Consider the following 41,579-nt stretch of genomic DNA (forward strand, 5'->3'; position numbering starts at 1 on the left):
GCCGCATCATTATCATTGATTGTTCCAGTAGCCGAAGCCGTTCCAGAAGCAATGCTAAAGTCTTCGTTATTTTCATCAATCGTATCCGCAGTTGTTGGTACACTCACGGTTCCCGTAGTAGCACCCGCAGGTACGGTTACTGTTTGCGATGTGGTAGTGTAATCAGCACTTCCAGCGGTTCCATTGGTGAATGTAAAGGTATACGTTGTATCCTCAGCAGAAGGATTACTCAAGCTGAATTCAAACACAACAGGACTTCCTTCAGTAGCCGAAGCAGGAGTGATCGTGGCTACAGTTGGAGCCGCATCATTATCAGTAATAGTCACAGTTGCAGATTGAGTACCTAATTCTGTTGCACAACCTCCTGTTACATTGTCAATATTTGCATTAACCGTTTCTGGCCCTTCATTTATGTTGTCATCAATAGGAGTAATGGTTACAGTACCACTTGTTGATCCCGAAGGTATAGTAATGGTTAAACTACTTGCAGTGTGATCAGAACCTGATGTTGCTGTTCCAGAATAAGAAATTGTAATAATTACATCACTAATAGTTGCAGTTGATAGAGTTGCTGTAAGGAGCGCGCTACTTCCAGAATTTTCAGCAACTGATGTTGTGCCTGATAAACTTACAGTAGGAGCATATATCGATATAGTTCCAGTAGCAGTCACTTCCCCACAACCACCCGTAAGTGGAATAGAATAATTGAATATTCCCGAAGCAGTTGGCGCACCACTAATTGTAATTGTATTTGATGCAAAAGTAGCGGTAACACCTCCAGGTAAACCTGTAGCCGTTCCGATTCCAGTAGCTCCTGTAGTAGTATGTGTGATATTTGTCAGCGGCGTATTGATACACAACGTTGGAGTTGATGATGCTGCTGATACCGTATTGTTAGGTGTTACTGTAATGGTTCCCGCAGCATTCACTGATCCACAACCACCGGTAACTGGAATTGAATAATTGAATGTTCCCGAAGCAGTTGGAGTACCACTAATTGTAATTGTATTTGATGCAAAAGTAGCGGTAACACCTGCAGGTAAACCTGTAGCCGTTCCAATTCCAGTAGCTCCTGTAGTAGTATGTGTAATATTTGTTAAAGCGGCATTGATGCACAACGTTGGAGTTGATGATGCTGCAGATACCGTATTGTTAGGTGTAACAATGATCCTTCCCGTAGCATTCACAGACCCACAACCTCCCGTTAATGGGATGCTATAATCGAATGTTCCCGAAGCAGTTGGAGTACCACTAATTGTAATTGTATTTGATGCAAAGGCCGCTGTAACACCTGTAGGTAAACCTGTAGCTGTTCCTATTCCAGTAGCTCCTGTAGTAGTATGTGTAATATTTGTTAAAGCGGTATTGATGCATAACGTCGGACTTGAACTTGCCGATGATGCTGTATTATTTGGAGCTACTCTAACTAACACAACTGTTGATGTGCTAGAACAACTACCTGAAATTACAGTTCTTCTGAACCAAGTGTTCTGAGTTATTCCACCCGATGAATAACTTATATTGTTATTTGAGCCTGCAGCAGCTGCAAAACCAGTAATTGCGCTTGTAGTACTACTTTCCCATAAATAACTGTAAGTACCGTTTCCGCCTGCTGGCGCTGAACCATTAATAGTAAAGAAAATTCCCGAACATATAGGTTCTACATAAGTGGTAACGATACTTAACCTTTTAACAACTCCTCCGCAAGGATCCCCAAAAACTCCATTTGTAGCTGCTATCGTTCCAGTACTATTCCCCAATAAACTTTCTACAACAGACTGGCTGGTTGGCGAATGACAAGTTGAATTAATGCTAAAATTAGGCGCTGTTCCTGTAGGTGTACCATAACTTGCAAAATTAACGGAGGAAAAATATGTTCCTACTGGCGCGTTCAGAACCGCAGAAGCACCTTCATTAACCGTAGCACTTATCTGCGCCGAAGTCCCATTAGTATAAATTAAGTTATTATTGCTCAATAGAGGATTTACAGTAATTATTCCACTTGCTGCAGCAGGTGGACAACCACCCGTTGTAGACACAGTATAATTGAACGTTCCAGATGCTGTTGGGGTACCTGTGATTGTTGCCACATTTGATGTCCATGATCCTGTTATGCCTGCCGGTAATCCAGAAAAAGTAGCACCAGTAGCACCTGTTGTTGCGAGATTAATATTGGTAATTGCCGTGTTAACACAAGTGGTTCTATTACTTCCAGCGGCAATAGTGTTTTTGGCATTCACATTAACCGTAGTAGTCACTGTTAATGGACGACTACAAGTACCGTTACTTACGTTAGTAAGATTTAAAATTGTATTTGACATTACTGCAGGTATAGTAACATTAACAGTTCCACCTGCACCAATAGTTGCTGTTCCAGATGCTGCACCTGTATAGTTTACAGTATTTCCTGCTGTTCCAGTTATAGTAAAAATTGCATCAGCACCAGAACAAATTGGATTATTGGAAGTTAGAGTAGCTGCAGCAGGAAGCTGATTAGGTGTTGTTGATCTATTTGCTGTATTATTACTGGTGTCAGAGTCATTAGAAGAGCTAATAGTTGCATCATTTGTATAATTACCAGTAGCATTAACTCTTGCTGTTATTACCATTGTAGCATTTTGTAAATTATTTAAGCTTCCAATAGCCCAATTGCCATTAGAACTAGTGTATGTACCACTACTAGTTGTAGCCGAAACAAAGGAATATCCTGTTGGTAAAAGATCTAAAACCGAAACCCCTGTTGCATTACTTGGACCATTGTTTGTTGCTGTAATTGTAAAATTGACATTAGAGTCTACACAAGGTGAATCAATATTAACAGTTTTGGTAATTGATACATCTCCACAAATAGTAACAGGTACTGGAGCAGATTGCGCTGTAGCTCCACAAGATAATGTTGATGAAACAGAATAACTTCCAGTTGTAGTGGTAGTATAGGTATCGGAATTTGCACCTGATATTGGGTTACCATTCAAAAACCATTGGTACGGACCAAATCCAGGTGTTGTAGATAGCGTTGCGCTTGTAGCGCAACCAGATCCTGTATTTGGAACTAGTGTTGGATTTTCAGGAATTTCAGTATAACTTGAAAAAATTGCAGCCATAGAAAACCCACCACCTTGTTGCACTAAACCAACTGTCATTTTGGACAAGCTTTCAATTGTTATTGAATTTGGGGAGCTAATCTGTATGTTTGTAAAATCAATTAGATACCAGCCTGTAGAGCCTAGTTGTCTTCTTACACCAGCAATAGTCTCTATATTTACTCCATTAACAGTAACAATTTCAGTAGCACTATTTAAAAGTACATTACCAAAGTAGGGAAGATCGTTATTATTATATCGCCTGAATTTGTAAGTTTCAACGTATTTAGAACCGCCACATTGTGATACTGGAGCAACACTTGTAATATCAACCTCACAGGTTATGGCAGTTCCGGAATAGACGGCAACTTTTTTATCACTATTTATTTTTGACGCTGAAAAATTAGCAGTAGTCCCATGATTGTAGGTGTAAAAACTTCCCGCGGTTGCAAGTGTTTGAGAAAAGGAAGATGATAAAGCACCTGTTTCAGTAAATTGTTGTACAGTTAAAACGGTATTTGGTTCAGTTGCTACAACAGTAGTTTGCTCAGCTGTTGAATTACCTTGGCCTCGAACTACTATATATTCAGTTCCTAAAACGGATATTGGAGGTACTTGATCTAAAGTACCATCACCACATCCTGCGGGGGTGTCAATTTTGGCACTAGTATTTATGACAGCTGGACCTGACGTTTCAACTAAAGAACCCATTGCAGCTTCGAAGAGATAACTTTGACCGGCATTTAAAGTAACTGTAGTTACACCATTTATAGATAAAGATGTATTGTTGTTGATTGCCATTACCGAATAGATAGGTTTTCTGAATCCTAGACCACCAAAATTACCTAAATCAGTATCTCTATAATATCCAACTCGAAAACTTACACCAACACCTGCCGATCCAAAACTAGTTAAAGAGGCATTACCTTTAATAAAATTCGCATCCGAGGTTGAAGTTGGCATGAGAGCATCCGAAGCAACATTTCTAATATTAATAGAAATTGGTTTTGCTGCTGAAATATTAAGACCAGCACCATTAACAACTGTATTTAGCGCATAATACTCTGAACCAACTGCTGTAGGAGAACCTGTAAATCTATAAAATGCGGGTGTTCCTTTGATTACACTTAAAGTTGTAATCACCGTCCCGTCACTTCTTGTTACTTGAACGGATACGTTAGTTGTAGATTCAGTTGCAACAACTAATTCATTTGCATCGCTGAAGTATCTCCACGGGGCTGGAGCTATATAATGCTGAGTGTAATATTGCGAGTACACACTTTCGGATATGAAAAATAATAAAAAAATTAGTATTAAATTTTTCACTTTCGTTAAAACATTATTTTTGTGTGTAAAGTAATGGTTTTCCATATTTTGCTATTCTTTGGTTTAGTTACAGTAAAAAGTGTAACGTATAATTTTATGTTGGGCTATCAATTATTTTTTTTGATAGTGATATAGTAATTTAAAAAATGATTTGGTTAATGCGTTTTTAGATACTTAGAGGCAAAAATAATTGCAATTGATTAATAACATATCTTGCTGTTGTTAATAATAAAATGAAATCCAATTTTTGGAGTAAATGTCGTTGTTGCGCTTACAAAAAAAAGTGTATTTTTTGTACAATGAAGGAATGTAGTAGGTAAAGCCATAATTTGATTTCTTTATTTTGAAAATTAAATTCTAATTTGGGGAAACTAGGTATTGAAATTATGATTAAATTTTAACAGTAAAGATAAATGTTTTAGTTCAAATAAAAATTATTATCTTTTATCTACAAAAATAAACGATTAAAAGCCTTTTTTAATGCAAATTTCATAGCTATTCGTTAGTTTTATAACTTTAATGATTTTTTTCTACCGAGCATTACTATATTAAGTATTTCAAAATTTATCTTAATTTATTTAATATACGTTTTTTTTGTACTGTTAGTTTTTTTAAATCATTAGTTTTTTTTATAAGAGAAAATGGTAATAAATTGTATCTTTCTATTTTATTTTTTAATGATTAATTTTCAAGATTTAACTGCTTATGAAAAATTTAATATTGGTGCGTCATGCCAAATCAAGTTGGGAGGTTCCTATGCAAGATAAAAATCGTGTTTTGACGTCTCAAGGTATTGCAGATGCACATTTAGTTTCTTTTCTTGCAAAAGATTATATTCCAAAAACCTACAGTATTTGGGCAAGTACTGCAAAAAGGGCAACAAACACTGCGTTAATTTTTGCTCAAAATTTTGGGTATCCTTTAGAAAGTATCGTTTACAAAGACGATCTTTATACTTTTGATGAAAATAAACTGGAGGAAATTATCAAATCGTGTAGTAATCTTTTAGATAATGTTATTGTTTTTGGTCATAATAGCGCCATTACAAATTTTGTTAATAAATTTGGAACTGTCTTCATTGACAATGTTTCTACAAGTGGTTTTGTTTCTTTAGAATTTGATACGAATGATTGGACTACAATTGAAAAAGGTAAAATAAATAAAATAATATTTCCCAAAGAGTTGCGATGAATAAAGTTTTAGAATACAAATATATTGATAGAGAGAAAAGTTGGTTGGCCTTCAACGCTAGAGTACTACAAGAAGCGGGGGATTCCTCAGTTCCACTACTAGATAGATTGCGGTTTTTAGGTATTTTTTCGAATAATTTAGATGAGTTTTTTAGAGTGCGTTTTGCTGCTATTAGACGTTTAAGTTTAACTGGAATTACGGGCGAAAAGTACCTTGGCGGGATTTCGGCTCAACAACTAGTAAAGGATATCACCGAAATAGTAATCCAACAACAATCCGAAAGTTTACGAATTTTAAATATTATTGAAAGCGAACTTGAAACTAAAAATATTTTCATCATAACTGAAACGGACATTACTGTTGAGCAAGAAATCTTTTTAAAAGACTTTTTTATCCAAAAAGTGAGCCCAGAGTTGGTGACCATTATCCTAAATGATTTGGCTGAATTTCCCGTGTTGAAAGATACTTCGGGGTATTTAGCTATCAAATTGGTGATGAATAAAAATGAAGAAGTACGTTATGCTGTAATTGAAATACCTAAAACCATTAACCGATTTGTGGTTTTACCTTCTCATAATGAAAAGCAATATATCATTCTGCTAGATGATGTCATTAGACACAATTTGAGTAATATTTTCAATATTTTTGATTACAAAAGCGTTTCTGCTCACATGATAAAAATTACTAGAGATGCCCAATTGGATATTGATAGTGACTTAAGTAAAAGCATGATCGAAAAAATATCGTTGAGTGTCAAAGATCGTCGTATTGGAGAACCAGTGCGCTTTATTTATGATCAACTAATTGAAGACGATACCTTACAATTTTTTCTAGATAAAATGAAAATCGTTTCCACGGATAGTATTATTCCAGGCGGAAGATACCATAATAGGCGCGATTACATGAACTTTCCAAATTTAGGCAGGTCTGATTTAGTGTACCAAACCAATGACCCGTTACCAATTCCAGGATTAAGTCTGGAAGGAAGTATGTTAGAAAAAATCAGTGAACGGGATTATTTGCTCAATGCTCCGTACCAGTCTTTTTCCTATTTGACTAAGTTTTTGCGAGAAGCAGCATTAGACCCAAAAGTAACTTCTATAAAAATTACATTGTATCGATTGGCTAAAAATTCTCAGATTATTAGCTCGCTCATCAATGCTGCCAAAAACGGAAAGAAAGTAACCGTTCAAATAGAATTGCAAGCACGTTTTGATGAAGCATCTAATATTTCGTATGCAGAGCAAATGCAGTTAGAAGGAATTGAACTTATTTTTGGAATTAAAGGCCTTAAAGTACACAGCAAAATATGTGTTATCGAAAGAATGGAACAGGATAAAATAAGACGATACGGTTTTATTTCGACAGGAAATTTTAATGAATCTACTGCTAAAGTTTATACGGATGTGACGTTATTTACCAGTCATCAGCAAATTCTGAAAGACATTATGAGAATCTTTGAGTTTTTTGATATTAATTACAGAGTACATCGATACAAACATTTAATCGTTTCTCCACATTACACCAGAACCCGATTTGTAAAATTAATTGACCGAGAAATTACGCATGCACTTGCGGGAAGGAAAACGCATATTAAGCTAAAAATGAATAGTCTGTCAGATTTTGGTATGATAGATAAATTATATGAAGCCAGCAGGGCAGGTGTAAAAATTCAACTTGAGGTGCGAGGTATTTGTTCATTAATACCAGGAATTCCAGGAATGAGTGAAAATATTGAAGCCATAAGTATTGTCGATAATTATTTAGAGCATTCTAGAGTTTATATTTTTGGAAATGCAGGTCAAACCGAAGTTTACATTTCATCTGCTGATTTTATGACTAGAAATCTTGATGGACGTGTCGAAGTAACCTGCCCAATTTACGATCAAGAAATAAAAAATGAACTGATAGACAATTTTGATATTGGTTGGAAAGGGAATGTTAAGGCGCGTTATCATTCGTATAAATTAGATAATAAATATAGAGTTAGGAACCACAATCCTGTTTTTAGAGCACAACTGGAGACCTATAAATACTATCAAAGTAAAGTAGAATTCGAGTCAAAAACAGAGGTCATTCTATAATTATTTTACTTTAACTAAGGGGATACTAGTACTAATTTTTAGATTTTAGAGTTAATAATTAGACCATCTAATCTCTCTAACACGAAACGAATTCAATTAAAAATGATTAAAATAAAAAAATATGCAGCAATCGATATTGGCTCTAATGCCATGCGATTATTGATTGTCAATATTGTAGAACAAGAAGGAAAAGAACCACAGTTTAATAAAAGTTCGTTGGTGCGTGTTCCCATTCGTTTGGGTCAAGATGCTTTTACAGTTGGTGAAATATCAGATGAAAATTTAGATAGAATGTGCGATGCCATGAAAGCTTTTAATCTTTTGATGAAAGTTCATAAGGTAGAACGGTACATGGCCTTTGCCACCTCGGCCATGCGCGAAGCCTACAATGGTAAAGAAGTTGTTGCGTTGATAAAGAAAAAAGCCGACATCAAAATAGAAATTATCGATGGAAAAAAAGAAGCGGCAATAATTGCTTCAACAGATTTACACCATTTACTAAAAACGGATCAAACCTATCTTTTTGTAGATGTTGGCGGTGGAAGTACCGAATTCACTTTGTTTTCTAATGGTAAATTGATCAACTCAAGATCGTTCAAAGCAGGAACGGTACGTTTATTAAACGACATGGTTTGTGATGTCGTTTGGGATGAAATTGAAAAATGGATCAAAATAAATACAGAGGAATATGAAGAAGTTATTCTGATAGGTTCTGGAGGAAATATTAATAAACTTTTCAAAATGTCGGGTAAAGTTCAAGAAAAACCCTTGTCCTACATTTACATGAATTCCCAATATGCGTTCTTAAATTCACTTTCGTATGAGCAAAGAATTTCTGAGTTAGGATTGAATCCAGATCGCGCCGATGTAATTATTCCTGCCACCAGAATTTATCTGAACGCAATGAAATGGAGTGGCGCACGAAATATTTATGTTCCTAAAATAGGACTTTCAGATGGAATTGTAAAAGCGATGTATTATGGTAAAATATAATGATAAGTTAGGCATCTAAATCCAATCCAAATGTTGTTCGTAAAAGTTCAATATTTGGATTTATTTCATGTAGTCTGTTGTAACGATCCTGGTCGTTAAAGCTTCTTTTACTTTCAATACTTTCATTCACAATAACTTCAATTGTGATATCATGATTGTGCAAATGTCCTTTTAAATGTCCTAAAAGTCCATTTAATTCTTTTTCAAAATCTAGTTTTGAACCTTCATTTGGCAATTCAATTGTGATGGAAGTTCCGTTTAATTTAGGATCGTTAATAAGCAATAACGACTCCATAATTTTGTACCCTTTATCTCCTAAACGTTGCGCATATTTGTTCCAATGCAATAACATTTCAGTTTCTGTAAACGACTCTGTTGGTAAGTGAGCCACTTCTTTTACAATCCCTTTGTTGCTTTCTTCCAATGCTTTTTTGGCACGAATACTGGCTAATGAAAACGCAGAAACCTTTGGTTCATTAGATTGTGGAATATCAATTTTAATTGCGGGAGTAGGAGCTGGTATTGTAGGAGCAACAACTATAACTTCTGGTTCTTTTTCTTGAGTTGCTGCCGCAATTGGATTAATTGTAGAGCTTTCTATTTTAACTTTTGGACTTTCAACGATAGAGTAATCGCTCTTTTTAAAGTAAGTAGGAGGAATTATAAATTGGTCAACTTTTTTTTTTCTCCATCAAAAGTGATAGAGGCAAGTTGCATCAGGCAAAGTTCAACAAGAAGTCGCTGGTTTTGGCTTACTTTGTATTTCAAATCACAATCATTTGCCATTTCAATTCCTTTCAAAAGAAAGTCTTGACTGCATTTTTGTGCTTGTAGGCCATACATTTTCTGTGCTTGTTCTCCTACTTCTAATAAAGATAAAGTTGCAGGTGTTTTTGAAACTAATAAATCTCTAAAATGAGAAGCTAATCCAGATACAAAATGGTGTGCATCGAAACCTTTAGACAGAATTTCGTTGAAAGCCATCAATAAATCTGGGATTTTGTTTTCCAAGATTAAATCGGTTACATTGATATAGGTTTCATAATCCAACACATTCAGATTCTCCGTAACGGCTTGACGTGTTAAATCTTTTCCACAAAAAGAAACTACTCGGTCAAAAATAGACAAAGCATCACGCATAGCACCATCTGCTTTTTGAGCAATAATATGCAAAGCATCATCTTCAAAAACTACACCTTGACTGGTAGCTACTTCGGCAAGATGTTCTTTAGCATCTTTTACGGTAATTCTCTTGAAATCAAATATCTGACAACGAGAAAGTATCGTTGGAATAATTTTATGTTTTTCGGTCGTAGCCAAAATAAAAATGGCATGTTTGGGTGGTTCTTCTAGTGTTTTCAAGAAAGCATTAAAAGCTGCCGAAGACAACATATGAACCTCATCGATAATATAGACTTTGTATTGTCCCGTTTGTGGCGGGATTCGAACTTGGTCAATTAGATTACGAATATCATCAACGGAGTTGTTGGATGCGGCATCTAATTCGAAAACATTAAAAGCAAAATCTTCATTGGGATCATCATATCCGGGCTGGTTTATTTTTCGAGCCAAAATACGGGCGCAAGTTGTTTTACCAACGCCACGTGGTCCTGTAAATAACAATGCTGAAGCTAAGTGATTGCTTTCTATGGCATTCAATAAAGTATTGGTAATGGCTTTTTGTCCTACAACATCTTTAAATGTTTGAGGACGGTATTTACGAGCCGATACAACAAATTGTTCCATAGAAATTTTATTCGAAAGCAAATATAGGATTTTTGTTGATTTGTTTATTCGCTAATTTGTTTATTTGAAGAAAATCTTTTCCTAGCCAAAATGTATATTAGAATTGAAAATAATAGCATATTGATAATCAAAGAAATGATTAGGATTTTGTCGTAAATTGTATTTTTTTGATTTTTAGGGATTTTATTTTGGGCTAATTTATAGGCTCTTAATTGCTCTAACTGATAAATAAAACTTCTTAATGATTCTATTTTGAATTTTAAGTAGTTGATTTCAGAATCTATTTCAGTAGGCTCGTTGATTTTACCAAATTTATCTCGTTTAAATTCTGGAGGTGGAGGCCAACCTGGGCCAAAATCTTGTGATTGTGTGGGTGAACACATGCTTAAATATAATTTATAATCTCTATTGAAGTTGCCGTAGATGATCCATAATCCTTTTTTATCTGGGAATAATCCACAATCACTTCCTTCAGAAACACCTTCAATAGTCTTTGATATATAAATTCCTTTGAAAAGTTCTATGATTTTAAAACTATAGGTTTGATTAACTGTATCAAGTTTTATTAGTTCACCATAAAATACAATATCATATTTATTTAAACCATATTCAACTATTTTTTCTTTACCAACTTCAATACATTTACAAGCAAATGTATTGTTGATACTAAATAAAATAATAATTACAAGGAATAGATTACCCAGTTTCATTTACAAAAAATTAAAACGCAATTATACGTTTTTTTTTATAAAAAAATGTTTTAAAGTATTGGTTTAATTTTTTACTAATTTAAGTTTTACAAAAGGATTAAAAGATTTTATAATGTAAAGACTGCTTCTTTTTAATGGAATTTTTTAGCCCAGATTACTTCACAGTACCATAATTTTATTGGAGTTCAGTGAACTCGTTTGCAGTGAAAATCCTTATGCGCCGGTCCCGAAACCTCGGGATGGCAGATAAGATTGTAACGAATAGCTGGATTAAGCTCTTAATAAAAAAAGGATGTTTTGCATGTTTATTTGCACTATTTTAAAGTGATAGAAACAATTAATAATTTCTATCTTTTATAGTGAGATCGATTAAAACTCTTGCGGCACCGTTTTCGGAATTTGCTGCATATCCCGCTACAAACACACCTTTTTTACCCGAAGTAGATTTGATGCCATAAACAGTTGCTTCATCATCTGGATTACTATCGCCTTCGTATCGATAAATATGTTGAATTTCATAATGGCTTGGATTTTTTACAATATCGTCCTCATGAATATTAAAATCATAGGTAAATCCCATCTCATTCAAATCGTCTAAGGCTTTAGAAACGGTGGCGTAGTGATACATATTTGACATAATAGAGATTTTTTAGTTATTTACTAAAGGTAACTGTTTTATTATGAATTGATTGTAAAAGGCTTGTTAAAGTAAGTAACAGTAAACAAAAAAAAGGATTAAATAGTGTAAATTTGTCGCGCAGGCCGCCTTATCGCTTAATGTTGAACTTGTTTCAACACCTGATTTCAGGTTCCGAATCGAGTTCGGAATAAAGAGGAAAGTCCGGACACCAAAGGGAAGCATAGCGGGTAACACCCGTCGGTTACGTTTTTACGAACGTGATTAGGACAAGTGCAACAGAAAGTATGTACAGGTAATGCTGTAGTGAAACCAGGTAAACTCTATGCGGTGAAATATCAAGTATATCAGCATTTAAGGGCGTCTCGTTCGTTGCTGAAGGGTAGATAGCTTGAGTCACGCAGTAATGTGTGATCTAGATAAATGATAAGGCTCCGATTTTTCGGGGACAGAATCCGGCTTATAGGTCTGCATTTTTTTATTAAAAGTTTAATAAAATTAAAGATTGTGAAATCTAACATAGAACCATTAAGAAATTTAGTTTCATTAAGTCCCAAGGCTTAATTTTCTAATTTTCTTGATGGTTTTGTTTTTAAATTAGTTGTATGAAAACAAGAATTGGCATTTTAGGATTGGGTGGAGTAGGTGGTTAATTTGGAGGATTATTAGCTAAAGCTTATTTTGAATCAGATGCAATCGAAATCGTTTTTATTGCACGTGGCGAAACCCAAAAAGCTATCGCCAAAAATGGATTGAAAATTATTACTGATACTACTGAAATAGTTGCTTTTCCTAGTTTAGTTTCGAATGTTCCAGAAGAAATAGGCAAACTAGATTACCTTATTTGTGCCACTAAAACCTATGATATTGAAACCAGTTTTGAAACCATAAAAAATTGTATTACCCCAAACACGATAATCCTACCTTTATATAATGGTGTTGATGCCACAGAACGCATCCAAAAGTTGTTTTCTGAGAATACTGTTTTGCAAGGTTGTGTTTATATTGTTTCAATGATTGAGTCACCGGGTATTATTAAAAAAATAGGTGTGTATGAAAAACTATTTTTTGGTTCTAAAAATGCTCCGGTTTCCAAATTAAATGTATTGCAATCCATCTTTGAAAATGCCAATATCGAAAGTTATTTTGTGGAAAATATCGAAGAAACGGTTTGGGAAAAGTTTATTTTTATTTCAGCATTAGCTTCAGCTACTACCTATTTGAATGTAAACATAGGAGGGATTTTAAACAACCCTGAAAACAAAGCAATTTATAGTTCACTGTTGAACGAAATTACTGCTGTCGCTAATGCAAAAGGGGTTACGTTGCCAGATGACATTGTTGCTCAATCGATTATTAAACTCGAAAAAACTCCAAAAGACGCGACTTCATCGATGCACCGAGATTTATTGGCTGGTAGAAATACTGAAGTAGTTTCCTTGACAAAATATGTGGTGGATCAAGCAGTAAAATTTGGGGTTGCAACGCCTATTTACCAAATGGTGTTAGAGAAGTTAGCGACAAATTGAATTTGTTTTTTAAATAAAATTCTTATAAATTAAAATTTAGTTTTATGTTTGCGTCCGATATTATATAAATGATATATCGAAACTTAACAATAACTATATATGCAATTATCGGTACCTAAAAATGGTAAAGCAGCTTTTGTAGCTCTTTTTATTTTAATGACAATGTCACATTCTAATGCACAAGAAAAACCTGCTGTAGAAAAAAGCCAATTTAAAATTAACGCACTTCTTCCCGGATTTGTTTACGAACATGGTCTAACTGATAAAAATACTCTTTACTCAGAATTGAGTTTAGGTGTTGGATATACATCGAATAGTTTTGGGAATACCTGGACCTTTTATCCTTACATTAATGAGCAGTTTCGTCATTATTATAATTTAAAGAAAAGGGCAGAAAAGGGCAAAGTCACTTCTCGTAATTCAGGAGGTTTTGTTGCTATGACCGCTTTTTATAATTTCAAATCAATTTCTACGAATGATAACTTTTTACCCCAAAATGCATCGATTACTGTAGCTCCGGTTTGGGGTTTTCAACGAACGTATAAAGGGAATTTTAACATTGATCTGAATATGGGTGTTGGTTATAATTTTGACAAAAATGACAGTGAATTAGTTCCAGTTTTAAACTTTACTTTGGGTTGGGTAATTGGTAAATAGTTATTTTAAATGGTTATTAAAAACAGAAAAGCTCTTGTAATTTCAAGAGCTTTTCTGTTTTATATACTATCTAAATTATTCTTCTTCACCATCATTTTGGTCTGATTCGTTTTCAGAATCTTCTTTATCACCAGAACCAATTTCGAAAAAACTAAAAATAGAACCACCATAACTTTTCTGGAACGAAAAGTGAATCATATGATCTAGTTTGGTATATTTAGAATGCTCGATTACCATCATTCCTTCTTCATTAAGAAGTTCTTTTTCGAAAACTAATAAGATAATTTTTTCGAACGTTTTTTGGTCCAAAGCATACGGTGGATCTGCAAAAATAATGTCATAAGACGTTTTACATCTTTCTAAATAGGTGAAAACATCACTTTTTGTAGCGGCAATATTAAAATCATATTCGGTTGCCACTTGCTTGATGAATTTTACACAACCAAAATCACCATCAACAGAAGTGATTGGCGTACTTCCTCTTGAGGCAAATTCGTAACTGATATTTCCTGTTCCGGCAAATAAATCTAATATTTTTAATCCTTCAAAACTGAAATGGTTGTTCAAAACATTGAATAATGCTTCTTTAGACATATCGGTCGTGGGACGAACGGGCAATCCTTTTGGTGGAAAAATGCGTCGTCCTTTGTATTTTCCTGAAATGATTCTCATGAGTTGAAAAGTATAAAATGATTTCTGTTTTCGTCCTCAGAAAAATAATTGTTCCATCGCAAATCTTCCACATCAATAAGGGAAACGTTGCGAATGTATTGGTAAGCGATTTTGAAATAATCGCTTTCGGTATCAATATTTCCGATTAGTTCCAATGGGAAGTTTTCGGGATTTAAGTTTAATTGTTCAGCCGTAAATAAAATATAATACAAGAAATCTTCCGGCGTCTTGTAAACAAAAGAATTGAAAAGAATTAGTTTTTGGTTCTGAACTACAATGATTTCAAAATGCCCCGTATTAATATGTACAAACATTTTTTTCTCATCCCTATTTTTGGAGGCAATCAAAAGTTTAGAAACTAAAATACTATTGGCATGTTTGTAATCGAAAGTACCAAATTGGTCAATGAAAAAATTATTGATATTTACATAGGGAATGTAAACTGCATTCATTTGATAGTTTGGAATTTCATCAAAAGCGAAAAAATCAGTTTCAAAAACTTTAGTATTGTATTGCAAATAACTGCCTAAAAAGTTCTCATCAAATAATGGTTCTGGAACAAAAGTAGAAAGATTGTTGTTGTGTATCACCAGAATTTCATCATAAGAATCCTTTAATTCGGGATGATCAATGAAAGCATTAGCAAACAAATCTTCAATTTTTGTAGTTTTATGAAAGGTATCAAAATGCACTTCGTTAAATGAAGTTACCGTATTATTTAGCGTATCAAAACAACAAAAAGAAAGTCCTGTCAAGGAAACTTGAATGGAAAGTTTTTTATATTTTTTTTCGGCAATGTCCATAATACTATTGATTTTTTCAACAACGCAAACTTACAAATTTAAAAATCAATAACAATATCAATTGCAATGGCAAAAATCAATAACAATATCAATTGCAATGGCAAAAATCAATTTCAGAACTCAATTGCAATGACAAGAGCAATAGCAATGACAATAGCAAAATTCAATGGCAGTAATTGAAAATTGAAATTGCTATTGACATTGAAATTGAAAAAACATTCTTTACTTTGCAGTCAAATAACACGAAATGAATTCCTCCCTGTTTTATAGTCTTTTACAAAAAAAATTTCCTTTTCAGCCCACCTATAAACAAGATATTTTTTTTCAAAAAATTGCTATTTTTTTAACCGAAACAGACAATAAAACCATCTTTGTATTAAAAGGATATGCGGGTACGGGAAAAACAACCGTGATATCTACTATTGTAAATAGTTTATTAGATATCAATAAAAAATATGTTTTGCTCGCGCCAACCGGTCGTGCGGCAAAAGTAATTGCCAATTATTCGAACAAACCCGCTTTTACAATCCATAAAAAAATCTACTTTCCCAAGAAATCTGCGGGTGGTGGCGTTTCGTTTACGTTACAACAAAACAAACATAAAAACACCATATTTATAGTCGATGAAGCCTCTATGATTTCAGATACGAATTCTGATTCGAAGTTGTATGAAAATGGCTCCTTATTAGATGATTTGATTTCGTATGTTTATTCAGGTATCAATTGCAAAATGATTTTATTAGGCGATACTGCTCAGTTGCCTCCCGTAAATCTAGACATCAGTCCTGCATTAGATATTCAAACTTTAGGAATGAATTATGATAAGGAAGTAGAACATATCGAGTTGGACGAAGTTATGCGTCAGGAAGAAAATTCCGGAATTTTGCATAACGCAACTGAACTTCGGGAGTTATTGAAAGATTCCTTTATCGATGAATTCAAATTTGATGTTAAAAAATTCAAAGATATAGTTCGTCTGACCGATGGGTATGAAATTCAGGATGCCATCAATTCTGCCTACAGTAATTATAGTATAGAAGACACCGCTTTTATTGTTCGTTCCAATAAAAGAGCGAATCAATATAATGAGCAAATCAGAACCAAAATCCTCGATAAAGAAAGTGAACTTTCAACAGGCGATTTTCTGATGGTGGTGAAGAACAATTATTTTTGGTTGAAAGATTCTGATGAAGCGGGTTTTATTGCCAATGGTGATATCATCGAAATATTAGAAATTTTCAATATCAAAGAATTGTACGGTTTTAAGTTTGCGAAAGTAAAAATTCGAATGATTGATTACCCCAATCAGATTCCGTTTGAAACTGTTTTATTATTAGATACTATAAAAAGTGAATCACCATCATTGACCTATGAAGAATCGAATAGATTGTATCAGGAAGTGTTGAAAGATTACGAGGGCGAAACCAAATTCCAAAAGTTTCTAAAAGTAAAAGCCAACGAATATTTCAATGGTTTGCAAGTGAAATTCTCGTATGCAATTACGTGCCATAAATCGCAAGGTGGACAATGGAATACCGTTTTTATAGAGCAACCGTATTTACCGGATGGCATCAATCGAGATTATATTCGGTGGTTGTATACGGCAATGACCCGAGCCAAAAATAAATTATATTTGATAGGATTTAAGGATGAGAATTTTGTAGAATGATTATTTTAAAATTAAACCATTAAGAAAATTAAGGTTCATTAAGTGACAATTCCAAAATCTTAATCTTCTTAAATCTCTTAATGGTTTAAAAAACATTTAAATATATAATTTATGAATACTTTAAACGACTTACATAAAATTTAGGCTCTTTCTCGAATATCCAAAAAATGCCGGTTTTGTTTTTAGGACACGGAAGTCCGATGAATGCGATTGAGGAAATTTTCAACCATTGCTAGATTTTGAAAAACAAAGCAAGGCGTTTCAATTAGCGATTCCTACTCCAGAACATTATTTACCTTTTATATATACCTTGGGTTTAAAAGGAAAAACCGAAGAACTGAGTATGTTCAATGATAAGTTGTTGGGAGGTTCTTTGAGTATGACTTCGGTGAAGATTATTTAGGGTGATTTTGTGAGAATAAAGGTTATATTTGGAATGAAAAAATTCTATAAATAAAAAAAATAATTGACAAATGAAATTCGGCAAAACAATAAAAATATTTTTAATAGACGGAGAACCAAACGGACGCATGAGTTGCGAACTTTCCAATTGGTCTGGAAAAGCATATAAAATTCCACGTATAAAAGTAAAAGATTGTATTGATCGTAGTGATTTAGTAAGTACTGGGGTGTATCTTTTATTCGGGAAAGATGAAGAAGGGAAAGACTTAGTTTACATTGGAGAAGCAGAGTCAATATTAAAACGACTAAATCAGCATTTAAATCAAAAGGACTTTTGGCATGAGACTATTGTTTTTATAAGTAAAGATGAAAATCTAAATAAAGCTCACGTAAAATATTTAGAAAATCGACTTCATAATATTGCACATTCAGCTAAACGCTATAAAGTTGAAAACTCAATTATTCCGACGCAATCATCGATTTCTGAATCTGACAGATCTGAAATGGAAGAATTTATAGAAAATATAAAAATGCTGGTTAATACGCTTGGTCATAAAGTGTTTGATGAAAAAAGAGAAATTAAACAAAAGCAGATTACAGATGTTTTTTATGTAAGAGGAGCTCGAGGTGCCGATGCTACTGGTGAACCAACATCAGAAGGTTTTTTAGTTTATAAAGGTTCAAAAGCAGCGAAAGACTCAACAAATTCTATGAATTTTAATCTTATTAAATTAAGAGAAAAGTTGATTGTTGATACTATTTTTATTGATAAAGTAGAATTTCTTGAGTTTTCTGAAGATTTTTTATTTAGTAGTCCTTCAGCTGCTGCTGCAATAGTAATGGGAAGAAGTGCAAATGGTCTTACCGAATGGAAGCTTAAATCTGGTAAGACATTAAAAGAGTTTGAGACTAATCAAAATTATAGTACTGTTAGTAATTCCAAGTAATTACATTTCCCTGATAAAGATTTATGAAACAATTACCGTCCAATAATTCAGATTTTATACTTTACACCTCTACGGATGTAGAAGTTCGGGTCGATGTTTTTGTAAATAAATAAACCGTTTGGTTGATTCAAAAAGCTATGCAAGAACTTTTTGATAGAGCTAAGTCAACTATAAGTGAACATATAAGTAATGTTTTTGTAGAAGGTGAATTAGAAGAAAATTAAGTTGTTCGGAAATTTCGAACAACTGCTGAATATGACTAAATAATTGATCACAATTTATATGGCTAAAATTAAAGTTATAAATACCGAAGTTACAGTAGTTGTAATCAACAACACTGATTATATTTCTATTACAGACATTGCAAAACACAAAACTGACGATACGAGTGCGACGATTGGAAATTGGATGAGAAACAGAAATACGTTAGAGTTTTTAGGCCTTTGGGAAACACTGTATAATCCAAATTTTAAACCCCTCGAATTCGAGGGGTTTAAAAAAGAGGCAGGTTTAAATGCCTTTACTATGTCACCACAAAAATGGATTAATGCAACAGATGCAATTGGTTTTGTTTCAAAATCAGGGCGATATGGAGGGACTTTTACTCATAAGGATATTGCCTTTAAATTTGCTAGTTGGATTTCGGTTGAATTTGAACTTTATATAGTTAAAGAATTTCAGCGTTTAAAGGAAGAAGAACAAAAACATATTGGCTGGTCCGCACATAGGGAATTAACAAAAATAAACTATCGCATACATACGGATGCTATAAAACATAATTTGATACCCAGAACACTTACCGCCTTGCAAATTTCAGTCGTGTATGCAAATGAAGCCGATGTTTTGAATATGGCCTTGTTTGGAATAATTGCTAAACAATGGCGAGAACTAAATCCTGATTTAAAAGGTAATATTAGAGATTATGCGTCAATAAATGAATTGATTTGTTTGTCTAATCTTGAAAACTTAAATGCAATTTTTATCAACGAAAATTTATCACAAAAAGAACGATTAGTAAAACTCAATCAAATAGCGATACAGCAAATGAGTATTTTAAAAGCGGTAGAAAATTAAAAATTAAAATAAAAAACTTTGCGACTTGGAGTCTTTGTGGCAAATTAAAAATATAAAAAAGTAATGAAAATAATAGCAGTCATTCCCGCACGTTACGCTTCAACACGATTTCCCGCAAAACTGATGCAGGATTTAGGAGGTAAAACGGTCATTTTAAGAACCTATGAAGCAGCCATAAACACGCAATTATTTGATGATGTTTTTGTGGTAACAGATTCCGATTTAATTTATGACGAAATCCTTTCTCACGGTGGAAAAGCTATTCGCAGCATCAAAGAACATGAATCTGGAAGTGATCGAATCGCGGAAGCAGTCGAAAATCTAGACGTAGACATTGTGATTAATGTACAAGGAGACGAACCGTTTATTGATGCGGAGCCTTTGGCAAAAGTGATTGAAGTTTTTAGAAATGATTTGAATAAAAAAGTAGATTTAGCTTCGTTGATGCGCCAAATTACAGATGAAGAGGACATAAATAACCCGAATAATGTAAAAGTGGTTGTGGATCAAAATGGATTTGCATTGTACTTTTCGCGTTCGGTAATTCCGTATCCAAGAGAAAAAAATGTGGGCGTTCGGTACATGCAACACATCGGGATTTATGCGTTTAGAAAACAAGCATTATTAGATTTTTATAGTTTACCAATGCAATCTTTGGAAGCATCCGAAAAATTGGAACAATTGCGTTATTTGGAATTTGGAAAACGAATTAAAATGGTCGAAACGACACATGTTGGAATAGGAATAGACACGCCGGAAGATTTAGAAAAAGCGAGAAAAATGCTGTAATTACTCTAGATTTTCGTGATCGAAATAGCCTTTGGTTTTTACTTTGGTGGAAAAGAAATTCAAGAAAAGCACAATGAAAAACAGAAACAGTAGGGCTTGTGTTGTAACTAGAAATTTCCCGATTGTGGTAATGGGATAATAATCTCCATAACCAATAGAAGAGGATGTTACAATACTGAAATAAATAGCATCAAACCAATGAATGAATGGTCTGTTTAAGTAACGGTCAATAGAATAAAATACGGCATACGCGAATGCGATCTCTAAATAATTAAAGAAAAGCAACAACATAGACCTTTTGTACGAACGTGGTTTTGAAAATAAATCAGAGGCAAAAATTAACGTTGGAATATAAAAAACAGTTTCTAAAAATAGATAAACAAGAATCCAAATAATCCATTGATGACTTTGCCAATGATTTACTAAAATCACTATTGGAAAAACCACTTTTAATATGACATAGAAATCCAAAGCTAAATCTTGGTATTCGACTCCTTTTTTGCTGGCCCAATATTTTATGTATATTCCTGGAAAAAGTAATTGAGACGAAGCTAATACTAACCGAACGATTTTTTCAATTCCATTATCTTCCTGATGATCGTTATTCCAAATGGATTGAATGTTTTGAATCCTTTTTTGAATAGGATTAAATTTAGGTTGAAATCCCTTTGACGTTTTTCCAAGAAGCAATTTTTTTAAAATTTTTTTCATTCCAACAGAGAATTAAATAATTAAATGAGTGTGCAAAATATTAGTGTCGATGTGAGACTATTGAATTGTAAATTTTCAAGAAAACCATTTACCATTTATATTTAATTTAATTTTTCGATTACGATCAACTCATTATGAATTTCAACTCTAGGAATAGTTTTTATTTGAAATTCATTTTTGAAAAACTCAGAGACGTATTTTTTATTTCGCAAATTTTGACTGTCATTTAATAGCATCGTATTAAAAAGAATAAAACCGCGACTTTTTAAAAGAGAGCAAACCCTATTGGTAAAAAAAGTTTCAAATAAAAAATTAGGCATTGTTGTATCTTGAAAAATATCAATAATAATTAAATCGTATTTGGCTTTAGTTTTTAGAACAAATTCAAAAGCATCATCAATTACAATAGTAAAATTTTTTATTTCGTCTAATTTAAAATAGGTATTTGCAATATTTATAATTTCGGGATCAATTTCAACTCCAGTGATACTTCCTTTAAATTTTATTTCGTCAACCAATGTTTTGATAACACTTCCGCCACCAACTCCCAAAATAATAATTTGATTCATGACGGCTATTTTTTCGTATCCAATATTTTTTAACCCCAATCTTAAAATACGTTGTAAACTGCCATACGAATAATTAGCATTTTGAGAGTCTAAAACTAATTCACCATTTGCCCAAGTTACTTCAAGCGATTTACTCAATACTGATTTTGTTTCGTAAATTTTTATCGGAAGGAAATAGCTAAATATTTTTTTAATCATTATTGGCAGTTTATCCAAAAATAAGATTTAAATCTTTTATTTTGCAATAAATAAAAAAGAATGAAGAAACAATTTTACGAATGGATATTTTTTAGACTCATGGGCTGGAAAATTATTGGTGGTATTGATCTAAATATAAAAAAGTGTGTTATGATGGTGATGCCACACACCAGTGCCCATGATTTCTACTTGGGGATTTTTACAAGGGGAATAACTAGATTAGAAATGAACTGGGTTGGTAAGAAAGAATTATTTCGTTTTCCATTTGGTTTTTATTTTAGATACATGGGCGGTGAACCGTTGGATCGTTCTGGAGGTTTAAACAAAGTCGATTCTATTGCAGCGATTTTTGACAGAAAAGAAATTTTTCGTTTGGCAGTTGCTCCAGAAGGAACCCGAAAAAAAGTTACCGAATTGAAAACAGGATTTTATTATATCGCTTTAAAAGCAAATGTTCCTATAATCCCTGTCGCATTTGATTTTGGTAAGAAAGAAGTTAATCTTGGAATGCCAGTTTTACCTTCTGGAACTATAGAAAGTGACATGACTATTTTAAAGAAACATTTTATAGGTATAGAAGGTAAAATATCGGCAAAAGGATATTTAGTCAAAAAAAAATAAATTTGTTTAAAAAAAATCAAAACCAAAATTTTAAATTATTCGTAAATGTAATTAAGTCTTTAAAAAACATATTTACAAAAAAAATATTTGCCTGTTCACTTTTTTGATGGTACTGTTTACTCGAAGCTACGTGTAGAAGTAAATTAGTAATCTTGATTTTTTGTACTTAGATAACAGAATTACAATTTAGTTTTTTTTTTTTTGAATGACCCCAATTTGGAAATCTGAATTGGGGTTGTTTTTTTTAATCGGGAACATAACTTTTAAAAGTTCCATTTTTATAAAAAATTACGATTTTGTCAATAGCAGCAGAATACGATTCTTTATCGTTAATTTGATTTTCTATTTTTTTTGTTTCCAATACTGGAATCGAATTTGGTATTTTTATTTCCGAAAATAAATTCTCAGTAATTATTTCAGTCGGTGGAGGAGTATAAATATTTTGTTTTACAATTTGCTCAACGCTACTTTCTTTTTTATCAAATTCTTCTGTGTTTTTTGGAAAGCTTCCTTTTCCATTTAAAATCCAATACAAATCTACGTCTGGAAAAACATCCAGTATTTTAAGAGTAAAATCCAAGCTTGGTTTATTTCGTCCCGAAAGGAGGTGAGACAAACTGGAGCGTTGTACCCCAATTTTATCTGCAAAAGCAGAAGCATTCAGGCTATAATAATCCAGAATAATTTCCAACCTTTTTATAAAATCCTCCGTGTTTACCATTGTAAATTGTTTTTTTAGAAATAACTATTTACAAATGTAACTAAAAAGAACTGAAATACCAAAATCACAACTGTAAATAGAATTACGAGCTTAAAAAGATGTAACTTATCAGTTAAATAACATTAGGCAAGTACTTGATAATATATAAATTAATTAATAAAAATTTAAATGAGACTAATTGTTTACTAAACAAAGTCAGATACCTATTGAAGCTGCCTAAAGAGTGTTTACATTTATATAATTCGGTCACTTTTCAATGTTTACAAATGTAAATATAAAGATGTTTACTTTTGTAAATCAAATAAAGTAGCATGAATTTAGAAGAATTATTTCATCGGTATAAGGAACATTCAATACACGGACGATACATTACGTTAGACTCAATTGTTCCGATTTTAGAAAAATTAAATACGGCAAATCAGCTTAAAGTTATTGGGAAATCGGTTTTAGGGAAATCCATTTACTCCTACCAAATAGGGAAAGGAAAAACTAAAATATTTCTTTGGTCACAAATGCACGGTAATGAAGCTACCACTACAAAAGCCTTGTTTGATTTTTTGAATGTCTTGCATGGTGGTCCAGAAAGCGAGCAAAAATGCCTTGATGCATTTACCTTTTATTGTATTCCAATGCTAAACCCTGATGGAGCTGCTTTATACACTAGAGAAAATGCTAATAAAGTTGATTTGAATCGCGATTCACAAGTACTTTCACAGCCAGAAAGTAAGCTTTTACGAGCTGTTTTTGAAAAGTTTAAACCTGATTATTGTTTTAACCTTCACGATCAACGCACTATTTTTGGCGTAAGCGATACTGGAAAACCTGCAACGCTATCTTTTTTAGCACCTTCATACAATGAGAATCGTGAAATTAACGACACTCGATTAAAAGCAATTCATCTTATTGCTGGTGTAAATGAAATACTTCAAGAATATTTACCAAATCAAATCGGACGTTTTGATGATTCCTTTAATCTCAATTGCATTGGTGATACGTTCCAGTATTTAGGTGTTCCAACTATTCTTATAGAAGCCGGACATTTTTCTTACGATTATGAACGTGAAGAAACGCGAAAATATGTTTTCATGGCTTTAATTTCTAGTTTTAATGTGCTGAGCGAAAACGTTATAGTTAGCAACGGAATTAATAAATACTTGAATATTCCTCAAAATAAAGTCGTTTTTTATGATTTTATCTATAAAAACATCAAGATAAATTATGATGGTATTGAAATAATCACCAATTTTGCACTTCAGTATAAAGAGGAGTTAATTGATGATGATATTTTTTTTAATGCCTACATTTCTCAGATAGGAAGTTTGGAAGGGTATTTCGGTCATTTTGAATACGATGCTAAAGAAGCAAGCTATAAAGATGATTTTAATAACATTCCTAAATTAAATCAAAAAGCAGATTTTTATTTAGATAACAACATAAAAATTGTTAACGGAATGATAAATATTTAATATTTATGTCTTTTTGTTGTTTTTATGTATATTTTTATACTTTGTTAAAGTAAATAATAATGATAATTAAAGAGTTATGAGTAAATTTCGTTTAGATGAAGTAGATCACCAGATTTTGGACATGTTGATAGACAATACAAGAGTTCCATTTACAGATATTGCAAAAAAATTACTTATATCTGCAGGAACTGTACATGTCAGAGTAAAGAAAATGGAAGATGCTGGCATCATCATGGGATCTTCATTAGTTCTTGATTATGATAAGTTAGGTTATTCGTTTATTGCGTATGTGGGTGTTTTTCTGAACAATACGTCGCAAACAAAATTTGTTTTAGAGCGAATTAATGAAATTCCATTCGTTACAGTAGCATCTGTTACCACAGGTAAATTCAATATTTTTTGTAAAATTAGAGCGAAAGATACCAAGCATGCTAAAGATGTTATCTTTATGATAGATGACATTGAGGGTGTTTATAGAACAGAAACAATGATCTCACTTGAGGAAAGCATTAATGATAAGAAGCGCTTGATGCATACTATTTTCAAAAATATGTAATTAATCTTGAATGCGCTATATTGTAAATAGAACCTCAAGTTAATTCTTGGGGTTTTTTTATGAACAGTTAACTAAACCAACTACAACTAACCATGTACACACTACCTAAAATTGAACGATTTAATCAAAATGTTCTTTCAAAATACCATATTTACAATAGTGTATTTATAACATTACCATTTGATTCTATTGATAGTACGGGTGTTTTACTTCCGTTGTTTACAGATGTTTGCGAAATTGGTTTTAAAAAGCAAGAAACGCCAAAGGAGATTGTAGATTTTTTTGCCAAAAGGTATTTGCAAAACGCTTCCGAAACAGATAAAATAGATCTGATGTTTCGATTTATTCAGTACATAGAACGTCAAATTGTTTTATTTGATGCTATCGAAGATGCTGCTTTTCCTGTTGTAAACAATATGGAAGGAATAGGGTCTTTGCGAGACATTAAGGAAAAGGCAGATGCAAAAGACAATGAAGAGGAGCTTATAGATTTTCTAGAAAATTTTAATGTTAGGGCCGTATTAACGGCACATCCTACGCAGTTTTATCCTGGAGCAGTTCTTGGTATTATTAATGATTTGACGAATGCAATTCGGAAAAATAACTTACTCGACATCAAGCAATTATTGGCTCAATTAGGGAAAACGCCATTTATTAAAAATGAAAAGCCAAATCCTTATGATGAAGCAGTTAGTTTAATTTGGTACCTTGAAAATGTATTTTATCAAACCTCTGGAGAGATGGTTCATTATTTGCAAAAAAACCTTTTCAATGGAAATTCTATACAAAACCCCTTGATTAAACTTGGTTTTTGGCCTGGTGGTGATCGGGATGGCAATCCATTTGTGACTACTGAAATTACTTTAAAAGTTGCAGATCGTTTGAGAACCTCAATCTTGAAGTGTTACTATATAGAAATTAGAAATTTAAAAAGAAAGCTAACCTTCTCAGGGGTAGATACTTTAATAACAGAACTGGAACAAAAGCTTTATAGGTCTGTTTTCTATTCAAAAGGAGAAATTTTCATTGTTCTTGAGGATTTTAAATCTCAATTAAATAAAATAAAGCAGATTATTATTGATCAACATCAATCTTTGTATTTGGATGAACTGGATGCATTATTGATAAAAGTGAATCTTTTCGGGTTTCATTTTGCTTCTTTAGACATTCGTCAAAATAGTAAAATACACGTTGTCGTATTCAAAGATGTAGTGGGATTGTATTCTAATTCCAATACATTAGTTTTTCCTAAGAATTATTATGAGCTTTCTGAAGCTGATAAATTTACCATATTATCAAAAGTTAAAGGCAATCTCGACCCGTCTGTTTTTGATAATGAAATGACACGATCTACCTTAGAATCTATTCAAACTATTAAAGAAATTCAGGCCAATAATGGCGAATTTGGTGCAAACCGCTATATTATAAGCAACAACGACAGTGCATTGAATGTTATGGAAATCTTTTCTTTGTTCCGCCTGAGTAACTGGGAAAATCCTACGGTGGATATTATTCCGTTATTTGAATCTGTTGATGATTTGCAAAATGCACATGAAATGATGGAGAAGTTATATTCTAATCCTGTTTATGCAGAACATTTAGCTCGCCGAAACAACAAACAAACCATTATGCTTGGCTTTTCTGACGGAACAAAGGATGGCGGTTATTTAATGGCGAATTGGAGTATTTATAAAGCTAAAGAGGCGTTGACAGCTATTTCTAGAAAGTTTGGCATTAAAGCGATTTTCTTTGATGGTCGAGGCGGACCGCCAGCTCGTGGTGGAGGAAAAACGCACAAATTCTATGCTTCATTAGGTCCAAATATTGAAAACAACGAAATCCAGATAACAGTTCAAGGGCAAACAATTAGTTCTAATTTTGGAACTTTGGATTCTTGTCGATACAATTTAGAAAATTTATTGAGTGCTGGTGTGACTAATCAAGTTTTTAGTAAAGGACAAAATGAATTATCTGCGCATGAAAAAGATATTTTAGATCAATTAGCTGGTTTAGGATATGAAAAGTATTTGAGTTTTAAAAATCATCCTAAATTCATTCCTTATTTGGAGCAAATGAGTACTTTGAAATATTATGCTAAAACGAATATTGGAAGTCGACCTTCAAAAAGGAGTAAATCGGAGCATTTAGATTTTGCCGATTTACGTGCGATACCTTTTGTGGGTTCTTGGAGTCAGTTAAAGCAAAATGTTCCTGGTTTTTTTGGAGTAGGAACCGCGCTAAAATATTTTGAGGAAACCAATCAATGGGATAAAGTACAAGATTTGTATGATGATTCCCTGTTCTTTAAAACCTTGCTAGAAAACAGTATGATGTCATTGGCTAAATCATTTTTCCCTCTAACGGCTTACATGAAAAAAGATCCTCAGTTTGGAGCATTTTGGCAAATTATTTATGATGAATTTTTAGAAACAAAACGTTTACTTTTAAAAATTGCAGGTCACAAAGAATTAATGGAAAATTATCCAGATGGTAAAGCATCTATACAAGTTAGAGAACGTATAGTATTGCCATTGTTAACAATACAACAATATGCTTTATTGCGAATTAACGAATTGAATAAAGCGGAAATGCCCGATGAAGCATTGATTAAAGTATACGAAAAAATAGTAACGCGTTCGCTTTTTGGGAATACAAACGCCAGTAGAAACTCAGCTTAAATAACAGATAATATGAATTCAACACATTTACCTACTTCAGAATATGCTCCCTTTTATGCGCCTTATTTAAACGCGCTTGGAGCTGTTAATTTGATTGAAGAATTAGAAATTTCGCTTCATGATTTCATTCGTTTTGTACAAAACATTCCAATGGATAAATTTGATTACAGATATGCTGAAGGCAAGTGGAACATCAAAGAAATCATCCAGCATGTAATAGATACAGAACGAATTTTTGGTTATCGAGCCTTGCGAATTTCCAGAAACGATCAAACTCCATTGCCAGGTTTTGATGAGAATTACTATGTAAATAATACCGAAGCAACAGCTAGAAGTATTCAAGATTTATTAGCTGAATTTTCTGCAGTGCGTCATTCGAATTTGTTTCTTTTTAAAAGTTTTTCAGAAGATCAATTAAAAAGAATGGGAATTGCCTCCAATGTGGGTGTTTCAGTTCGAGCAATAGGTTTTATTATGATTGGACATCAAAAACACCATCTGACTATTTTTCAAGAAAGATATTTATAGTTTTTAAAAACAAGTTGACCACAATTTCAGCTTGTTTTCAAAACTCATTGTATTAGCAGGACTAGTGGAAGGCATCACATGATAGGTGATGCCTTTTATTTGTCCAAATTTTTTACAAAAGTATTTATGACTTTCCTTACCATTAAAGACAATTGTTTTGATATTGGGGAACAGTCTAAATAAAGATTCAAAATCATTTTCCTTTTGGTTTGTGATATGAATGTCTAAACTTCCTTGTCTCTCGCAATTCTCTAAGACATCCCAAAGTCCAATTTTATTCACTTGGAGTACATGTATTTTTTCTTCGAATATTTCAGATATTGGCATTGCATTCAGGATCGTATAAAGTATTCTCCAAAAATGATTTCTTTTGTGTGCATAATACTCCTGTTTTTCAAGCGAAACAATACCTGGCATTGTGCCCAAAATTAAAATTTCGGTTTGTGAATCAACATACGGTTGAAAAGATTGAATCATAGCTTAAGTTTAATGTACAGCATTCTCTTTTTCTAATATTGCTAATGCCAATCGGATTTTTCTATAATCTATTTTTTCTTCAAAATAATCAAAATAGGGTTTTAAAGCATTTGGTGATTCCAGTTTTATTTGAGCATCGGCAATTTGCGAAACTTCTTCTTTTGAGATAAACGAATCCAAATCTATTTCTGCTCCGTCAACATACAGTTTAGCTAAATGGGACATAATAGTACTTAATCCTAATTTTCTTTTTTGGGCAATCTTATCAACAGTCAATCCGTTTTTATAAAGTTCCAATGTTTCTTTGTAGGTTGTGGTTTCTTTTTTCTTTTTAGTGCCTTTTGCTTTCTGGAAATCTTGAATAACTTTTATAAAAGCATCGCCATATTTTTCTAGTTTTGCTTTACCAACACCATCAATTGCTAGTAATTCGATGTCACTCATTGGTCTTTCAGTTTCCATTTGGCGCAAAGCCGCATCACTAAAAATTACATAAGCAGGAACGGATTCTTCTTTGGAAATTTCATAACGTAATTTTCGTAAGGTTTCAAAAAGTGAATTAGCTACTAATTTGCTTTTCATTTCTTTACTTTCTTGCTTTTCGATATTGATTTTCTGAACCGTTGTCAGTTGTACTTTTTCACCTTCAAATAATACTTTTTTAGCTAAACTAGTAAGCCGAATTTTATTTTGTTTATGAAAAGCAATCTCACAGTAGCCAAGATTTATCAATTGTATCAAATATTGATTCCAATCGTACCATGAAAGATCAATACCTACACCATACGTTTTTAGGATTTGGTATTCTTTTTCATAAATATAAGCATTTTTAGAACCGCGCAAAAAGTCTATAATTACAGGCAGTGGTTCGGTTTCTTGTAATCTAATAATTGCCGATAATGCTTTTTGAGCAAGTATGGTGCCATCGAAAAATAGTGGTGGATTTTTACAAATATCGCAATTTTCACAATTCTCTGTAACGAGTTCACCAAAATAGGAGAGCAATATCTTTCTGCGACAACTTAAAGCATCAGCATACTGTTTCATCCGCTCTAGTTTGGCCAGTTGCACTTCGGCGTTTAAACCTTGAGAGGCAAATTTTTGCAATTGAATTACATCGCCATAACTTTCGAACAATACGGTTTCTGATGGCAAACCATCGCGACCAGCGCGGCCAATTTCCTGATAATAACCTTCTATGTTTTTTGGTAAATTATAATGAATTACCCAACGAACATTAGATTTGTCAATACCCATTCCAAAAGCTATGGTTGCACAAACCACTTTACAATCATCGTTGATAAATTCATCTTGTGTTTTCGAGCGAATTGCATTATCTAAACCAGCGTGATAAGCTTTTGCGCTTACGCCTAACTTTTGTAGTTTTTCAGCAAGTTCTTCTGTTGTTTTTCTGCTAAGACAATAAATAATTCCTGATTCATTTGGTTTCTCTTGGATGAAATCTATAATTTGTTTGACTCTGTCTAAAGCAGGACGCACCTCTAAACTTAAATTTTTTCGATCAAAAGAAGCGACAAATAGTTTCGGATTTTTTAAGTTTAATTGTTGGCTAATATCCTTACGTGTAGCTTTATCAGCAGTAGCAGTTAAAGCTAAAATTGGAGTAGAAGGAAAGCGATTTTTTAGATATCCAAGATTTGTGTATGCTGGCCGAAAATCATGTCCCCACGATGAAATACAATGCGCTTCATCAATTGCGATAAGGCTTATGTTCAAACTATTGAAAATATTGTCTAAAAAAGACAAGCTTTCCGGAGCAATGTAAACCAGCTTAATAACATTTGATTTTAAGCTTTCTATATAAAATTGTCTTTCGTCTTCGGTTTGACTGCTATTTATGAAACAGGCTTCAATTCCATTTGCTTTTAGCCCATCAACTTGATCTTTCATCAAAGCAATTAGTGGCGAGATTACGATTGTAATTCCCGGAAATAGTAATGCGGGTAATTGAAAACAAATTGATTTACCACCACCCGTTGGCATTATAGCTAATGTATCTTGTCCTGAAAGTATGCAATTTATAATATCTTCTTGATTGGGCCGGAATTTTTCAAAGCCGAAGTTCTCTTTTAATTTGGCGTGTAAAATTTCTTGAGTCATTTTGGCAACTATTTTAGTTCTAAAGGAAAAAAAAAGGAACTCGTGAATGAGTTCCTTTTAGGTATTTTTTGAGTTTAATTAATCCTCATCTTCGTCATCATCATCATCAGAATAATCCTTTTCGTCAGATTCATCATCGTCATCATCTCCTAAATCTGAATCTGGTTTGTCATTATCCTCCTCGTCATCGTCATCAATATCATCGTCTAAGTCAAGTCCTTTTATAGGCTCAACAACATCATCAATGATTATTTCATCATCCTCATCATAATTTTCAATTCTGTCAGCCAGTTTTGTGCTCACTTTAACTAAATAAATAGTGTCTTCAGTTCGTACTTCAACTGCTTCAATCAATTCATTTTTAGCATTTCTAAAACTAATAATATTTGAATCATCATAACCATCTGGAAATTTGTCAACCAAAAGATTTAAAATTGCATTGGTAAGTTTTGCGTAATCAACAATTACTCTTTTCATAAAAAATATTCTATAGATCTAATAAATAAGCGAAAATTAAAGGCGCTACAATGGTAGCATCAGATTCAATAATAAATTTTGGTGTCTTTATGTCTAATTTACCCCAAGTAATTTTTTCATTTGGTACTGCACCAGAATAAGAACCATAACTAGTTGTTGAATCTGAAATTTGACAGAAATAACTCCAAAAAGGTACGTCGTGCATTTCCATATCTTGGTACAACATAGGCACCACACATATTGGAAAATCTCCTGCTATTCCGCCACCTATTTGAAAAAAACCAATACCGTTTGAACTATTTTTTGGATACCAATCTGATAAGAAAACCATATATTCAATACCGGATTTCATCGTAGAAGCTTTTAAATCTCCTTTGATTACATACGATGCAAATATATTTCCCATAGTACTATCCTCCCAACCTGGGACAATGATAGGTAAATTTTTCTCAGCAGCTGCATACATCCAACTGTCTTTTAAATCTATTTCATAATATTCCTCAAGTACACCCGAAAGCAACATTTTATACATGAATTCATGCGGAAAATAACGTTCTCCTTTATCATCTGCATCTTTCCATATTTTGTAAATATGCTTTTGCAAACGTCTAAAAGCTTCATGTTCTGGTATACAAGTATCAGTAACACGATTCAAACCTCTTTCTAGCAAATCCCATTCGTCTTGAGGAGTTAAATCACGATAATTTGGAACTCTTTCATAATGAGAGTGAGCTACAAGATTCATAATGTCTTCTTCAAGATTGGCACCTGTACAAGAAATTATATGCACTTTATCTTGACGAATAATTTCGGAAAATATTTTTCCAATCTCGGCAGTACTCATAGCACCAGCCATGCTCACCATCATTTTTGCACCATTGGCTAATTGTTGTTCGTATGCCTTAGCTGCGTCAACTAAAGATGCAGAATTAAAATGCAAGTAATGCTTTTCAATAAACTGACTGATTGGTCCTTTGCTCATTTTCTAAAAATTTAAATACTTAAAAATCATACGGTTAAAGTTGTTTTTCAAATTTAACGAATTTTTAAATTGACTAATTGATTTATTGTGAATTTATTTTTTTTTGTCGTACCCTAATATTTTAAGGACATCTTGGGAAGTTTGTTGTTCTGAAAAAACCTCAGTTGCCAAGATTCCGTTTTCGTCTCTGTCGATTAATATGTGTTTGGGTTGTGGAATTAAACAGTGGTGCAAACCACCATATCCACCAATTGTTTCTTGATATGCGCCTGTATTGAAAAACCCTATATACAATGGTTTTTCTTTGTTATATTTTGGCAAATAGATGGCATTCATGTTTTGCTCAGAGTTGTAATAATCATCACTATCACAAGTCATTCCACCCAGTAAAACACGCTCATAGGTATCGTTCCAGCGATTTACTGCTAGCATTATAAAGCGTTTGTTGATGGCCCAAGTGTCTGGTAAAGTAGTAATGAAAGAAGAGTCAATCATGTTCCATTTCTCTCTATCATTTTGTTGCTTTTGGTACAAAATCTGGTATATAGCACCTCCACTTTCTCCTACAGTAAAGGAACCAAATTCAGTAAAAATGTTTGGCACATCTACTTCAGCTTCATCACAAGCAATTTTAATCTGATTGATTATTTCGTCAATCATGTATTGGTAATCATATTCAAATGCCAATGAGTTTTTAATTGGAAAACCACCACCAATATTTAATCCATCAAGAGTAGGACATTCTTTTTTTAATGCCACGTACACTTTGATACATTTTACTAATTCGTTCCAATAATAGGCATTGTCATTTATTCCCGTATTGATAAAAAAGTGCAGCATTTTCAGCTCCAATTTCTTATTTTCTTTGATCTCTTTTTTATAAAACGGAACAATATTTTTATAACCTATTCCTAATCTGGAGGTATAAAATTCAAACTTTGGCTCTTCTTCAGCGGCGATACGAATTCCTATTTTGAATTTATTCTTGATTTGACCTTGCAGCAAATCAAGTTCTTCAAAGTTATCAATAATTGGGATGGTGTTTTTATGACCAGTATTGATCAAACGGGCAATATTCTCAATGTACTGGTCTCTTTTGAAACCATTGCATATCACATAAGTGCTTTTGTTGATCTTGCCATTTGCTAATAAATTTTCAACAATATTAATATCAAAAGCAGATGATGTTTCAATATGAATGTTGTTTTTGAAAGCTTCATTCATAATGTATTCAAAATGAGAGCTTTTAGTACAGTAACAATAGTAATATTTGGCCTCATACTTGTTTTTCTCCATCGATTTACGAAACCAGCTTTTGGCTTTGTTAATATTGTTAGAGATTTGAGGTAAATAGGTAAACTTTAATGGAGTTCCGTATTGTTCCACCAATTTCATTAAATCGATATTGTGAAATTGAAGATTATCTTTGTTTAAGGTAAATTCTTCCTGCGGAAAATAATAGGTTTGATTGATTAAATCAGAATATTTTGTATTCATTAGATGTCATAATTATAGATTAAAATAGTGTACAGTACAGTAACCTATAATTCAAACCCTAATATTTGAGTATATGATTTGAAGCTTCTCGTGGTCAGCTTTCAAATATTGAAAAATATCAAAATCAAAGTTACCTTTAATGCAATTAAAACGTCTCAATATTCTCAGAAAAGACATATTGCTGCGGATTTTACTCGTATTGTAAGTGCGTTTGTTTTGGCTTTTTTTCATCGGTGCAAATGTAAAAAATATTATATACCTACTGCAATCCTTTTTATAAAAAATAATTAAGATTTATAATCCAAAAAAGCCTCAAGAATTAATTCATTTTCAACGGATTGATTGATCTTTATTTTTCCGATACCGTCTAACAAAGCAAACTGTATGGTCCCATATTCATTTTTTTTGTCATGTATGAGTAATTCTAGGATGGGTTCAATATCGTTTTCATCAAAAACTATTATGCCATAAATTGATTTAATAGTAGATTTTATTTGAAAATATTCTTCCTGATTGATTAGGTCTTTATGAAGTGAAATAAAACTTTCTAAAACCATTCCTGCCGCTATAGCTTCTCCGTGCAATAAATTGGTTTTAGTATCGTTTTCGAGAAAATAGCTTTCAATTGCATGGCCAAGCGTATGACCAAAATTTAATGCCTTACGAATATTTTTTTCTGTGGGATCTTGCATTACAATTTCGTTCTTTATTTCAATGGAACGATAAATTAATTGATCAAAATCAGCAAAATCAATAGCCTTTAAGTCTAAAAATTGTTCCCAATATTCCTGGTCGTATATTAAGCCATGTTTGAGCATTTCGGCAAGGCCAGATCGCATCTCATTTTGTGGGACCGTTTCTAAATATTGTGTATCAATTAGTACCATAATGGGCACATTTATTACTCCTATTTGGTTTTTTAAATTCCCTAAGTCTACACCATTTTTACCTCCTACAGAGGCATCAACCATCGATAATAAGGTAGTTGGAATATGGATGAAATCTACCCCTCGTTTGAAGGTGGAAGCCACAAATCCCCCTAAATCAGTAACCACACCGCCCCCTAAATTGATGATTAGACTCTTTCTATCGGCACCAAGTTCAGTGAGGACATTCCAAATTTGGACGCAAGTCTCAATATTTTTATTTTGCTCTCCCGAATCAAATTCGATAATTTCAATCGTAAGATCGGTTTCTAAAAAAGGGAGAAATAGTGTTGTGCAATATTCATTTGTATTATTGTCTACTATAATGAATAGTTTTGAATATTTATTTTCTTTCAAATGAAGATTTAATGCTTCGTATGCTTTTTCATTGAAGTAAATAGGGTAGTTATTAGCTATTATATTTTGCATTGTTTTAATATTTATTGGCAAAGTTGATTGAAAATTTCTTTTGATCCTGGGAAATTTTTGGCGATTGCTAGATTCAGGTATTTACAAGAATTTGTTTTGTCTTGTATTTTGTGATAGCAACCTGATAACAAATATTCTGTTTTTCCATCATTAAGATTTGGATCGTCAAGTATTCGTAATAGGTATGAAATAGCGGTTTTTGTATCGTTTAGACTATAGTAGCACACCGCAATATCCTGCAAGATTACTCTCTTTTCGGGATAAATTGCAAATTCTTTTTGATATAATTCGATAGCTTTTTTAAAATATCCTGCATCACCCATTTTTTTTGCTTCTATCATGTAGTTTGGGACATTTTGATTTTTTACGGTATCTCTATTTATGTTCGTCGGAATATTTTGCATTTTTAATTCACCCTGAGTTTTAACTTTTAGCAAAGAATCTGTTGGATATAATGTTAAACCTTCTTTAAGGAATAATTGTATTTTAGTCGGACTGTAATTGGCCTTTTGTAGCGCATTAGCCGTTTTTATCCAATTCGCTGGCATACTTCGATAGGTTGTAAATAGCTTATGTATTTTTAAAATTTCGGTGGTATCTTTTTTCTTGGCAGCCATCAATAAGCCATCTAAGTAAAAATTTAGAGTTCTGGGACGTGCATAAAATGCCGTTTTGATTAAGGTGTAAGCTCGATCTTGGTTGTCTTTTGATTTTTCAATTTTGTGTAAATACCAATTGGAAACTCCATTATACGGATTTACCGTATTTGCCAGTTTAAAATATTTTTCGGCCACAATAAGGTCTTTTTCATTAAATGCTGCAACAGCCGCATGTTGATAAAAAGATTCGCCATAAATACCTATCTGTGCTATAGCTGGAAACTTACTGATTATCTCCGTCGAAGAAAGGGCAGGTTGATCATATTTGATTTTAAACTCAAGTTGCGATGCTTTAAATTCAGTGTATACGAAACCGATAACTAAAAGACTTAAAATAAGTAAACCCAATCCAATTTTTTTCGAGTTTGTATTCAACGTTCTTTTGTTGTTTACTTGTAAGTGAGTAAAAACAATCATGAATGCAAACGCTATTTGCATAGTAGGTCTATACAAAGGAAAATTAAAAAAGGCATCAATAAAATAGCCTATTATTATCAAAAGTACAAGTAGGGCAATGGTTTTATCTTTATCGGTTTTTATACATATTGTTTTTGCGTTTGTGAAAAATAATAACAAAAAAAGACTCAAGTAAATGATTCCATTTAGAATCCCTGTTTCAGTTGCAATTTCAAGAAAATCATTATGTGTATGCGACGATATGAAGGCTTCATCTATATTTTTTTTTTCATAAGGGATACTTTCAACTCTCCAATTCCCCAATCCAATGCCTGTTGTAGGATCTTTAGCTATCATTTCTGAAGCATTTTTCCAATACCCTAATCGCGCAGCAGCAGAAGCCTCTTTTACATCTGCAATTTGTAAAATACGAGTGTTAACAGACTCAAATCGGCCAATATTGTCCCCTTTTTTAAATATTATATTCGCTAAAACAATTGATAGTAAAACTGGTAAAATAATTTGCAAAGTGTTATAAAAAGTATTTTTTGAAAATGAGTTAATTTTAAAGTAGGCAATAACAAAGAATATAAGTTCAAAAAATAAGCCTAAATATGCTGATCTTGAACTGATTAATACAACAATAAAAGTTGAAAGAAAAAAGGTGACAATCAAAAACCATTTCTTCCAATTTTCATATTGTAAAACTCCAATTATTAAAAAGGGAATCTTTATGTTTAAGCTTGCCGCAAAAATGTTAACGTTTGCAGCGTTTCCCTTTAATTCATTCAATGCATTGGTGATATTATCAAAATTTTTCAGAAAATTTCCCAATTGCGCTATACTTTGCAAGAAAACGCTTATTCCAATTAAAAAGGCAATTTTTGGAAGCAAGTACAATCGATCCCTAAAAAGAAGTATTAGGTTTACAATCATTAAAAAAATGACCAATATTTGAGAAAAACTAATAATGGAAAGCGATATGTTTTTTGCAAAAAGTAAAGAACAGCCTGCCAACACCACGAAAGAAAAGTAAATAATTTGAAAAAGTCCTACCTGAGAAAAAAGAGGATAGTTGTAAAAGACCGCAATTTTGTTTTTAAAAATGTATGCTATTGCGACAATGTTAACTAGCGAAAGGTAAAAAAACTGAGTATTAATAATTTCAATACTATTGAAATGAGGCAAGAAGTCGATTACCAAGTACAAAGCTAAGAAAAGCAATGCAATGAAATCACCGTACACGGTATTTGAAGAATTATCTAGTGAAGGATTTGATTGTGCAATCGTGTTTGTTGTTTTCATAGTATTTTAAAAGACGAATATTTTGCTAATTGTTTATTCAGTTCAAGTGTCTTTTGTAATTTTTTACAGATAAGAGCTAAAATTTTTTATAATTCAAGTTTTACTGTAATAGAAAAAACGTTTTAGCCGAAAGGGTTATAATTTTCAAAAGTATAAATTTATCAATTGTTAAATAATTTTAATATTAAAAAACACATAAATTGCATTTTTCTTTTTTTGCGACTCTATTTTTACAATAATATTTAAACTCTCTCTATATTTGTACAAAATTAAACAAATAATGGAAAAAATATTTGATAATACACAAGTTGCCTTTGCATTAAAAAGTGATACAGAACTCGATCGAGCTTATTTTCTTTTCAAAATGATAGCCAATCAGCCGCTAGTTCGAATTGGAACTGCTGTTACTAATTTTGCTCTGAAAGCGAATCTTCCTGTCGAAGGTTTGATACGTGCAACTGTTTTTGATCACTTTTGTGGTGGTGTAAATGAAGTAGATTGTCTCTCTGTTGTAGATAAAATGTATACCAAAGGCGTTTCTTCAGTTTTGGATTATTCTGTAGAAGGTAAAGAAGAGGAAGAGCAGTTTGATGCTGCCTTAGAAATGACTTTAAAGACCATTGAATTTGCCAAAGAGCGCATGGCAATTCCTTTTGCAGTATTTAAACCTACTGGTTTTGGTCGTTTTGAGTTGTATGAAAAATTAGGAGAAAAACAAACATTAACTGCTGATGAACAAGCAGAATGGGATCGAGTAGTAGTTCGATTTGATTTAGTTTGCAAAGAAGCGCATTCAAAAAATGTAGCTTTGTTGATCGATGGTGAGGAAAGCTGGATGCAAGACGCTGCTGATGATTTAGTTACTGAAATGATGCGCAAATACAATAAAGAAAAAGCCATTGTTTTCAATACGTTGCAGATGTATCGCTGGGATCGTTTGGATTACCTGAAAAAATTACACGAGCAAGCCAAAAAAGAGGGATTTTTCATTGGAATGAAATTAGTTCGTGGCGCTTACATGGAAAAAGAGAATGTTCGTGCCGAGGAAAAAGGCTATACATCACCAATATGTGCGTCTAAAGAAGCTACAGATGAAAATTATGATGCAGCAGTGCATTATATGATCGAGCATTTAGATATGATGTCTATTTTTGCAGGAACACATAATGAGTTAAGTACGTATACGTTGATGGAATTGATGCACAATAAAGGCATTAAAACTAGCGATGATCGAATATGGTTTGGTCAATTGTATGGTATGAGTGATAATATTAGCTATAATCTGGCCGATCATGGCTACAATGTTTCGAAATATTTACCTTTTGGACCAGTTAAGGATGTGATGCCATACTTAATTCGACGTGCCGAAGAAAATACTTCTGTTGCAGGTCAAACGAGCCGCGAATTATCAATGATTAAAGCAGAGCGAAGCCGCAGAAAAGGAAAGTGATCAGTGTTCAGTTTTTAGTATTCAGCTACATTTAAGTCAAAAAAAAACTCCATTCAATTAACTGAATGGAGTTTATTATTTTTAATAAATAATAAAAATTTAAGAGTTGCTGAATTGTAGATTGCTCAAATTTTTATAAATACCATTTTCTAGCATAATTAATTCTTGATGAGTTCCTTGTTCTGAAATTATTCCATGGTCTAAAACTAAGATTTGATCGGCACTACGAATAGTAGATAGACGGTGTGCAATAATAATACTTGTTCTCCCTTCCATCAAAATTTCTAGAGCTTCTTGTACTAACTTTTCACTTTCACTATCTAGGGATGAAGTGGCCTCGTCCAGAATTAAAATACTTGGATTTTTTAGTAATGCTCTAGCTATAGCAATACGTTGTCGCTGACCACCAGACAATTTAATTCCTCTCTCACCAACTATGGTTTCAAATTTTTCAGGAAAGCTTTCGATAAAATTGTATGCATTAGCTTGTTTAGAAGCGGTTAGAATTTCTTCTTCAGTCGCATTAGGTTTTCCGTATGCTATGTTTTCTCGGATGGTTCCACCAAATAGAATGACGTCTTGAGGGACAATACTCATGTTTCCTCGAAGATTTTCTAAATCAAAATCATAAATATTTTTACCATCTACAAGTATTTCTCCTTCATCAATGTTATAAAAACGCAGCAGGAGTGAAGCTATGGTAGATTTTCCTGTTCCACTTGGACCCACTATCGCTATTTTTTGTCCAAAACTGGCCGTAAAGCTTACGTTTTTTAATACTTTGATTTCTTTTCTCGAAGGATAACTAAACGCTACATTATTGAAAGTTACGTTACCTTTAATTTTCTCTATTGTAGCGAGATCTCGATTAGAATTTATTTTTTCGGGCGTTTCACCTAACAACTCAAAAACTCTTTCTGTTGCGCCAATCGCTTTTTGGATTTGAGCGTAAAGCTCAGCGATTCCTCCGAATGAAGCTCCTACAAAAGTAGAATATAAAACAAATGATATCAATTGCCCAACGCTCATTTCGCCACTTATACTTAATTGTACACCATACCAAACAACGGCAACAATAGCTCCAAAGAGGCAGAAAATTATAAACGAAGCAAAGTAACCACGGTATTTTCCACCTTTGATAGCAATTGTAACTACTTCCTTTATTTTTCCGTTGTATCGAGCAATTTCGTACCATTCATTGGCAAAAGCCTTGACAATACTAATACCTTGCATGGTTTCCTCTACAACTACTTGGCTTTCGGCTACTTTATCTTGAACATTTTTCGAATATTTTCTTATAAATCGACCAAAAATAACCGCAGCAACAGCCACAAGAGGCACAACTGAAAGCATCAATAAAGTCAATTTGATACTTTCGTTTGCTAATAAAATTACGCCACCTATAATTAATATAAATTGTCGTAAAAATTCGGCTATGGTAGAGGTAAGCGTGTCTTGTATTTGAGTAATGTCAGAACTAATTCTGCTATTTAATTCGCCCACTCGTTTTTGCGAAAAGAATGACATGGGTAGTTTTACTAAATTGCTATACAATGATACTCTTAGATTTGCTAGGGTATTTTCTGTAAAATTGACAAATAAAGATAATCTGAAAAAAGAAAAAATTGATTGTAAAAATAAGATCACAATCAAACCTCCCGCAATCATATTGGCTTGTGTATTGTCTTTATTTTTGACGCAATCAATTAGCATTCCCATCAGTTTCGGAAAAGCAAGAGCAGTTGCACCAGTAAATAGTAAAAAGATTAAACCTACATAAAATTTCCAACGGTGGTTTCCTGCATATTCAAATATAACCGTTGCTTTTTGGAGTGAAGTTGCAGTAATTTTTGATTTTGGTAAATCGTTTTCTTTGAATCTGGCCATTACTTTTTGTTTATTATGCAAATGTAAGACTATAACGAATCATTACAAAAAAATAAGAGTGTTTGATTTTTATTGTAAAGCCTTATGAGTGAGAGTAAAAGATAAAAGGGATAATTTTTTATTTATTTATTTTAAAATTATGCTTGTAAATCCCAATTCTAGCCTTATATTTGCACTCGCAATACGGTAATGAAAATGGCTTTATTGTTTAGGGCGATTAGCTCAGCTGGTTCAGAGCACCTCGTTTACACCGAGGGGGTCGGGGGTTCGAACCCCTCATCGCCCACTTTTTAAAAACCTATAAATCATACGATTTATAGGTTTTTTTATTTAGGGCAAATCTCAAATTATTCATTTGTAGTTTGAAAATTAAGAACCGACTTCAAAAGTTGAGATTAGCAAAAAAAGTTAACCAAATCTTCATAGTAGCAAATTTGACCTATTCTAATACTTTGTTAACATTTTTTAAAACATTACAGGATCAATCCCAAAACCTGGGATCAATCCCAAAACCTGTGGGGAAGCAAAAATTAAGCATAAATATTAGTTAGTCTAAAAAGGAAGAATTCTATATTTCTAACTCCTCTGAATTGAGATCTAAATGCTTTTATTT

34 protein-coding genes, 1 tRNA gene, 1 other RNA gene and 1 pseudogene are annotated in these 41,579 nt (G+C 32.8%); 19 read left to right on the forward strand and 18 right to left on the reverse strand.

What is annotated here, in order from left to right; genetic code table 11:
* On the reverse strand, nucleotides 1–4,454 hold a 4,454-nt coding region (locus ACNQGO_RS14205; protein WP_417985674.1), incomplete at its 3' end, for a Calx-beta domain-containing protein.
* A 660-nt stretch (nucleotides 4,455–5,114) separates the two neighbouring features.
* On the opposite strand from ACNQGO_RS14205, the gene ACNQGO_RS14210 reads away from it, so the two are divergent.
* The 3 genes from ACNQGO_RS14210 (at nucleotide 5,115) to ACNQGO_RS14220 (ending at nucleotide 8,677) form a co-directional block, all read left to right on the forward strand.
* Entirely contained in the window at nucleotides 5,115–5,600 is a 486-nt protein-coding gene (locus tag ACNQGO_RS14210) for a SixA phosphatase family protein (RefSeq protein WP_417985675.1), read from the forward strand.
* The gene (gene ppk1 / locus ACNQGO_RS14215) at nucleotides 5,597–7,684 is read left to right on the forward strand and encodes a polyphosphate kinase 1 (protein WP_417985676.1); all 2,088 of its coding nucleotides are present in this window, start codon (nucleotides 5,597–5,599) and stop codon (nucleotides 7,682–7,684) included. Before ACNQGO_RS14210 ends, ppk1 begins: the two co-directional genes overlap by 4 nt.
* A 102-nt stretch (nucleotides 7,685–7,786) precedes the next feature.
* Nucleotides 7,787–8,677 (forward strand): Ppx/GppA phosphatase family protein, encoded by an 891-nt coding sequence (locus ACNQGO_RS14220; RefSeq protein ID WP_417979361.1) that lies wholly within the window; start codon nucleotides 7,787–7,789, stop codon nucleotides 8,675–8,677.
* A gap of 7 nt (nucleotides 8,678–8,684) precedes the next feature.
* Here the strand turns inward: ACNQGO_RS14220 and ACNQGO_RS14225 are convergent, their stop codons facing one another.
* Nucleotides 8,685–9,101 carry a DNA polymerase III subunit gamma/tau gene (locus ACNQGO_RS14225; protein ID WP_417985677.1) on the reverse strand — a complete coding sequence of 139 codons (417 nt, stop codon included), beginning with the start codon at nucleotides 9,099–9,101 and terminating at the stop codon, nucleotides 8,685–8,687.
* A gap of 7 nt (nucleotides 9,102–9,108) precedes the next feature.
* On the opposite strand from ACNQGO_RS14225, the gene ACNQGO_RS14230 reads away from it, so the two are divergent.
* A complete protein-coding gene (locus ACNQGO_RS14230) occupies nucleotides 9,109–9,240 on the forward strand; it encodes a hypothetical protein (protein WP_417985678.1) in 132 nt (43 codons plus the stop codon).
* Between the two features lie 97 nt (nucleotides 9,241–9,337).
* Here the strand turns inward: ACNQGO_RS14230 and dnaX are convergent, their stop codons facing one another.
* From dnaX to ACNQGO_RS14245, 3 genes are all read right to left on the reverse strand, one after another.
* Nucleotides 9,338–10,423, reverse strand: coding sequence for a DNA polymerase III subunit gamma/tau (gene dnaX / locus ACNQGO_RS14235; RefSeq protein ID WP_417985679.1), 1,086 nt, complete (start codon nucleotides 10,421–10,423; stop codon nucleotides 9,338–9,340).
* Between the two features lie 44 nt (nucleotides 10,424–10,467).
* Nucleotides 10,468–11,133, reverse strand: a complete 666-nt coding sequence (locus tag ACNQGO_RS14240; protein ID WP_417947954.1) for a hypothetical protein — start codon at nucleotides 11,131–11,133, stop codon at nucleotides 10,468–10,470.
* A gap of 337 nt (nucleotides 11,134–11,470) precedes the next feature.
* Nucleotides 11,471–11,770, reverse strand: coding sequence for a hypothetical protein (locus tag ACNQGO_RS14245; RefSeq protein WP_417947953.1), 300 nt, complete (start codon nucleotides 11,768–11,770; stop codon nucleotides 11,471–11,473).
* Nucleotides 11,771–11,887: 117 nt separating this feature from the next.
* Between ACNQGO_RS14245 and rnpB the strand changes: the two genes are divergently transcribed.
* The 3 genes and pseudogenes from rnpB (at nucleotide 11,888) to ACNQGO_RS14260 (ending at nucleotide 13,956) form a co-directional block, all read left to right on the forward strand.
* Nucleotides 11,888–12,249, forward strand: an RNA gene (gene rnpB / locus ACNQGO_RS14250) — RNase P RNA component class A.
* 192 nt (nucleotides 12,250–12,441) lie between these two features.
* Nucleotides 12,442–13,299, forward strand: a pseudogene (locus tag ACNQGO_RS14255) (ketopantoate reductase family protein); the annotation flags it as partial.
* Nucleotides 13,300–13,398: 99 nt separating this feature from the next.
* Nucleotides 13,399–13,956 (forward strand): hypothetical protein, encoded by a 558-nt coding sequence (locus ACNQGO_RS14260; RefSeq protein WP_417985680.1) that lies wholly within the window; start codon nucleotides 13,399–13,401, stop codon nucleotides 13,954–13,956.
* Between the two features lie 75 nt (nucleotides 13,957–14,031).
* Here ACNQGO_RS14260 and ACNQGO_RS14265 read toward each other — a convergent pair whose 3' ends face one another.
* Nucleotides 14,032–14,628: an RsmD family RNA methyltransferase gene (locus ACNQGO_RS14265; protein WP_417979369.1), complete on the reverse strand. Its 597-nt coding sequence runs from the start codon at nucleotides 14,626–14,628 to the stop codon at nucleotides 14,032–14,034.
* Nucleotides 14,625–15,431 carry a DUF3822 family protein gene (locus ACNQGO_RS14270; RefSeq protein ID WP_417985681.1) on the reverse strand — a complete coding sequence of 269 codons (807 nt, stop codon included), beginning with the start codon at nucleotides 15,429–15,431 and terminating at the stop codon, nucleotides 14,625–14,627. Before ACNQGO_RS14270 ends, ACNQGO_RS14265 begins: the two co-directional genes overlap by 4 nt.
* 247 nt (nucleotides 15,432–15,678) lie before the next feature.
* Here ACNQGO_RS14270 and ACNQGO_RS14275 point away from each other — a divergent pair, with 247 nt between their 5' ends.
* The 5 genes from ACNQGO_RS14275 (at nucleotide 15,679) to kdsB (ending at nucleotide 20,312) form a co-directional block, all read left to right on the forward strand.
* Nucleotides 15,679–17,100, forward strand: coding sequence for an ATP-dependent DNA helicase (locus tag ACNQGO_RS14275; RefSeq protein WP_417985682.1), 1,422 nt, complete (start codon nucleotides 15,679–15,681; stop codon nucleotides 17,098–17,100).
* Nucleotides 17,101–17,329: 229 nt separating this feature from the next.
* Nucleotides 17,330–17,503, forward strand: coding sequence for a hypothetical protein (locus ACNQGO_RS14280; protein ID WP_470303461.1), 174 nt, complete (start codon nucleotides 17,330–17,332; stop codon nucleotides 17,501–17,503).
* A 70-nt stretch (nucleotides 17,504–17,573) separates the two neighbouring features.
* A complete protein-coding gene (locus tag ACNQGO_RS14285; RefSeq protein ID WP_417985683.1) occupies nucleotides 17,574–18,449 on the forward strand; it encodes a GIY-YIG nuclease family protein in 876 nt (291 codons plus the stop codon).
* A gap of 282 nt (nucleotides 18,450–18,731) precedes the next feature.
* On the forward strand, nucleotides 18,732–19,523 hold the full coding sequence (locus tag ACNQGO_RS14290; protein WP_417985684.1) for a KilA-N domain-containing protein: 792 nt from the start codon (nucleotides 18,732–18,734) through the stop codon (nucleotides 19,521–19,523).
* A gap of 63 nt (nucleotides 19,524–19,586) precedes the next feature.
* Complete coding sequence (gene kdsB, locus ACNQGO_RS14295; protein ID WP_417985685.1) at nucleotides 19,587–20,312, forward strand: 3-deoxy-manno-octulosonate cytidylyltransferase; 726 nt, start codon at nucleotides 19,587–19,589, stop codon at nucleotides 20,310–20,312.
* Here kdsB and ACNQGO_RS14300 read toward each other — a convergent pair whose 3' ends face one another.
* Together ACNQGO_RS14300 and ACNQGO_RS14305 are read right to left on the reverse strand one after the other, a co-directional pair.
* Nucleotides 20,313–21,023, reverse strand: a complete 711-nt coding sequence (locus ACNQGO_RS14300) for a potassium channel family protein (protein WP_417985686.1) — start codon at nucleotides 21,021–21,023, stop codon at nucleotides 20,313–20,315.
* Nucleotides 21,024–21,124: 101 nt separating this feature from the next.
* Complete coding sequence (locus tag ACNQGO_RS14305; protein ID WP_417985687.1) at nucleotides 21,125–21,790, reverse strand: spermidine synthase; 666 nt, start codon at nucleotides 21,788–21,790, stop codon at nucleotides 21,125–21,127.
* 60 nt (nucleotides 21,791–21,850) lie between these two features.
* On the opposite strand from ACNQGO_RS14305, the gene ACNQGO_RS14310 reads away from it, so the two are divergent.
* A complete protein-coding gene (locus ACNQGO_RS14310) occupies nucleotides 21,851–22,411 on the forward strand; it encodes a 1-acyl-sn-glycerol-3-phosphate acyltransferase (protein WP_417985688.1) in 561 nt (186 codons plus the stop codon).
* A gap of 244 nt (nucleotides 22,412–22,655) precedes the next feature.
* Here ACNQGO_RS14310 and ACNQGO_RS14315 read toward each other — a convergent pair whose 3' ends face one another.
* A complete protein-coding gene (locus ACNQGO_RS14315; RefSeq protein WP_417985689.1) occupies nucleotides 22,656–23,132 on the reverse strand; it encodes a helix-turn-helix transcriptional regulator in 477 nt (158 codons plus the stop codon).
* Between the two features lie 311 nt (nucleotides 23,133–23,443).
* Here ACNQGO_RS14315 and ACNQGO_RS14320 point away from each other — a divergent pair, with 311 nt between their 5' ends.
* From ACNQGO_RS14320 to ACNQGO_RS14335, 4 genes are all read left to right on the forward strand, one after another.
* Nucleotides 23,444–24,598: a M14 family metallopeptidase gene (locus ACNQGO_RS14320; protein ID WP_417985690.1), complete on the forward strand. Its 1,155-nt coding sequence runs from the start codon at nucleotides 23,444–23,446 to the stop codon at nucleotides 24,596–24,598.
* A gap of 76 nt (nucleotides 24,599–24,674) precedes the next feature.
* Nucleotides 24,675–25,154 carry an Lrp/AsnC family transcriptional regulator gene (locus ACNQGO_RS14325; RefSeq protein WP_114755272.1) on the forward strand — a complete coding sequence of 160 codons (480 nt, stop codon included), beginning with the start codon at nucleotides 24,675–24,677 and terminating at the stop codon, nucleotides 25,152–25,154.
* A gap of 92 nt (nucleotides 25,155–25,246) precedes the next feature.
* Entirely contained in the window at nucleotides 25,247–27,832 is a 2,586-nt protein-coding gene (locus tag ACNQGO_RS14330; protein WP_417985691.1) for a phosphoenolpyruvate carboxylase, read from the forward strand.
* A 12-nt stretch (nucleotides 27,833–27,844) separates the two neighbouring features.
* The gene (locus ACNQGO_RS14335) at nucleotides 27,845–28,360 is read left to right on the forward strand and encodes a DinB family protein (protein ID WP_417979383.1); all 516 of its coding nucleotides are present in this window, start codon (nucleotides 27,845–27,847) and stop codon (nucleotides 28,358–28,360) included.
* 3 nt (nucleotides 28,361–28,363) lie between these two features.
* Here the strand turns inward: ACNQGO_RS14335 and ACNQGO_RS14340 are convergent, their stop codons facing one another.
* The 7 genes from ACNQGO_RS14340 to ACNQGO_RS14370 all read right to left on the reverse strand — a co-directional run bounded on the left by ACNQGO_RS14340 (nucleotide 28,364) and on the right by ACNQGO_RS14370 (nucleotide 37,629).
* The gene (locus ACNQGO_RS14340; protein WP_417985692.1) at nucleotides 28,364–28,837 is read right to left on the reverse strand and encodes a DNA-deoxyinosine glycosylase; all 474 of its coding nucleotides are present in this window, start codon (nucleotides 28,835–28,837) and stop codon (nucleotides 28,364–28,366) included.
* 9 nt (nucleotides 28,838–28,846) lie between these two features.
* Nucleotides 28,847–30,958: a DNA helicase RecQ gene (gene recQ, locus ACNQGO_RS14345; RefSeq protein WP_417985693.1), complete on the reverse strand. Its 2,112-nt coding sequence runs from the start codon at nucleotides 30,956–30,958 to the stop codon at nucleotides 28,847–28,849.
* A gap of 78 nt (nucleotides 30,959–31,036) precedes the next feature.
* Nucleotides 31,037–31,435, reverse strand: coding sequence for a DNA primase (locus tag ACNQGO_RS14350; protein ID WP_417985694.1), 399 nt, complete (start codon nucleotides 31,433–31,435; stop codon nucleotides 31,037–31,039).
* Between the two features lie 10 nt (nucleotides 31,436–31,445).
* Nucleotides 31,446–32,417 (reverse strand): deoxyhypusine synthase family protein, encoded by a 972-nt coding sequence (locus ACNQGO_RS14355; RefSeq protein ID WP_309755696.1) that lies wholly within the window; start codon nucleotides 32,415–32,417, stop codon nucleotides 31,446–31,448.
* A 93-nt stretch (nucleotides 32,418–32,510) separates the two neighbouring features.
* Nucleotides 32,511–33,914 (reverse strand): type III PLP-dependent enzyme domain-containing protein, encoded by a 1,404-nt coding sequence (locus tag ACNQGO_RS14360; protein WP_417944838.1) that lies wholly within the window; start codon nucleotides 33,912–33,914, stop codon nucleotides 32,511–32,513.
* 287 nt (nucleotides 33,915–34,201) lie between these two features.
* On the reverse strand, nucleotides 34,202–35,269 hold the full coding sequence (gene aroB, locus ACNQGO_RS14365) for a 3-dehydroquinate synthase (RefSeq protein WP_417985695.1): 1,068 nt from the start codon (nucleotides 35,267–35,269) through the stop codon (nucleotides 34,202–34,204).
* An 11-nt stretch (nucleotides 35,270–35,280) separates the two neighbouring features.
* The gene (locus ACNQGO_RS14370; RefSeq protein ID WP_417985696.1) at nucleotides 35,281–37,629 is read right to left on the reverse strand and encodes an O-antigen ligase family protein; all 2,349 of its coding nucleotides are present in this window, start codon (nucleotides 37,627–37,629) and stop codon (nucleotides 35,281–35,283) included.
* A 280-nt stretch (nucleotides 37,630–37,909) separates the two neighbouring features.
* On the opposite strand from ACNQGO_RS14370, the gene ACNQGO_RS14375 reads away from it, so the two are divergent.
* The gene (locus ACNQGO_RS14375) at nucleotides 37,910–39,079 is read left to right on the forward strand and encodes a proline dehydrogenase family protein (RefSeq protein WP_417985697.1); all 1,170 of its coding nucleotides are present in this window, start codon (nucleotides 37,910–37,912) and stop codon (nucleotides 39,077–39,079) included.
* Between the two features lie 99 nt (nucleotides 39,080–39,178).
* On the opposite strand, the gene ACNQGO_RS14380 is transcribed toward ACNQGO_RS14375, so the two are convergent.
* Nucleotides 39,179–40,966: an ABC transporter ATP-binding protein gene (locus tag ACNQGO_RS14380; RefSeq protein WP_417947620.1), complete on the reverse strand. Its 1,788-nt coding sequence runs from the start codon at nucleotides 40,964–40,966 to the stop codon at nucleotides 39,179–39,181.
* A gap of 211 nt (nucleotides 40,967–41,177) precedes the next feature.
* Between ACNQGO_RS14380 and ACNQGO_RS14385 the strand changes: the two genes are divergently transcribed.
* Nucleotides 41,178–41,252: transfer RNA gene (locus ACNQGO_RS14385), tRNA-Val, on the forward strand.
* Nucleotides 41,253–41,579 lie beyond the last annotated feature (327 nt).

Source organism: Flavobacterium frigidum (assembly GCF_048286735.1).
In the GTDB taxonomy this organism is placed as follows: domain Bacteria; phylum Bacteroidota; class Bacteroidia; order Flavobacteriales; family Flavobacteriaceae; genus Flavobacterium.

Bases quoted from the DNA above. Each gene is read 5' to 3' on its own strand.
- ACNQGO_RS14210 (WP_417985675.1), top strand. From the start codon at position 5,115: ATGAAAAATTTAATATTGGTGCGTCATGCCAAATCAAGTTGGGAGGTT.
- ppk1 (WP_417985676.1), top strand. From the start codon at position 5,597: ATGAATAAAGTTTTAGAATACAAATATATTGATAGAGAGAAAAGTTGG.
- ACNQGO_RS14220 (WP_417979361.1), top strand. From the start codon at position 7,787: ATGATTAAAATAAAAAAATATGCAGCAATCGATATTGGCTCTAATGCC.
- dnaX (WP_417985679.1), bottom strand. From the start codon at position 10,423: ATGGAACAATTTGTTGTATCGGCTCGTAAATACCGTCCTCAAACATTT.
- ACNQGO_RS14240 (WP_417947954.1), bottom strand. From the start codon at position 11,133: ATGAAACTGGGTAATCTATTCCTTGTAATTATTATTTTATTTAGTATC.
- ACNQGO_RS14245 (WP_417947953.1), bottom strand. From the start codon at position 11,770: ATGTCAAATATGTATCACTACGCCACCGTTTCTAAAGCCTTAGACGAT.
- ACNQGO_RS14260 (WP_417985680.1), top strand. From the start codon at position 13,399: ATGCAATTATCGGTACCTAAAAATGGTAAAGCAGCTTTTGTAGCTCTT.
- ACNQGO_RS14265 (WP_417979369.1), bottom strand. From the start codon at position 14,628: ATGAGAATCATTTCAGGAAAATACAAAGGACGACGCATTTTTCCACCA.
- ACNQGO_RS14270 (WP_417985681.1), bottom strand. From the start codon at position 15,431: ATGGACATTGCCGAAAAAAAATATAAAAAACTTTCCATTCAAGTTTCC.
- ACNQGO_RS14275 (WP_417985682.1), top strand. From the start codon at position 15,679: ATGAATTCCTCCCTGTTTTATAGTCTTTTACAAAAAAAATTTCCTTTT.
- ACNQGO_RS14285 (WP_417985683.1), top strand. From the start codon at position 17,574: ATGAAATTCGGCAAAACAATAAAAATATTTTTAATAGACGGAGAACCA.
- ACNQGO_RS14290 (WP_417985684.1), top strand. From the start codon at position 18,732: ATGGCTAAAATTAAAGTTATAAATACCGAAGTTACAGTAGTTGTAATC.
- kdsB (WP_417985685.1), top strand. From the start codon at position 19,587: ATGAAAATAATAGCAGTCATTCCCGCACGTTACGCTTCAACACGATTT.
- ACNQGO_RS14300 (WP_417985686.1), bottom strand. From the start codon at position 21,023: ATGAAAAAAATTTTAAAAAAATTGCTTCTTGGAAAAACGTCAAAGGGA.
- ACNQGO_RS14305 (WP_417985687.1), bottom strand. From the start codon at position 21,790: ATGATTAAAAAAATATTTAGCTATTTCCTTCCGATAAAAATTTACGAA.
- ACNQGO_RS14310 (WP_417985688.1), top strand. From the start codon at position 21,851: ATGAAGAAACAATTTTACGAATGGATATTTTTTAGACTCATGGGCTGG.
- ACNQGO_RS14315 (WP_417985689.1), bottom strand. From the start codon at position 23,132: ATGGTAAACACGGAGGATTTTATAAAAAGGTTGGAAATTATTCTGGAT.
- ACNQGO_RS14320 (WP_417985690.1), top strand. From the start codon at position 23,444: ATGAATTTAGAAGAATTATTTCATCGGTATAAGGAACATTCAATACAC.
- ACNQGO_RS14325 (WP_114755272.1), top strand. From the start codon at position 24,675: ATGAGTAAATTTCGTTTAGATGAAGTAGATCACCAGATTTTGGACATG.
- ACNQGO_RS14330 (WP_417985691.1), top strand. From the start codon at position 25,247: ATGTACACACTACCTAAAATTGAACGATTTAATCAAAATGTTCTTTCA.
- ACNQGO_RS14335 (WP_417979383.1), top strand. From the start codon at position 27,845: ATGAATTCAACACATTTACCTACTTCAGAATATGCTCCCTTTTATGCG.
- ACNQGO_RS14340 (WP_417985692.1), bottom strand. From the start codon at position 28,837: ATGATTCAATCTTTTCAACCGTATGTTGATTCACAAACCGAAATTTTA.
- recQ (WP_417985693.1), bottom strand. From the start codon at position 30,958: ATGACTCAAGAAATTTTACACGCCAAATTAAAAGAGAACTTCGGCTTT.
- ACNQGO_RS14350 (WP_417985694.1), bottom strand. From the start codon at position 31,435: ATGAAAAGAGTAATTGTTGATTACGCAAAACTTACCAATGCAATTTTA.
- ACNQGO_RS14355 (WP_309755696.1), bottom strand. From the start codon at position 32,417: ATGAGCAAAGGACCAATCAGTCAGTTTATTGAAAAGCATTACTTGCAT.
- ACNQGO_RS14360 (WP_417944838.1), bottom strand. From the start codon at position 33,914: ATGAATACAAAATATTCTGATTTAATCAATCAAACCTATTATTTTCCG.
- aroB (WP_417985695.1), bottom strand. From the start codon at position 35,269: ATGCAAAATATAATAGCTAATAACTACCCTATTTACTTCAATGAAAAA.
- ACNQGO_RS14370 (WP_417985696.1), bottom strand. From the start codon at position 37,629: ATGAAAACAACAAACACGATTGCACAATCAAATCCTTCACTAGATAAT.
- ACNQGO_RS14375 (WP_417985697.1), top strand. From the start codon at position 37,910: ATGGAAAAAATATTTGATAATACACAAGTTGCCTTTGCATTAAAAAGT.
- ACNQGO_RS14380 (WP_417947620.1), bottom strand. From the start codon at position 40,966: ATGGCCAGATTCAAAGAAAACGATTTACCAAAATCAAAAATTACTGCA.